This window comes from Lysinibacillus sp. UBA6686, from assembly GCF_002455205.1.
Taxonomy (GTDB): Bacteria; Bacillota; Bacilli; order Bacillales_A; family Planococcaceae; genus Lysinibacillus; species Lysinibacillus pakistanensis.
Window position 1 is genome coordinate 1 of sequence record NZ_DKJS01000070.1, and the last position, 56,698, is coordinate 56,698.

The 56,698-nt window shown below is 36.9% G+C and carries 55 protein-coding genes; 17 read left to right on the forward strand and 38 right to left on the reverse strand.

Annotated features, from left to right (window positions below):
* Positions 1-61 precede the first annotated feature (61 nt).
* Positions 62-1,090: a DUF4179 domain-containing protein gene (locus B2R82_RS18430; RefSeq protein ID WP_286926322.1), complete on the reverse strand. Its 1,029-nt coding sequence runs from the start codon at positions 1,088-1,090 to the stop codon at positions 62-64.
* Positions 1,087-1,650, reverse strand: a complete 564-nt coding sequence (locus B2R82_RS18435; RefSeq protein ID WP_286926323.1) for a sigma-70 family RNA polymerase sigma factor — start codon at positions 1,648-1,650, stop codon at positions 1,087-1,089. Before B2R82_RS18435 ends, B2R82_RS18430 begins: the two co-directional genes overlap by 4 nt.
* A 226-nt stretch (positions 1,651-1,876) precedes the next feature.
* Here B2R82_RS18435 and B2R82_RS18440 point away from each other — a divergent pair, with 226 nt between their 5' ends.
* Together B2R82_RS18440 and B2R82_RS18445 are read left to right on the forward strand one after the other, a co-directional pair.
* On the forward strand, positions 1,877-2,599 hold the full coding sequence (locus tag B2R82_RS18440) for a response regulator transcription factor (protein WP_286926324.1): 723 nt from the start codon (positions 1,877-1,879) through the stop codon (positions 2,597-2,599).
* On the forward strand, positions 2,596-3,984 hold the full coding sequence (locus tag B2R82_RS18445; protein WP_286926325.1) for a sensor histidine kinase: 1,389 nt from the start codon (positions 2,596-2,598) through the stop codon (positions 3,982-3,984). Before B2R82_RS18440 ends, B2R82_RS18445 begins: the two co-directional genes overlap by 4 nt.
* A 16-nt stretch (positions 3,985-4,000) precedes the next feature.
* On the opposite strand, the gene B2R82_RS18450 is transcribed toward B2R82_RS18445, so the two are convergent.
* The 6 genes from B2R82_RS18450 to B2R82_RS18475 all read right to left on the reverse strand — a co-directional run bounded on the left by B2R82_RS18450 (position 4,001) and on the right by B2R82_RS18475 (position 10,176).
* Positions 4,001-4,360, reverse strand: coding sequence for a YxeA family protein (locus B2R82_RS18450; protein ID WP_286926326.1), 360 nt, complete (start codon positions 4,358-4,360; stop codon positions 4,001-4,003).
* A gap of 1 nt (position 4,361) precedes the next feature.
* Complete coding sequence (locus tag B2R82_RS18455; protein WP_286926327.1) at positions 4,362-6,230, reverse strand: ABC transporter permease; 1,869 nt, start codon at positions 6,228-6,230, stop codon at positions 4,362-4,364.
* Complete coding sequence (locus tag B2R82_RS18460; RefSeq protein WP_286926328.1) at positions 6,217-6,984, reverse strand: ABC transporter ATP-binding protein; 768 nt, start codon at positions 6,982-6,984, stop codon at positions 6,217-6,219. The genes B2R82_RS18455 and B2R82_RS18460 overlap by 14 nt, the downstream gene beginning before the upstream one ends.
* Before the next feature lie 206 nt (positions 6,985-7,190).
* Positions 7,191-7,667, reverse strand: a complete 477-nt coding sequence (locus B2R82_RS18465; protein ID WP_286926329.1) for a glutathione peroxidase — start codon at positions 7,665-7,667, stop codon at positions 7,191-7,193.
* 15 nt (positions 7,668-7,682) lie between these two features.
* Positions 7,683-9,017, reverse strand: a complete 1,335-nt coding sequence (locus tag B2R82_RS18470) for an FAD-dependent oxidoreductase (RefSeq protein ID WP_286926330.1) — start codon at positions 9,015-9,017, stop codon at positions 7,683-7,685.
* Between the two features lie 13 nt (positions 9,018-9,030).
* A complete protein-coding gene (locus B2R82_RS18475; RefSeq protein ID WP_286926331.1) occupies positions 9,031-10,176 on the reverse strand; it encodes a VanZ family protein in 1,146 nt (381 codons plus the stop codon).
* A gap of 542 nt (positions 10,177-10,718) precedes the next feature.
* On the opposite strand from B2R82_RS18475, the gene B2R82_RS18480 reads away from it, so the two are divergent.
* A complete protein-coding gene (locus tag B2R82_RS18480; protein WP_286926332.1) occupies positions 10,719-11,132 on the forward strand; it encodes a hypothetical protein in 414 nt (137 codons plus the stop codon).
* Positions 11,133-11,383: 251 nt separating this feature from the next.
* On the opposite strand, the gene B2R82_RS18485 is transcribed toward B2R82_RS18480, so the two are convergent.
* On the reverse strand, positions 11,384-11,671 hold the full coding sequence (locus tag B2R82_RS18485; RefSeq protein ID WP_054772429.1) for a DUF6509 family protein: 288 nt from the start codon (positions 11,669-11,671) through the stop codon (positions 11,384-11,386).
* Positions 11,672-11,829: 158 nt separating this feature from the next.
* Between B2R82_RS18485 and B2R82_RS18490 the strand changes: the two genes are divergently transcribed.
* The gene (locus tag B2R82_RS18490) at positions 11,830-13,014 is read left to right on the forward strand and encodes an alanyl-tRNA editing protein (protein WP_286926333.1); all 1,185 of its coding nucleotides are present in this window, start codon (positions 11,830-11,832) and stop codon (positions 13,012-13,014) included.
* Between the two features lie 51 nt (positions 13,015-13,065).
* Here B2R82_RS18490 and B2R82_RS18495 read toward each other — a convergent pair whose 3' ends face one another.
* The gene (locus B2R82_RS18495; RefSeq protein WP_286926334.1) at positions 13,066-15,087 is read right to left on the reverse strand and encodes a methyl-accepting chemotaxis protein; all 2,022 of its coding nucleotides are present in this window, start codon (positions 15,085-15,087) and stop codon (positions 13,066-13,068) included.
* A gap of 296 nt (positions 15,088-15,383) precedes the next feature.
* On the opposite strand from B2R82_RS18495, the gene B2R82_RS18500 reads away from it, so the two are divergent.
* Genes B2R82_RS18500 through tatC form a run of 4 tightly spaced genes read left to right on the forward strand, consistent with a single transcriptional unit; the run spans position 15,384 to position 18,952 of the window.
* Entirely contained in the window at positions 15,384-16,130 is a 747-nt protein-coding gene (locus tag B2R82_RS18500; RefSeq protein ID WP_286926335.1) for a gluconate 2-dehydrogenase subunit 3 family protein, read from the forward strand.
* A 17-nt stretch (positions 16,131-16,147) separates the two neighbouring features.
* Positions 16,148-17,860 (forward strand): GMC family oxidoreductase, encoded by a 1,713-nt coding sequence (locus B2R82_RS18505; RefSeq protein ID WP_286926336.1) that lies wholly within the window; start codon positions 16,148-16,150, stop codon positions 17,858-17,860.
* Positions 17,861-17,891: 31 nt separating this feature from the next.
* Positions 17,892-18,095: a twin-arginine translocase TatA/TatE family subunit gene (gene tatA, locus B2R82_RS18510; protein ID WP_286926337.1), complete on the forward strand. Its 204-nt coding sequence runs from the start codon at positions 17,892-17,894 to the stop codon at positions 18,093-18,095.
* Between the two features lie 11 nt (positions 18,096-18,106).
* Positions 18,107-18,952 (forward strand): twin-arginine translocase subunit TatC, encoded by an 846-nt coding sequence (gene tatC / locus B2R82_RS18515; RefSeq protein WP_286926338.1) that lies wholly within the window; start codon positions 18,107-18,109, stop codon positions 18,950-18,952.
* 12 nt (positions 18,953-18,964) lie between these two features.
* Here the strand turns inward: tatC and B2R82_RS18520 are convergent, their stop codons facing one another.
* Positions 18,965-19,774: a metallophosphoesterase gene (locus B2R82_RS18520; RefSeq protein ID WP_286926339.1), complete on the reverse strand. Its 810-nt coding sequence runs from the start codon at positions 19,772-19,774 to the stop codon at positions 18,965-18,967.
* Positions 19,775-19,978: 204 nt separating this feature from the next.
* On the opposite strand from B2R82_RS18520, the gene B2R82_RS18525 reads away from it, so the two are divergent.
* Both B2R82_RS18525 and B2R82_RS18530 read left to right on the forward strand, forming a co-directional pair.
* Positions 19,979-23,002, forward strand: a complete 3,024-nt coding sequence (locus B2R82_RS18525; protein ID WP_286926340.1) for an ATP-binding protein — start codon at positions 19,979-19,981, stop codon at positions 23,000-23,002.
* Positions 22,989-23,702 carry a response regulator transcription factor gene (locus tag B2R82_RS18530; protein ID WP_286926341.1) on the forward strand — a complete coding sequence of 238 codons (714 nt, stop codon included), beginning with the start codon at positions 22,989-22,991 and terminating at the stop codon, positions 23,700-23,702. The genes B2R82_RS18525 and B2R82_RS18530 overlap by 14 nt, the downstream gene beginning before the upstream one ends.
* 59 nt (positions 23,703-23,761) lie before the next feature.
* Here the strand turns inward: B2R82_RS18530 and B2R82_RS18535 are convergent, their stop codons facing one another.
* From B2R82_RS18535 to B2R82_RS18570, 8 genes are all read right to left on the reverse strand, one after another.
* Positions 23,762-28,267 carry an InlB B-repeat-containing protein gene (locus B2R82_RS18535; protein ID WP_286926342.1) on the reverse strand — a complete coding sequence of 1,502 codons (4,506 nt, stop codon included), beginning with the start codon at positions 28,265-28,267 and terminating at the stop codon, positions 23,762-23,764.
* A 15-nt stretch (positions 28,268-28,282) separates the two neighbouring features.
* On the reverse strand, positions 28,283-28,810 hold the full coding sequence (locus B2R82_RS18540; RefSeq protein WP_286926343.1) for a phage tail protein: 528 nt from the start codon (positions 28,808-28,810) through the stop codon (positions 28,283-28,285).
* Positions 28,811-28,824: 14 nt separating this feature from the next.
* Positions 28,825-29,325 (reverse strand): phage tail protein, encoded by a 501-nt coding sequence (locus B2R82_RS18545; RefSeq protein ID WP_286926344.1) that lies wholly within the window; start codon positions 29,323-29,325, stop codon positions 28,825-28,827.
* A gap of 15 nt (positions 29,326-29,340) precedes the next feature.
* On the reverse strand, positions 29,341-29,853 hold the full coding sequence (locus tag B2R82_RS18550) for a phage tail protein (RefSeq protein ID WP_286926345.1): 513 nt from the start codon (positions 29,851-29,853) through the stop codon (positions 29,341-29,343).
* A gap of 416 nt (positions 29,854-30,269) precedes the next feature.
* On the reverse strand, positions 30,270-30,731 hold the full coding sequence (locus B2R82_RS18555; RefSeq protein WP_286926346.1) for a GNAT family N-acetyltransferase: 462 nt from the start codon (positions 30,729-30,731) through the stop codon (positions 30,270-30,272).
* A 5-nt stretch (positions 30,732-30,736) separates the two neighbouring features.
* Positions 30,737-31,132 carry a hypothetical protein gene (locus B2R82_RS18560; RefSeq protein WP_286926347.1) on the reverse strand — a complete coding sequence of 132 codons (396 nt, stop codon included), beginning with the start codon at positions 31,130-31,132 and terminating at the stop codon, positions 30,737-30,739.
* Between the two features lies 1 nt (position 31,133).
* On the reverse strand, positions 31,134-32,279 hold the full coding sequence (locus B2R82_RS18565; protein ID WP_286926349.1) for a hypothetical protein: 1,146 nt from the start codon (positions 32,277-32,279) through the stop codon (positions 31,134-31,136).
* Positions 32,280-33,039: 760 nt separating this feature from the next.
* Complete coding sequence (locus B2R82_RS18570; protein WP_286926350.1) at positions 33,040-34,092, reverse strand: helix-turn-helix transcriptional regulator; 1,053 nt, start codon at positions 34,090-34,092, stop codon at positions 33,040-33,042.
* Positions 34,093-34,409: 317 nt separating this feature from the next.
* Between B2R82_RS18570 and B2R82_RS18575 the strand changes: the two genes are divergently transcribed.
* Both B2R82_RS18575 and B2R82_RS18580 read left to right on the forward strand, forming a co-directional pair.
* Positions 34,410-35,114, forward strand: a complete 705-nt coding sequence (locus B2R82_RS18575; protein WP_286926351.1) for a class I SAM-dependent methyltransferase — start codon at positions 34,410-34,412, stop codon at positions 35,112-35,114.
* A complete protein-coding gene (locus B2R82_RS18580) occupies positions 35,111-36,178 on the forward strand; it encodes a saccharopine dehydrogenase family protein (protein WP_286926353.1) in 1,068 nt (355 codons plus the stop codon). The genes B2R82_RS18575 and B2R82_RS18580 overlap by 4 nt, the downstream gene beginning before the upstream one ends.
* 103 nt (positions 36,179-36,281) lie before the next feature.
* Here the strand turns inward: B2R82_RS18580 and B2R82_RS18585 are convergent, their stop codons facing one another.
* The 10 genes from B2R82_RS18585 to B2R82_RS18630 form a co-directional block, all read right to left on the reverse strand.
* Positions 36,282-37,004, reverse strand: a complete 723-nt coding sequence (locus B2R82_RS18585; RefSeq protein ID WP_286926354.1) for an amino acid ABC transporter ATP-binding protein — start codon at positions 37,002-37,004, stop codon at positions 36,282-36,284.
* Positions 36,997-37,656 carry an amino acid ABC transporter permease gene (locus tag B2R82_RS18590; RefSeq protein WP_283870317.1) on the reverse strand — a complete coding sequence of 220 codons (660 nt, stop codon included), beginning with the start codon at positions 37,654-37,656 and terminating at the stop codon, positions 36,997-36,999. The genes B2R82_RS18585 and B2R82_RS18590 overlap by 8 nt, the downstream gene beginning before the upstream one ends.
* Positions 37,657-37,743: 87 nt before the next feature.
* Positions 37,744-38,544: a transporter substrate-binding domain-containing protein gene (locus tag B2R82_RS18595; RefSeq protein ID WP_313373255.1), complete on the reverse strand. Its 801-nt coding sequence runs from the start codon at positions 38,542-38,544 to the stop codon at positions 37,744-37,746.
* Positions 38,545-38,983: 439 nt separating this feature from the next.
* Positions 38,984-39,343 (reverse strand): Na+/H+ antiporter subunit G, encoded by a 360-nt coding sequence (locus B2R82_RS18600; RefSeq protein WP_286926356.1) that lies wholly within the window; start codon positions 39,341-39,343, stop codon positions 38,984-38,986.
* Complete coding sequence (locus tag B2R82_RS18605) at positions 39,321-39,605, reverse strand: Na(+)/H(+) antiporter subunit F1 (RefSeq protein WP_286926357.1); 285 nt, start codon at positions 39,603-39,605, stop codon at positions 39,321-39,323. The genes B2R82_RS18600 and B2R82_RS18605 overlap by 23 nt, the downstream gene beginning before the upstream one ends.
* The gene (locus B2R82_RS18610) at positions 39,605-40,087 is read right to left on the reverse strand and encodes a Na+/H+ antiporter subunit E (protein ID WP_054771957.1); all 483 of its coding nucleotides are present in this window, start codon (positions 40,085-40,087) and stop codon (positions 39,605-39,607) included. Before B2R82_RS18610 ends, B2R82_RS18605 begins: the two co-directional genes overlap by 1 nt.
* Complete coding sequence (locus B2R82_RS18615; protein WP_286926358.1) at positions 40,087-41,592, reverse strand: Na+/H+ antiporter subunit D; 1,506 nt, start codon at positions 41,590-41,592, stop codon at positions 40,087-40,089. The genes B2R82_RS18610 and B2R82_RS18615 overlap by 1 nt, the downstream gene beginning before the upstream one ends.
* Positions 41,585-41,923, reverse strand: a complete 339-nt coding sequence (locus B2R82_RS18620) for a Na(+)/H(+) antiporter subunit C (protein ID WP_286926359.1) — start codon at positions 41,921-41,923, stop codon at positions 41,585-41,587. Before B2R82_RS18620 ends, B2R82_RS18615 begins: the two co-directional genes overlap by 8 nt.
* Positions 41,924-41,926: 3 nt before the next feature.
* Entirely contained in the window at positions 41,927-42,349 is a 423-nt protein-coding gene (locus tag B2R82_RS18625; RefSeq protein WP_286926360.1) for a Na(+)/H(+) antiporter subunit B, read from the reverse strand.
* Complete coding sequence (locus B2R82_RS18630; protein ID WP_286926361.1) at positions 42,339-44,750, reverse strand: Na+/H+ antiporter subunit A; 2,412 nt, start codon at positions 44,748-44,750, stop codon at positions 42,339-42,341. Before B2R82_RS18630 ends, B2R82_RS18625 begins: the two co-directional genes overlap by 11 nt.
* Before the next feature lie 712 nt (positions 44,751-45,462).
* Between B2R82_RS18630 and B2R82_RS18635 the strand changes: the two genes are divergently transcribed.
* Positions 45,463-46,149, forward strand: a complete 687-nt coding sequence (locus B2R82_RS18635) for a histidine kinase (RefSeq protein WP_283870310.1) — start codon at positions 45,463-45,465, stop codon at positions 46,147-46,149.
* Between the two features lie 68 nt (positions 46,150-46,217).
* Here the strand turns inward: B2R82_RS18635 and B2R82_RS18640 are convergent, their stop codons facing one another.
* Positions 46,218-47,423, reverse strand: a complete 1,206-nt coding sequence (locus tag B2R82_RS18640; protein ID WP_286926362.1) for an MFS transporter — start codon at positions 47,421-47,423, stop codon at positions 46,218-46,220.
* 113 nt (positions 47,424-47,536) lie between these two features.
* Between B2R82_RS18640 and B2R82_RS18645 the strand changes: the two genes are divergently transcribed.
* Positions 47,537-48,256, forward strand: coding sequence for a DUF421 domain-containing protein (locus B2R82_RS18645; RefSeq protein WP_286926363.1), 720 nt, complete (start codon positions 47,537-47,539; stop codon positions 48,254-48,256).
* Between the two features lie 18 nt (positions 48,257-48,274).
* On the opposite strand, the gene B2R82_RS18650 is transcribed toward B2R82_RS18645, so the two are convergent.
* The 8 genes from B2R82_RS18650 to B2R82_RS18685 form a co-directional block, all read right to left on the reverse strand.
* Entirely contained in the window at positions 48,275-48,979 is a 705-nt protein-coding gene (locus B2R82_RS18650) for a CBS domain-containing protein (protein ID WP_286926364.1), read from the reverse strand.
* A 212-nt stretch (positions 48,980-49,191) separates the two neighbouring features.
* On the reverse strand, positions 49,192-49,314 hold the full coding sequence (locus B2R82_RS18655; protein WP_283870306.1) for a hypothetical protein: 123 nt from the start codon (positions 49,312-49,314) through the stop codon (positions 49,192-49,194).
* A gap of 234 nt (positions 49,315-49,548) precedes the next feature.
* A complete protein-coding gene (locus B2R82_RS18660; protein WP_286926365.1) occupies positions 49,549-49,842 on the reverse strand; it encodes a hypothetical protein in 294 nt (97 codons plus the stop codon).
* 130 nt (positions 49,843-49,972) lie between these two features.
* Positions 49,973-50,755 (reverse strand): ABC transporter permease, encoded by a 783-nt coding sequence (locus B2R82_RS18665; protein WP_286926366.1) that lies wholly within the window; start codon positions 50,753-50,755, stop codon positions 49,973-49,975.
* Positions 50,752-51,645: an ABC transporter ATP-binding protein gene (locus B2R82_RS18670; RefSeq protein WP_286926367.1), complete on the reverse strand. Its 894-nt coding sequence runs from the start codon at positions 51,643-51,645 to the stop codon at positions 50,752-50,754. The genes B2R82_RS18665 and B2R82_RS18670 overlap by 4 nt, the downstream gene beginning before the upstream one ends.
* A complete protein-coding gene (locus tag B2R82_RS18675) occupies positions 51,642-51,845 on the reverse strand; it encodes a PLD nuclease N-terminal domain-containing protein (protein ID WP_286926368.1) in 204 nt (67 codons plus the stop codon). The genes B2R82_RS18670 and B2R82_RS18675 overlap by 4 nt, the downstream gene beginning before the upstream one ends.
* Before the next feature lie 187 nt (positions 51,846-52,032).
* Positions 52,033-52,512: a protein-tyrosine phosphatase family protein gene (locus B2R82_RS18680; RefSeq protein WP_286926369.1), complete on the reverse strand. Its 480-nt coding sequence runs from the start codon at positions 52,510-52,512 to the stop codon at positions 52,033-52,035.
* Positions 52,484-53,431 (reverse strand): carbohydrate kinase family protein, encoded by a 948-nt coding sequence (locus B2R82_RS18685; RefSeq protein ID WP_286926370.1) that lies wholly within the window; start codon positions 53,429-53,431, stop codon positions 52,484-52,486. Before B2R82_RS18685 ends, B2R82_RS18680 begins: the two co-directional genes overlap by 29 nt.
* Positions 53,432-53,680: 249 nt before the next feature.
* On the opposite strand from B2R82_RS18685, the gene B2R82_RS18690 reads away from it, so the two are divergent.
* The 3 genes from B2R82_RS18690 (at position 53,681) to B2R82_RS18700 (ending at position 56,478) form a co-directional block, all read left to right on the forward strand.
* Positions 53,681-54,244 carry a GNAT family N-acetyltransferase gene (locus B2R82_RS18690; protein ID WP_286926371.1) on the forward strand — a complete coding sequence of 188 codons (564 nt, stop codon included), beginning with the start codon at positions 53,681-53,683 and terminating at the stop codon, positions 54,242-54,244.
* A gap of 18 nt (positions 54,245-54,262) precedes the next feature.
* On the forward strand, positions 54,263-55,189 hold the full coding sequence (locus tag B2R82_RS18695) for an EamA family transporter (RefSeq protein ID WP_286926372.1): 927 nt from the start codon (positions 54,263-54,265) through the stop codon (positions 55,187-55,189).
* Positions 55,190-55,386: 197 nt separating this feature from the next.
* A complete protein-coding gene (locus B2R82_RS18700) occupies positions 55,387-56,478 on the forward strand; it encodes an extracellular solute-binding protein (protein ID WP_286926373.1) in 1,092 nt (363 codons plus the stop codon).
* The last annotated feature ends 220 nt before the right edge of the window (positions 56,479-56,698 follow it).

A 56,698-nucleotide genomic window follows, 5' to 3' on the forward strand; every position in this document is an offset into this window, starting at 1 on the left:
AGTTTTTCAACACTATGAAAGGTCCTTGTGCTTTAAAAGTGCACAAGGACCTTTCATTTAATTATTTTATTGGAAGTGTAACAGGGTCCATCTCCTTTATTTCCATACCTTTTCCGGAGCCTAAGGAGAAATAGACCACTGGAACAAATGTAATGGACTTAGCGGATGAATGAATAGCCTGTATAGTAGCACTAGATTTATAGGAAATACCATTGTCAAGACTTCTTGCGCCATTTCCATGCACTGTATACTTATTCCCTGCATTATCTTGTAGCTCATCAAATTGCACTGTCACCTCTGGCCATTTTTTCAGCAACTCCGGATCCATTTCATATTCATAATGAATAATTGTGGACATCTCATTTTTTTCAAGGGAAGTAAATCTAGCAGTGACATCATAATTAGTAACGGTTTCATTTATTAACTGTAGCTCACCTGCAAGTTTTGAGACTTTAAAATGGAAGGCCCAATCACCCTTTACTATTTTATCTGTATTTACATAGAAAGCCTGTGGCGTCCAACTTACCTCTACTTCCTCTGGTGCTTCTTTATCAAAATAGGGTGTGACATTTGCTAACCCAACATATTTATTATCACTTATTTTTTCTAGTCGACTTCCTCCTCCCATAGCCTCAGAGCCTTTTATATCAATAAAATCACCTTGAATAAATGGATGGGACCCCAAATCTGTATCACTCTCTAGAGCAAAAGAAATCGTGAGGGAAGTACCATCAAAAACTGCATTTTCGATCATCATTGATATACCGTTACTAGTTTGAACCTGACCAATCTCTGTAGCGTAACTATCAAAATTCTCAAACATAGTGTCTTTATTATTAAAATAGCTAGCTATGTTTTTCATAAATGGAATTTGTGAGGCTAGAGTCGGAAAAGCAGTTGTTACAGTTGTTACGGTGCCGATGCCAATGATTGCCGCAGCTGATAAATGACGTACCCATTTTGGTACACGCTTTTTAACTGTTTGCTTAAAAACCCTTTGCTTTAGCTTATCCTTTTGCTGTGATGACATTTCTAGTGGTTCTATATTTTCAATATCTAAACTTAACCAATCTTTATAGCTTTTTGTCATATGAATACCTCCCTTAACTTTATGGATGTAGCTAGCTTTTTCTTCCCTCTGTATAGCCGGTTTTCTACAGCAGCCTTTGATAAATGAAGTGCCTCTGCTATCTCAGTATTCGTTAACTGTAGGAAATACTTCATCATAAAAATATCCCGATCAACACTTTCTAAGCAGCTAATAGCGAATAATAAATCGTTTCGTTGCTCCTTTTTTAGAAACTCCCGCTCTGTTTCTTTTACATCAGGCTTTTGTGAGAGCTCCTCGTCTCCCTTCTCTCTTGCTTGTTGTTTTTCAAGCCTACGAAAAATATCTATCGCTTTATATTTTGTGAGCATACCTATCCATTTTTTAAAATCTTCAGGCTGGCCTTCAAATTGTTTAGCATTTTGCCAAATAGCTAAAAACACATCATTCACACATTCTTCAATAGCATCTTTATTGATGTCTGAAAGAATTTTATAAGCTATTGCATTCACGAAACTAGAATAATGCTCTATTACATAATCAAGTGCATCTTCTTTTTTATTTTGTAAACGGCTAATGAAATTTTTAGCACTGCACCTCATCATTTCGCCTCCCTCTAAATCTCTTGAAAAAGCTTTTTCACTAACTATATCGAATACAAAGTGTTAAAACTCTCAACTTTTTAAACATTTCTTTTATAATGATTTTTATAAATGAGCATACTGTAAATTTAATAATTCATTAATCATTGTTCGGCTTTCAAAAATTAAGACTATACGCTATTCTTAAATCTCTAAGATGATTATAAAAATGAAAGGGTGTGTCCCCATGCAAGAACCAACTATTTTAGTAGTGGATGATGAGGCTGATTTAGCTAATCTGCTAAAAGTCAGTCTGCAAAAAGAGGGCTATAAGCAAATTTATACTGCAGGTACTATTCAAGAAGCATGGACAAGCTTTCAGCAGACACAACCAAATATTGTGCTACTCGATGTCATGCTTCCAGATGGTGAGGGCTATGATTTATGTAGACGAATTCGAGAAGTATCGCATGTTCCAGTCCTTTTTATGTCAGCGAAAAATGAGGAAATAGATAAAATTTTAGGGCTGGCAATTGGGGGCGATGATTATATTACAAAGCCCTTTAGTCCAAAGGAGGTTGCCTATCGCGTAAAGGCACAATTACGTAGAGCTGGCTATCAAACACAGGAGAAAACACCGAGCATTGGCGAAAAGACATTACAGGTTGGACCATTCCAGCTAAATTCTGATGAAACTGAAGTTCAGAAGGATGGCGTTTTATTGGAATTAACGGCTAAGGAAATTGGTTTAATGGCATGCTTTATGCACCATCCTAATCGAATTTTAAGTAAAGAGACTCTTTTTGAGCGTGTATGGGGAGAGGATTTTTTCGGCTCTGATAATACTGTCATGGTGCATATTCGACGTCTGCGCGAGAAAATTGAGCAGGATGCTTCTAAACCTATGTACATCACCACTGTTAAAGGACTTGGCTATAAATTTGTCCTACCGAAAGAGGCACAAGGATGAGGTGGAAACTAACAGCACGGTTTCTCCTTTCCGTACTTTCTATTGTCATCATCGTTATTTTTGTCAATACTGCTATTCTTATTGGGCTCCTCATTTATCGGCTAGCAAATGAAAATGATAGCTTTGTTCCATCTACAGAAGAAAGCTTTGTACGGGATTTCCAAAAATATATTGAGATAAGTAATGAAAAGCCTTCAATCAGTAAAGAAGGACTTGAACACTTGCATCAGCGAAATGCTTGGATTCAGTTACTTGATGTGAATGGTCAAGTTATCGATTCCCAATTCGCACCAGAGAAAGCTCTCTCACACTATGCACCTATAGATTTAATCCAAGTATATAAATACAAGGAATTTGATGCTGATACTACTGTTTATGTTGGCAGTAAGGATGATGTAAATTATCTCATTGGTATCAAGGGTAGTGGTGTGACAAGACTCGTTATGCATCTTTCTGGCACTTCATTTTTACAGTTTATTGGAAAATTCGGGTTGTTTATTGTTATTGCCGATTTATTAGTAGCTACATTGGTGGGCTGGCTTTTTGGTCGTACATTAACTAAGCCACTATATGCACTGATAGAGCGTATCCGACATTTAAAAAATCATGAGCATCAAACTGTAAAAATGCCTAGTGGTGTGTATAAACCCGTTTTTGAAAATTTAAATGAGGTATCTAGAGAATTAGCTGCACACGAGCAGGAACGCAAGCAACTAGAGTTGATGCGTGAAGAATGGATTAGTAATGTCTCACACGACATGAAAACGCCCCTTGCCTCTATTCGTGGTTATGCCGAGCTGTTAGATGATGAAACACTAACTCCTCAAGAGCAAGCTGAATACGCACAAATCATTGAGAAACAGTCATTGCATATGCAAGATTTGCTAGATGATTTAAATTTAACGATGCGCTTAAGACATCAGCAGCTTCCGCTCACACTAAGAGAAATTGACATAGTGTCGTTTATTCGTGAGATTGTGATTGATACATTAAATACGCCACACTATGAGCATGCCAATATTGAGTTTGAGGCAACCTCACATAACAGTTGCCATCAAATAGATGAGCATTTTATGCGCAGAGCTATCATGAACTTTTTACACAACGCTCTGCTTCACAATGGCCCTGATGTAACTGTCCATGTGTCTGTGGATGAGAATATTATTACGATTTCTGATAATGGCAAAGGGATAGCGGCGGCAGATTTAGAGCATATTTTTGAACGCTATTATCGTGGTACAAATACAGAACAAACAACTGGCACTGGTTTAGGCACAGCTATTGCTAGGGATATTATTGAGGCTCATGGAGGAACAGTCAGTATTACCTCCGAAGAACAAAAAGGAACAACCGTTAGCATTTATCTAAAAAGGGAGCAGTCCTAGTGGCTGCTCCTCTTTGTTATTCCATTTGATCCTGCACCTTAGCAGGTAACTCATGGAATTTGACTTCATCATATGAAGTGACTTCTGTTTCTTTTTTTACATATAGCTTTAAATAAGCATCATGGTGTAAATTTTTCTGAGCGGAGAACTTTAATGTTTTTTCTTCGCCATTTTTATTGTAAGTAGGTAGCTCATACCAATACATTTTAAAGATTTCACCGTTATTTGTCTTATATTCCTCTACTTCTCCATCAGTTGTAATATGGACATAGTAGGTGTCTTTATTTAGACGGTTAAAGTCAACAGTCATCAATACAACCAACCCTGCAACGAATAGGATAAACAATGCACCTATTCCTAAAAATACTTTTTTCATATTAATTCCCCTGTCTTACGATTTTATAAAATGCTCGTACGGTAAAGATATAATAAATAAAGTAAATAGCTGAGTATGCAACCATCCACAGTATTACTGGCTTTGTAATATTCATATTAAAAAGCTGTGAAAATGCTAGTAACGCAAACGCACTATGCACAATGCCTACGATAAGTGGTGCACTAAAGATAACAGCCACCTGCCCTGCCACTGTCTTTAGGATTTGCTTACTATTCACACCGATTTTATTTAGAATGGCATATTTCGCCTGGTCTTCCTCAGCTTCCGTTAAAATTTTGAAGTAAATAATACTGCCTGTTGCCGCTAGGAAAACTAGGCCTAGGAAGCTGCCCACAAACAATAGTGCACCAACTGTCGCTAAACTATCCTCATAGCTTTGCGGAACACTAGAGAAGGATTCTTGTTGTTCTGTGGACAATTGCTTGGAAATGTCTTGTGAAACCGCCTGTTGCTTCAAATCATTATCTAAACCAACAACCTGCATCTTTACCTCTTCAGCATTAGTAGCTGCGAACTCTTGATCATTCACCACAAGTACTGTTCCGGCTGCTATAAAGTTTAGTACGCTTTCTGTATACATTTTATCTACATGGAAGGAATCTCCGTTTTGTAACTTAAAGTCTTCTCCTGTAAAATCATGTGAAAATCGTTCATCGTATGCTGCATCAAGTAATACGGTTGATCCATCTGCAATATGCAGTTCTTGATTCTTACCTTGGAATTTCGCTAAACGATTATAATCCGACTCCTTCAATAAGGTATATTCAAAAAACGACAAATCGTTATCGACACGTAAATTTTTCACAGCAAGTGATTCATTATATAAGACATCATTCTGAGAAATTTCTACTGGATCACCCTTCCACATAAATGTATTTGGCAGCATCTGACGTACAGTGGCCTCAGCATTGTAATACATTCCAAAGACGCCACCACCAGCAGTAATAGTCGTTGCGCTTAAGATTGCAATAATCGACAACGATTTCGCATTTGCTCGTATGCGATACAACAGTTGTGAAACGCCTATTAAATTTAAGCCCTTCCAAGACCAAGACGTTGCTCGTTTTAATGCTGTTAACACAAAGACACTAACACTATGGAATAAAAGATAAGTCCCTGCAATGGTTACTCCTATGACCATTAGTGGCGTACCTAAAACGGTGAAGAATCGCCAAATTTTACTCGTAAACATATCAGAGGCGGCTGTATAATAACCAAATGCAATGAATGCTGTCCCAAGTAAAGCAGCTACTAAAGATGCACGTGGAATTTGCTCACCCTGTTTTTCAGCATGAAATAAATCAATTAATTTAAATTGGTATATAACACGATAACCTTGTAAGGATGTGAATAAAAACAATAGTGTAAAAATACCAGTTGTATTCATCAGTGCTTCCACTGAAAAAGTTAGGCTTCCAACAACCTCATAGCCCATTAATTTTACTAGGATCATTAATAGACCCTGTGACATAAAGAACCCTAGAACAATACCGAGTACTAGAGAGACTAGTCCTATGACTAAATTCTCGAAAAAAAGCATGAGACCGATCTTTTGCTTACGTACACCTAATAATGAATAGAGTGCGACTTCCTTTTTCCGTTTCTTCATGAAAAATGAATTAGAATATGCCATAAAGATGACAATAAAGAACAATAGCACAACCGAAGATGCACTCATCAATCCTTTAATTTGCTGAGAGGATTGTTTTAAGGCTGATAGATCATCATTATATTTTAGCGTCACAAACGTAAAGTAAATAACAATACTAAATACCATTGAGGCAATATATAAAAAGTAATTCGACAAATTACGCTGAATATTTTTACGCGCTAAACTAAATAACGTCATTTACTCCACCCCCGATGCTAGACAGCACCTGTAAAATCTCCTGGAAAAATTGCTTCCTTGTGAGAGTCCCACGATGAATTTCCTTAGATAGCTGCCCATCCTGAATAAATAGTATGCGCTGACAGAAGCTAGCTGCAAAGGCATCATGGGTAACCATCATAATGGTAGCTGCTTGGGATTGATTTAAATCACTTAAACTTTCAAGTAAATCTGTTGCTGACTTTGAATCTAATGCACCTGTAGGCTCATCAGCAAAGATTAATTTTGGCTCTGTCACTAACGCACGTGATGAGGCTGTACGTTGCTTTTGTCCACCTGAAATTTGGTATGGATATTTATCCAATAAATCACGAATGCCAAACAATGAGGCAATGCGATCAACTCTTGCGTTAATAGCCTTTGTTGGCATCTTCGCAATTGCAAGCGGCAAAACAATATTTTCTCGAACCGTTAAAGAATCAAGTAAGTTATAATCCTGGAAAATAAACCCTAAATTATCCCGACGAAAATCTGCTAATTCCGCATCCTTCATACGTGCTAAGTTGGTATCACCAATAATAATTTCACCAGTCGTTGGTGTATCAATCGTTGCTAATACATTGAGAAGCGTAGATTTACCTGCCCCTGAAGGACCCATTACACCAACAAACTCTCCTTTTTCTACTTCAAATGATATATTTGATAGCGCTGTAAAAGTATTTGCGCCTTTGCCGTAAGTTTTTCCAACGTTTTGAACCTTTAATAATGGCGTCATATACGCTCACCTCTTCTTTCTGACCTTAGTATACGACTCCAAACTTACAGCAAATTTGTCGTAAGCTTACAGCAACCTTAAATCAATCATTTGTCGAAAAGTTAATATCTTTTATCGAAACATTTCCCTCTTTTATCGCCCAATTTTTAATAAATATCGACATAAAAAAAGAATTCACACACAGATTGTGCATGAATTCCCCTAAACTATTGTGCTAAGACTTTCCTAATATCATCCTCAAAGCTATGTGGCTTATCTGCTGATGCGTAACGTCCAACAACCTCACCATCACGATTGACAAGGAATTTTGTAAAGTTCCACTTAATGCTGTTGCCTAAAAATCCTTTAGAGTGAGAAGTGAGATAATCAAAAATAGGATGCGCTTCTTTGCCGTTCACCTTGACAATCTCATGCATTGGGAACGTCACTCCATATGTCAGTCGACACTGTGATGCCGCCTCTTCTGCAGTCGCGAGCTCTTGCTTAAACTGATTTGACGGGAATCCAAGGACAACAAGACCTTCCTCCTGGTATTTCTCATAGAGACCCTCTAATTCCTCAAACTGCGGTGTAAAGCCACATTTTGACGCTGTATTGACAATTAGCATAGGCTTTCCCTTATATCGTTCCAGGCTATAGATAGTACCATCCTCTAAGGTTACGTTAATATCATAAATGCTCATTTCTCTACCTCCTATTTATAAACGTCCATTCTTTCTTGCAATCTGCTGCAATGGATCCCAAACACCGTTAAATGGCGGCGCATAGGCTAAATCTAAATCTAATAAATCAGGTAGTGTCATTTTACTGTATAAAGCTGTCGCAAAAACATCAATACGCTTATCAACACCAGAAGGTCCCACAATTTGAGCACCTAACAACAGTTGATCTCGCTTTCTCACAATAATTTTAATGTACATTCGTTGAGCACCAGGGTAATAACCTGCAATATGGCGAGCCGATAATTTAAAAGCCTCATAGTCAAATCCCAGCTCTTTTGCCTTCTGCTCATTAATACCCGTTGTAGCAATTGTTAAATTGAAAAATTTTAAAATAGAAGTACCCACTATGCCACGAAACGGTGCAAATTTACCAGACATATTAAGTCCAGCCAGCCGTCCCTGCTTATTAGCAGTCGTACCCAACGGTATATAATCTAAGCGTTCCTTGACAATATTGAAATGCGTAGCACAATCACCAGCAGCGTAAATATTTTCGATAGAGGTCTCTAAATGGCGATTAACAATGATTGCACCATTTTTCAACATTGCTATACCTGTTCCCTCTAAAAATTGTGTATTCGGCTTAATCCCTACAGCCATAATCACTAAATCTGTTTGGAGGGCACCTTTATCTGTCAACACTTGTTCCACACGGTGCTGACCTTCAAACGCTTCTACATCTGTATTTAGCAATAGTTCAATATCATTCTTTTTTGCCTCATCATGAACATGCTGGGCAAATTCTTCATCTAAAATTCTAGCAACATAGCTGCTTCGCTGAATTAACCTTACCTTTTTACCACATGCATGAATCGTTTCAGCCATTTCTAGACCAATATAGCCGCCACCGATAATAGTGACAGTTTTTATATCTGGTGTTAAATCGGCTAGTAAGTCCTCTAACTGAGGAATTGTTTTCACCGTGTGTATACCTGCTAAATGCGCACCTTTTTTCACTGGCATCGTTGGATCTGCACCCGTTGCGATAAGAAGTTTATCATAAGGGAGTTCAAAGGCTTCCCCAGATGCCTGTGTACCAAAAACAAGCTGCTTGTCTACGTCTATTCCATTTACTTCATAACCTACTCGTGCATCAATGCCATACTTATCACGAAATGTTTCTACATCTCTTGCAATAAGCCGCTTTGTCGATGAAATACGTCCATCCACTACATAGGGCAATCCACATTGCCCATATGAATAAATAAACCCACGCTCTAAAGATGTTATTTCTGCGCCTGGTACATTTCGATATATCTCCATTGCTGCTGACATTCCTGCAGCATCTCCCCCGATGATTACGTATTTCATTCAACAATCCCCCTTATTTTTTTCTCGTCGCCACCAATCCAGCATACTCATCAATAAACAGATGACGTTTCCCTCCACTAATTAAGACACGAGCTACATGTATGATAATTATAAGTCTAATAAGCAGTGCAGCCATAAATGCTACTAATGTAATTACTATTTGTAGTACATAGAAGGGAGAATCCATATTCAGCTTAATTTGCCCTAAAATCGCAATCATCTCTAAAAGACTAATCGTTGCTAATATCGCAAAGCAGCGTCGCCATATTTTCTGAATAATACCGTTGCCCTTTACACTAGTCATCGTAAAGCGTAAAACCTTCATACCAATAGTTGCTCCCCCTGTAATAGTCGGAACTAGACCAAATAGCAACATATACATTAGGAACTTTATAAAAAATTCAAAAATGCTATTATTAGGAACTACAGCCCCTACTACAACCAAAATAAGCTGTGCAATAAATAAATCAATAATGATGGCTAGTAATATAGATAGTGGTTTGACGATATCATTTTTTGCAATTTCTGCTGCCTTTGCCTGCACTGCCTCATGAGAAGGAAACAGCGCCCATACAATAGGTGCTAAAAAGAATCCAAGCCATGCACCAGCACTATTAAGCATTAAATCATCTACATCAAAAATACGGTACGCACAATTAAAGATGCCATAAACTCCTGTAACTTGAGTTACCTCATAAAACAATGTTAGCAAAAAGCTGATGATAAATGCACGTTTCCAGTACTCTCTTTTTTTAAGAAAATAACGCAAGTATATCCCAAATGGCATAAGTAATAAGAAATTATAAAAGGCTTGAAAAAAAGCTGGTTGCTTCGTTATATAAAGCCACGTTGAGGGACTCGTAAGAACGATTCCACTATCCTTTAAAATATCCCTAATAAATTGAAATGGGCGTAAATTATAGTGAACAGTATCCGCAGCTTGTAGCGAACAAGTATCACGAGTTGGAGGAAACGGTAATAAGACTAAACATAATGCTGATAAAAAGTAAAAAATAAAGGAGAACATAATAATCGTTTTAGATATTGATAAATAACCGTACTTTCGATACGTATAAATTAGCCAAGGTATAAACAAAGCAAAGGATAAAAAAATGGTTATAAGAAAAGCCACCATAATCGATTGTGTATATAAAGACATAAAAGCACCTCTTCGTTTTAAATTCCCGTTAATCCTAACGCTAAGTTTTAGTCTACCCTTTGAACACAACACTACTATTTCAGTAATCTTAAATAATTCTTAAATCAATTACAAATAACAATTCAAAAACTCTACCATGTGAAACAACAGACAGTAAAACTCAACCTCTTTGAAGTACAGTTACTGAGATGACAATAGAAAAATTCTTCCTATACAGCCATAGTTGGTCAATTTTTACGTACTTTAAAAAAGCTTCGATTACATTGCGGCTAAAATCTAGTGCACAAGCGAATGTTTGTGTTTATTTCTTGTTTATCACCTTTAACTTTGCCATACATATTGCAAAAAAATGAAAAGTAATTTAGCAAATTGAACAGTTTAAAAATGAGCTCATGTAGCGTAGGGATTTTACATGATGAAATAAGTATCTAACAGTAGTCATTTAAAAGTTTAATTTATGATATATGGACTATTCGGGAACTTTTTGAATATTCGGACGTATTAAATGATTATCAATTAAATCTCTAATGGGGGTGTTGTTCTTGAAAAAGTGGTCAACTTATATATGGAAATTAATTTGGGTTATTGGGTTATTTTTATTAACAATCATCAGTTATGATATTAAATATCAAATTAAAGTTATCTCAGCTACAACATATAGTATAGTTCCTGTTTTTTGGGCTAATTTTATTATTCTCTTTATGTGGGGTGTCTATTTATCACTTATTTTTATAAAAAAATGGACCATTAAAATAAATTTGCCCTTACTTATTTGTGTATTCCTTCCTTGTTTTCTCTTTTCGCTATATGTGCCATTAGCTACATTTTTGCCATTATCTTTACCCATAGGTGGTATATGGTTTAATAAAGCCGTAAGTTCTAATTTAATTGAAATGGTTGCAGGTTTAACATTCATGTTAAGCATTTTTAATAATTTAAAAAGCGAGAGTGAATAAAACAGTTTGTAATTACTACACTCAGAATTTGAGAAGTAGCTACCAAGTTGTTTATGACTTTTATTCAGCCACTTTTGGTATGACGGATTTACTACTAGCATACAGCCTTTGGGGTTGAATCAGAAGGACTTATTCTGTCCTTTTTAACAGGATTCCTTCAAAGGCTTTTTTGCATACAAAAATAAAAAGGCTGTATCGCAAAGTCGATCTACATCAACTTTGCGGACAGCCTCCATCCTTTAAATGGGTTATTAAGCTTTTGCTAATTCCTCTTTGCAGAAGGCTAAAATTTCATTTAACTCTTCATCCTCTAATGCAAAATCTAAATACTCGCCCTCTGCCTTTTCCATAATAAAGTAGTTTAAAATAAATAGCTCTTCACCTTTTTCAGCGATTAGTACTCGTATTTCAATACCGGCTTCGTGGTAAAGCTCATCTTCTTCGTCCACTTCCACGTCTAAAATAAACTCGTAACGCTTACCCTCAATTATGTTTGTTGGATCTAAAATTTCTTCCATTGAGAATTGTGTAATTTCCATCATACTAGCTCCTTTATGTTAACCTGTTCTTTTATATATTAAATCAAATTCAGCATGGGTCAACTAGAAAACTCGTATACACCTATCCTTAATTATGACACAATAAATTTAAAGAGATGCTTCTCTTACGGATACACTACATAAAAGGAGGCTTTTTCTTGAAGGAGCTATTATATTACCAAGACGTGATGCTGCGAGAATTTGATGCGACTGTTATCAGTAAAGGAACTGATGAAAATGGTAGAAACTTCATTGTGCTTTCAAATACTGCGTTTTATCCTACGGGTGGTGGACAACCACATGACACAGGGACAATAAATGGTATTGAGGTTATTGATGTTGAAAAGGTGGACGATGAAATACGACATTATATTCAGGGTGACGTTTCCATTTTGACTGGAGACGTGCAAGGGCAAATAAATTGGCAACGTCGCTTTGATCATATGCAGCAACATGCAGGGCAGCATATATTAACAGCAGCTTTTGTCGAGCTATTTAATCTACAAACTGTTAGCTTCCACTTAGGCAGTGAGCAGGTCACAATTGATCTAGCTGTGGATACAATTTCTGAAGAACAGCTTTTAGCAGCTGAAGCTCTTGCCAATGATATTATTTTAGAAAATCGTCCAATTGAAACGACGTGGATTACAGAAAATGAACTGGAGAACTATAATCTACGTAAAGATGTAGCTGTCACTGGAGATATTCGACTAGTGATTATTCCTAATTTTGATTATAACGGTTGTGGTGGGACACATCCAATCTCCACTGGACAAGTTAGCGCAATTAAAATTTTGGGCACTGAAAAAATGAAGGGCAATATTCGTGTCTCCTTTGTGTGCGGTCAGCGGGTTTTAAAAGAGCTAGCCATGCGTAAAAAAGTACTAGCTGACGTGGCAAGACAGTTAAGTGTACCTGAAGCAGAAGCCGCTGCTGCACTTGCTAAAATTTTATCAGCACAAAAAAATACGGAAAAGGCACTTTCTCATGTAAAAGACGAGCTGCTCCAATTTGAAGCAAAGGCACTCATTTCCAATAACAACCACATGATCGCTGCTGCCTTTTCTCACCGTACGATGCAGGAGCTACAAAAGCTAGCTCGTTTAATTGTTACTGAACAAACAGATGCTATCGTACTTCTTGTCACTGAAAACGAAGATAAGCTTCAGTTTGTTGCAGCAAGAGGTGCAGCAACTGAAAGAAGTATGAAAGATATAGCTGCAAAGATTTTACCGCTCATAAATGGAAAAGGTGGCGGTAATGATCAAATGGTTCAGGGCGGTGGAGAGCAGTTAATCTCTACAGGGGAACTCCTTAAAGCCATGCAAGATGTGCTTATTTAACTTTTTAAAACATAAGAAGAGCTGTCTAATCAACGACAGCTCCTTTATCTTTTAAAGTTTAAATTTCTGGGTAGCCCCATACAATCGTTTTGCCATTTCAGAAAGTTTAACAGTTTGATCGTTCATCATTTGCACTGTTTTCATTTGCTTTGTCGTAGCATCTGTCACATCATGCACGTAGTCACTTGCTGCATGAGCCGTTGCCGCCATCTCCTCCATAGAGGCTGACACTTCCTCTGTGTTCGCAGACATTTGTTCAGCTGAAGCATTCATTTCCTCAATCTGACTAGAGATTTCACCTACTGCATGTACCATTTCATCAAAACGCTCACCCAATGTTTCAATAGATACTAATCCACGTTCAACATTTTCCTCTCCCATTTCAGCTGCTTTTACTACTTCTAATGTGTAGGATTGTACTCTTTCTATAAGTACATTAATCTTTGTTGCTGATTCAGCTGTTTGCTCCGATAGCTTGCGAACCTCTTCAGCGACAACTGCAAATCCTTTGCCCGCATCTCCTGCGCGTGCTGCTTCAATCGATGCATTTAGTGCCAATAAATTTGTTTGGTCAGAAATATCCGTAATCATTTTTGAAATTAAACTAATTTCTTCGGACTCTTGTTCCAGTTTACGAATGTTTTCTATTTCCAACGAAGTCCCCTGTTGAATTTCATTCATTCGTGTAATGGAATGTTGAACAGCTTTATTACTTTCTCTAATTTTCTGGGAAATAAATTGTGTATTTGTAGCAATTGTGGAAGCCACCTCTGCAACGTTCTGAACCCCTAAAGCCATTTGTTCCATAGCTGACGCGCTTTCCTCTGCCATCGCTGTTTGACTTTGCGCACCACGATCGACCTCATTTATTGCCCCTGCTATTTGCTTAGATTGTTTTGTTACAGCATGCACATCTTCCATTAAATCGCATGAGGCTTCATTGACGGCAGTAGCTTCTTGTCCCACCTGTGAAATCATTTCCCGCATATTGTCCGTCATTTGGTCTAAAGCTTTTGACATTGTCCCCATTTCATCATGTCGTTTTAAATATTTTTCGGGGATTTCCTGAGTAAAGTCACCTTCAGATAGCCCCTCAGTAATGCGTAAAACATGACGTAGCGGTCTGCTGACAGATCGTGAAATTGCAAATGAGATAAGCAAGCCTAATATAGTGACAACAACTGTTGTAATGATGAAGTTGACTTTTAAACGTGAAAGACCTGACATCATTTCACCCTCTAGCGCAATAACACCCATTTTCCAGCCATTCTCTAAAGTGTGATAACCTAAAAGATTTGTACCTGTTTCATCATTTTGAAAGGAAAAATATCCTTGCGTATGATCAATCATTTCTTGAGCAGCTAATGCCCTCCCCGTCACTTTTCCTGTTTCTTTTGCCGCTTCTATTGGATTATATTGTTCTTTTACATAATCATGGTTGTTATGACCAATAATCGTACCTTTTCCATCTAGCATGAAGGCATAGCCACTTTCTCCAACTTTAATATCCTCTACAATTTTTGATAAATAATAGCCATCGATACGAGCTAACAATAAAGCCTTTTCGCCTGTCACTGTATCTATAGGAGAAACAATTAGAATAACTGGCTCACCTGTCACCCGACTAATTGTTATGTCGGACATAACGGATTTACCTGTAAAACCTTCCTGCACATAGGCACGGTCCCCTAAATCAGCTATAGTATCATCTAAATAATGGGCAACACCATCAGCAGTAATAATCCCAAACCCTAAATAATTCTCATTATCTGCAAGGCGCTTCGTTAAATATTTCTTTTGATCTTCAAAATTCATACTACGAATTGCTTCCTGCTCGGCAATTGCCTCTACCTCCACTAAAGTTAATTGGAAGTGCTCCTCTATGTATTTTGACACATCTGCTGCCCTAGATACTAAATTGGATTCAACCTGCTCATCCACCGCTTTCGTACTACTAATCATGGTAGATGCACCAAGCGTTCCACACGTTACAAATACTAGAGCTATAATTGCGACAACTAGTTTACCACCTATACCCTTAATCCACATATTCTTTTTTCTCACATCTCCCATATTTAACATCTTTTTTAGTATTTTTTTGTCCTTCTTCTTCAGAGTAAGGTCACAAAAAGAAGAAGTCAACAAAACTTTTCCAATAAGAATAATATTTGTTTAATAATGGCATTTACACTACTTTAATAGTGTTTACATTTCTGAACATATTACTCACTTATTTTCTCAATTACATTCGATTGGTTTTTACAATTGGATAGAAATAAAATTTCTTCCAGTAAGTTTGATTATAATTGATTTTTTTTGCTGATTATAAAAGATAGGAAAGTTTCTATACATTTGAGGGGAGGATTTCCATGAGTTCAGAAAATAATGTTTCACGACGAGATTTTTTAAAAACAACAGGGATTGCAGCAGGTACATTAGTCGGTGGTGGAATAATCGGAGGACTTGTAGGCTATAACCTACCAGGCAAGGGAACTTCCACACAAGAGCATGGTCAGCATGGTACTACGAATGAAGCGCTTGGCTCACCAAAAGCAAAAATGTTCTTTATGAATCAGAGAGATTTCAATATTTTATCTAATGCTACTGAACGTATTTTTCCAGAAGATGATTTAGGTCCAGGAGCAAAAGGTTTAGATGTCCCTTATTTCATTGATCATCAGCTCGCAGGACAATACGGAAGTAATTCCAAAGAATACATGCACGGTCCGTTTGCTGAGGGGGCCCCAACTCAGGGCTACCAAAGTCGCCTAACACGCGGAGAGATTTTTAAGCAAGGAATCCAAAAATTTGAATCTGAGGCTCAGAAGCGCTACAAAAAAAGCTTCAATGATTTAGATGGCAAACAAATGGATGAAATTTTGACAGCCTTCCAGAAAGGTGAAGTACAAATGAGTGGTGTCACCTCTGCATTCTTCTTTACTTTATTGCGTGCAGCAACATTAGAGGGGGCATATTCTGACCCTATGTATGGTGGAAACAAAAATATGGATGGCTGGCGTATGAAGAATTTCCCTGGTCATCAAATGGCATATATATCACTAATTGAAGATCCGAAATTCCAAAAAATTGAGCCTAGTTCATTAGGCGGTCATTAACAAAAGGAGGTTAGCACATGGCAACAACATTACCGAGCGTAGACGTTGTAACAGTCGGTGTAGGTTGGACAGGAGGCATTGTCGCTGCAGAATGTTCGAAGGCTGGATTGAAGGTCGTTGGCTTAGAGCGTGGGCAAAAACGTGGGACAGAAGATTTTATGAGTATTCATGACGAGTATCGTTATGCAATTCGATATGATATAATGCAAAACCTTTCAAAAGAGACAATCAGTTTCCGAAACAATCGCAACATGAAGGCATTACCTATGCGACAGCTTGGCTCCTTCTTACTTGGCGAGGGGCTTGGAGGTTCTGGCACACACTGGAACGGTATGACATATCGCTTCTTGCCCTACGATTTTCAAATTAAAACATTAACGGACAAGCGCTATGGCCCAAATAAACTCGGACCTGACTATCTAATTCAAGATTGGGCATTAACATACGATGAGCTGGAGCCCTATTTCGACAAATTCGAAAAAACAGCAGGTATTTCTGGCGATGGCAAAAACCCATTTAGTGGAAAACGCTCAAATCCTTATCCTACGGGACCTATGAAAATGACGCCAATGCTTCAGCAATTTGAAAAGGCGACAAAAAAACTTAAGTTATCACCCTATATGGTTCCTTCTGCAAATGTATCAGAGGTTTATAAGAATCCTGATGGTGAAACGATTAATGCTTGTCAATATTGCGGCTTTTGCGAGCGCTTCGGCTGTGAATATGGGGCAAAGTCATCTGCAGAAATAACGGTTGTACCAACTGCCTTAAAAACAGGTAATTTTGATTTACGTTATAACTCCAACGTTGTAGAAATCCTCAAGCAAGGCAATAAAGTAACTGGTGTTAGATATATCGATACGATATCTGGAGAAGAATTTATACAACCTGCAAATGTCGTTGTTCTTACAAGTTATGTCTTTAATAACGCCAAGCTATTGATGGTCTCTAATATTGGAGAGCGTTATGATCCAGCAACGGGAAAAGGAACACTTGGAAGAAATTATTGCTATCAAATACTTCCTGGTGCTGCAGGATTCTTTGACGAGCAGTTTAACACATTTATGGGGGCAGGCTCACTTGGGGTGAGTGTTGATGATTATAATGGAGATAATTTCGACCATAGCGACCTAGATTTTATTCATGGCGGAAATATAGCACTGACGCAAACAGGCACACGCCCTATTGTTTCAAATCCAACTCCCCCTGATACACCCACATGGGGACCCGAGTTTAAAAAGCAGTCTATTCACTACTATACACGCTCATTCGGTATCGGTGCTCAAGGTGCTTCCATGCCACATAAAGAAAATTATTTATCTCTTGATTCGACCTATAAGGATGCTTACGGTTTACCTTTAATACAGTTAACGTACAATTTTACAGATCAGGATCGAGCACTTCATAAATTTATCTCGGCTCGTGCGGCTGACATTATGAAGGAAATGGGCGCAAAAACAGTTGTCCCAAATGCTGAAATCACTGATTACAATATTGTGCCGTATCAAACAACACATAACACCGGCGGAACTGTTATGAGCTCAAAGCCAGAGGATGGGGTTGTCAATAATTATCTTCAACATTGGGATGTAGAGAATCTATTTGCTGTGAGCGCAGGAAACTTTGCTCATAATAGCGGCTATAACCCTACTGGTACATTAGGTGCACTAGCATACCGATGTGCAGAGGGTGTTGTGAAATATAGCAAATCAGGCGGTTCATTGGTGTAAAAAATATACTAATTTAAAAGGAGACGAGACTATGGGAGGACTTGGAGCGATTGGAGTACCTGGACTAATTATTATTTTAGTCATTGTTTTAATTGTATTTGGCCCGAAAAAACTACCAGAAATCGGCGGAGCTGTTGGTAAAACGTTTGCAGAGTTTAAAAAGTCCACAAAGGGGCTTATAGATGATGATGATGAGCAACCGAAAAAAACAGAAAAAAAATCTGATGCTTCGTAGGAGGTGTTCCTATGGATCCATATGAAGACAGAAAAAGAAAATATTTAAGTCCTCTTGATAAGAAAGAAGCTAAGCCTCTCACATCTGTGGAGGCTTTTGTTGAAACTCCATCTGAAATTGAACAGGGTTCCGTGACGGATCAACCACTCTTTCCAATGGCTTCATTGTTTGAGCATATTATAGAATTAAGAAAGCAGATAATTAAAGGACTTGTCGTTTTTATTTTATTTTTTATTGTTGTATTCTCTACCATTAATATTTGGTTTCCTTATGTAACTCGGGGGCATTCACTTATTATTTTAGGACCATTAGAGGTAGTCAAATTTTACATGACAATCTCTACCACACTTGCCTTTGGTCTTTCGATGCCATTTCTAATTCACTTTTTATGGGGCTTCGTAAAGCCAGGTTTAAAGGAAGAAGAAAGTCGCTTTCTTGGACTCTATGCACCTGTCATGCTAGTGCTCTTTTTATTGGGTGTAGCCTTTGGTTATTTTGTTGTAAATCCACTTAGCTACACATTCCTAGTAAGCATTGGAGCCAAAAACTTTGATGTAATGGTGTCAGCAAGTGAATACATGCACTTCTTAGTTATGACCACAGTTCCCCTTGGACTACTATTTGAGTTACCTATCGTTGCCCTATTTTTATCATCCATTGGTGTTCTCACAGCTGAATCTATGAAAAAAATCCGCGGCTGGTCTTATATTGCGATGGGTGTTGGTTCGGCTGTCATTACCCCCCCTGATTTTATCAGTCAGCTGCTTGTACTAATTCCAATGGTTATTTTATATGAAATAAGTATATATCTTGTGAAACGTATTGAACGAAAACAAATAGAAAGCACTGCGCAGTAAAGACGCAGTGCTTTATTTTTTCTTTAACTCCATGACGACAATTTCCGGCAAATTAAAAATTCGAAAAGGTACAGAACTATTCCCTAATCCTCGGCTAACGACCATCGTTGTAGAATTTTCTTCATATACACCTGCCGTATATTTTGGGAATAATCCCTGGCCTCTAGCAAAGATACCACCGATACCGGGAATACGGACCTGTCCACCGTGAGCATGTCCTGCAAACACTAAGTCAATTTCATAATTTACATACGTATTAAACACTTCTGGTCGATGTGCTAATAAAATGGTTAAAACATCTGGTTGTACATTTACCATCTCTAGCATGTCTTCTGTTGTTCTACCCATTAACGGATCCTCTATACCAACAATCGCTAAGCGCTCCCCGTCGCGCTCTATAACTGTCGATTCATTGGCTAATATATGTACACCTAACGATGAAAGCACCTCATAAATTTCACTTACCTTATTAGTAGCTACCTCATGGTTTCCAAGTACATAGTAGACATCCGCTAGTTTCACTAATCCTCTAACAGCCTGCAAGCTACGCTCCAAATCATAGCGATTACTGTCAATTAAATCACCTGTAATAAAAATCAGGTCAGGATTAGTTGTCTTCACCTTTGCTATGAGTTTCTCTTGCTGTTCACCAAAGAGAGCATCCTGTAGGTCTGTTATTTGGGTAATGCGTAGCCCGTCGAAGCTAGCAGGCACTTTTTCCGATTCGAATACATGCTTGCTGACAACCAGCCAGTGATTGTTTACGTACAAAAAAATGACTATAAAAACAAAAAAGATAACTACATATAATAATTTTTTCAATCGCAATCGCTCACCCTGTGGCTACTTGTTCAGAATAATTCTGACTCTCCTATTATAAGCAAAAAACAAAGTACATGCACTTAGAATACTCAAATAGTCTATATCAAATTCATGCCTATATTTATTTCCTAACTTTTCACATGATATAATATGAATAGAAGCCATTCCTCTTAAAAAAGGAAATTGTAAAAGGACAGGGAAAAAATGAGGAAGTTATTACTAATATTGATCGTAATTATTAGTATTGTGATTATCGGAGGAGCCTCTCAGTTACTCAAACAGGAAAGTACGGATGCTCCAAAGGCCATTGGAGGAGTATTAGATCTTCGACAGTACAATTTTCAACACCAACCCGTTAAGTTGGATGGGGAATGGGATTTTGTCCCCAATAAATTAATAAATTATCCTGAATTCAATCACTATGATTCTTATTTAGTGAAAGTTCCATCATTGTGGACAAAATATAAGATGGATGGTGAAAGCCTCCCCAAATTCGGAAATGGTACATACCGACTTAAAATTTTGATTAATAACACTGATGATATTTTAGGCATCAAGACAGGTAATATTCGTCTGTCAAATACTATATATATCGATGGAAAAAAGATTGGACAAAGTGGGGTGCCAGCAGAAGATTCGTCATATGTGGCTAATAATGTTCCATATGTTGCATATTTCTCGCCTAATAAACGAGAGATTGAGCTTATCTTGCATGTGGCTAATTATGATTATGCTTCAGGTGGAGGAATTATTGGTTCAATTTTCATTGGAGATCAAGACGGAATTAGCAAACTACGTGAAAGCTCTATTTTTTATGATTTAATTACCATCGCTGCTTTTTTTACAATGTTTATCTATTTTGCGGGCTCTTATCTTTATGCAAAGCTTGAAATTGAGCAGCTTTACTTTTCCTTTTTCTGCCTCTCTATAGTTTTATATAGTGTTACTCATGGTGAAAAGCTTTTACTGTCTTTTCTCCCAATCAGCTATGAGCTTCTGATAAGGATACAAATAGTTTCAAGTATCGGTACTGGCATTTTTATGTTGCTGTATTTTTACCATGCCTTACAACAATTTGCCCAAAAAACAATAGTGGAAACTCTTTGTATAATTGGATATATTTTAATATTCTCAGTTGTTCTTCCAATATCCATAAACTCGCAAATACAGAGCATTTACTCTCTTTTTATTTTTTTGAATATTCTTTATATCTTTTATATTCAGTTCATTGCTATCTATAAAAGGGCTGTAGGAGCAATTTATTTATGGCTCAGTTCCATGGCAATTCTCATCTATGTAATTGTTGCCACTTTAAATCTTAATATTAATCTTGAAATCTATTCCTTACCTCCCTTATTGCCATTCATTTGTTTAACGATGCTATCACTATATATATCTCATCGTTTTACAGATTCTTACTTAGAAAAAGGAAGACTGACAAGTGCGTTGATGCGAGTGGATAAATTAAAAGATGAATTTCTTGCAAAAACTTCACATGAATTTCGAACACCGTTACATGGTGTTATTGCCATTTCCCAGTCTATGTTAGAGCCGAATGAAAACGAAACATTAACAAATGAACAAAAAGAAAAAATCTCTCTCATAAATAACATCACTAAGAGATTATCACATCTTGTCAATGATATATTAGATTTTTCTAAACTAAAAGAAGGAGAATTAAAGCTGCATACAACTACTGTCGACCTATTTTCTGTAACCCATGTCATCGTTGAAATATTATCGTACATTGGAAAGAAAGATGTGAAAATCTGTAATCACATTGAACGGGGGCAGTTTGTTTTAGCTGATGAGGATAGACTACGGCAAATTCTTTATAATCTTATTGAAAATGCTGTTAAATTCACTAGCCAAGGAAGAGTAGAGATTTCCTGCCGTAAGGAACATAAATATCTCACTATTGAAATAAAGGATACTGGACATGGTATAGCACCAGAACATTTAGAGACAATTTTTGAGCCATTTCAACAATTAGAGCATACTGTGGGAGGAACAGGTTTAGGTCTAAGTATTACGAAAGAACTGGTGAAACTTCAAGGTGGAAAAATTACCGTTCATTCAGTCCTCGGATATGGAACGACTTTTTGTGTCAAATTACCTTTAGGACAGCCTAAAAAACAAGGGCTGAATAAGCCTCAAGAAGATAAAAATACATTATCGAATGATTTGCTACTAACATTCCCTTACATAGTTGAGAACAAAGCGAAGAAAAAAATTATAATAGCTGATGATGATCATATCAATCTCAAAGTATTAATCGATATCCTTAAAAAGGAGAATTACTATATCATCGCAGTAGACGATGGCCATCATGTTCTCGAACAATTAACAAGGCATCCTAATGTAGATTTATTGATTTTAGATATCATGATGCCTACTCTTTCAGGATACGAGGTATGCCAACAAATTAGAAAAAACTATACTTCTACAGATCTACCAATATTAATGCTCACAGCGGCTATCCGTCCAGAGGATATGATTGCAGCCTTTCAATCTGGTGCAAATGATTTTCTACATAAGCCTCTAGACATTGCTGAGCTAAAAACTAGAGTGCGGAATCTTATTTTGTTAAAGGAATCTGCGGAGACTGCTATTAAGATGGAGACTGCGTTTTTACAAGCCCAAATTAAACCACATTTTATTTATAATGTGTTAAATTCTATTCTCTCACTTAGCTATTTAGATTTAGAGAAAGCACGAGCCATGATTACAAATTTTGCAACCTTTTTAAGAAGTAGCTTCTCTTTTGAAAATACAAATAGCCTCTTTCCTCTTGAAAAGGAATTAACACTTATACAAGCGTATGTGAACATTCATCGTATGAGATATCCTGAACAGCTTGAATGGCAGATTGAAATGGAGAACGAACTACATTGTCTTATTCCCCCTCTATTGCTTCAGCCATTAGTTGAAAATGCACTTTTCCATGGACTGAAAACCAAACGGGTGAATGGCCATGTGAAGGTAATTATTACGCAAGAACAACAGATAGTTACTTTCAAAATTATTGACAATGGCATAGGCATGGAACAAGAACTGTTAGGAAAGATATTATCTGAAGAAGCACCCTCTAACAATGGTGTTGGTATTCGCAATATTTCTAAACGTTTGAAAAAATATGACCACGCATCGCTTCGGATTGAAAGTATTGTAGATAAAGGAACAATGGTAGAAATAAAATTCCCACTGATTTTGGATGAAAAAGGGTGAAATTATGTTAAAAGCTGTCATTGTAGACGATGAAATTTTGGCAATTCATTTGTTAGAGGCAATGCTAATGGAAGGCAATTCCATTGATGTTATCGGAAAGTTTCTAAATCCCCAAGATGCCATTACAAGCATTTTGACGCTGAAGCCAGATATTCTATTTTTAGATATTGAAATGGCAGAAATGAATGGAATTGAATTGGCCAGTAAAATAGAAGAGACAGCGCATTTAATGGATATTGTTTTTGTAACTGCTTATGAGCATTATGCTTTAGAGGCATTCAATGTTCAAGCAGTCGATTATATATTAAAGCCTATCGAAAAAGAGCGATTAATCAAAACCATTGATAGAATCTGTCAGCGAAGGGGAAAGCTTGACTTTTCAGTGAGTACTCTACATGAAGATATAAAAATCATTGGTGCCTTTCATTTTCATGTTCATTCAGGCAGAGTATATATTGCTAATACTTCATTAACGTTATCTACGAAGGAGTTTCAAATCCTATTCTTTTTAGCACAGCGGCCAGGGCAAATATTCCATCCATCTGAACTATATAAACTTATTTGGGCGGAAGAAAGTTTCGGACAAACAAAGGCATTAAAGGTTCATATTAGTAATTTACGAAAAAAGCTTGAAGCTGCATCAGGACACCAAGCAAAAATTGTAACGGTAAGAGGTTCTGGATATCAGTTAACTCTTTGAATAATAATGCGAAAAAAGCACGCCATCTGTCAAACATTGGCGTGCTCCTTTTTTATATGCTATTTTTTCGCAGCTTCTTGAATTTCATAAAATGCCCAATGCTTAGTAGGAACATCTGTAAATAATGGTGTTTGTATTTCTGTTTTCACCTGACGGGCAAACAATCGGTTTAATACCTTCACTGCTTGGGCACGGGTTAAGAAGTCTTCCGGATTGAACGTGTCCTCTGTAACACCTGTCATAATCCCCGATGCATTAACAGTATCAATTGCTTTAGCTGCCCAATGATTAGTACTCACATCTTTGAATACTATGCTTTGTGAAGCCGTTGTACAGATAGCGGCATTTGAATTTTCAGCACAATGCTGCTCTATCCATCGGGCAGCTACCGTTGCCATTTGTCCACGAGTAATTGAGCCGTTTGGATTAAAGCTAGTAGCTGTTACACCTTTAAATAATCCCGCTCCTTTGACAAACTCTATAGCATTTTTTGCATCATGTTGCAACGTATCTGTATATGTTGCCTCTGCCTGTGGAACCGCATTTCCCGTTAAATGACGAGCAAACATACTCGCCATTTGAGCTCGTGTAACTGGAGCATTCGGGCGGAATGTGCCATCAGAATAGCCTTGGATATAAGGTGTATATATGGCATGAACAGGAGTTGATTCTTCCGCTTTTTCCTTCTCTGGTAAATAAAGAATAGAGAAGGTCGAGAATTTATGAACCTCAAACTGCAAGCCAAGCACACCTTTTTGATAATCTACAATTTTCCCACGCAAGACTTCTTTTGTACCATCACTATGCTCAATATAGATAGCCAGATGATTAAGCTGTTCCTGTGTTAAATCTACAGGTAGAGGTAAGGTTAAAGTGACAGTACGGCTTTGCATATTTGTTTCAATGGTCATCGGACGACCAAGCAACTCAACAAATGTACTTTCTACCAATTGCTGCACCACTGTTTCCCTTTTCGCTTGTTCTTTGATCTGCAGTTGTTTATCCTGCCCTTTTATAGGAACAAGTCGGAAATAGAGATCATCTTTAAACATTTCCAATGAAGTTTTAGGCACTTCAATTCTAATGTTATCTGTTACAATTTCAAGATGGACTGCACCAGTTTGTAGTAGTGTCACCACATTTTTTGGTATGGACACATTGATCTGATTTACTTGATCCTGCTGATCTGGAATGATGATCCGCGCTTTATCATTTCCCTGTTCCTTTAATTTCCTAATCGTTTCTGTTGCACTCTCTGTTGTTAATGTCACTTCATCCTTCATTGTGTTATCTACATTTTTTGTTCGTTTTATTGTTGTTTTAGAAACTAGGTCACCGTCACCAGACTCAACATCAACCACAATTTCCACTACATTGGTTGAAGGTGTTGATGGACCTGATTCAGGATTTGGTGACGGATCAGTATTGCCACCACCTGTATTGCTACTAATCCATTTTGCATAAATCCTTGTGTTCGCTGTAATCGTATTATCAAAATTATATGGCGTTGTGTAGGCATCACTTGTATACCAGCCACCAAATGTATAGCCAGCTTTCTTTGGTGCTGGCGTTGGCTGACTTACTTTTCCTCCATGTGCTACTGACTGATTAGATACAGCGCTTCCTCCTGCTACATCAAAGCTCACTGTATGCGTCACAGTCACAGGGTTCCATTTTGCATACACCGTCGTGTTCGCTGTTATTACACTATCAAAATCATATAACGTTGTGTAGCCATCACTTGTATACCAGCCACCAAATGTATAGCCAGCTTTTGTTGGCACTGGTGTCGGCTGACTTGCTTTTTCCCCATGATTTATTGTTTGATTCGATACGGTACTTCCCCCAGCTACATCAAAGCTCACTGTATATTGATTAACTGCCCATCGTGCAAAAAGTGTGATATTCTCGGTTGCTATTTTAAAGGTATCATTTGGTAGATAAAAAGTACCTGTACCATCCGCCTTTGAATTCCAGCCTATAAAAGAGTGTCCTGTTTTAACTAGATACCCATTATTAGCAGCTACAGTAACATTGTCGTTTTGGCTATATGTTGCATTATCTTGTGGTACAGTTCCGCCTGTATTACCGTTACCATCGTATAAAACAGTATAAGTTAAAGGTGAAATGATTTTAGCTGTTGATGATACTCCTTGATCCCCATCTAAAATTAATAGTCCATCACCTTTTGGCTGTACAGTAAAGGTATAGCTTCCTATACCATTTGTTTGGAACGCGGAAGTAAAATCAACACCTTCATGGACATTTCCAGCTAATACATTTGTTGCAGTTCCAACTGCTGTACCCCCCTTATACAGAAGCACATCATAGCTCTCCGCATTAGGAATGCTTTGCCATTTCGCTATATTTCCATCCCAGGCTAAACCATTTGTAATGCTTGCCAGTTTAACAATCGTCTGTGTATTAGAGGAGTTTGAAGAAATCCCGTCTGAATATGCAATTCCGTCTCCCTTTGCTGTTACCGTAACTGAATATTCACCCGCTCCAGCCGTACGCATTGCTGCTAAGAAATTATGAGATGTTGTATTAGCTATTACATTGATGACACCACCGATTGGTGACCCATCTTTAAAGAGCTGTACATTATAAGAGGATTCATCACCTATATCTGACCATGTCGCCATACCGACAGTGCTTAAATTAACATTGTTCACTTGTTCAAGTGATGGCAATGCTCTTATCACAGTAAGAGTATATTCTTTTGATACTACTCCATTTTCAGCAGTCACTTTAATAGTAATAGTGTTACTACCTACATTTAGAGAAACTGTTTTCAATTGCCCATTTGTGGTGGAGGCACCATTTAAAGTAAGAGTTGCGTTATTATCTGCTGTTGGTGTTAAATCAATAGTTGCAACATCATGAGCTACATTGACTTGATACTCTAGTATACTATTTGTAAATTCCGGGTCTAAACTACCAGATGAAATAAGTAAATTGTTTAAACTGGCATTATCACTTGGAAGTAAAGTTGTAAAACGCCATATATTATTAGCTGTTATACCTGCAATACCTTGATTCGCTGTATCAACGAAGGCCCCATCATCCATCAATACATAATAAGTTGTTGCTTTTGTTAAATTATTGATTAATTGAATTGACACGATACTTCCATTCACTGTCACATTTGCTGCAGTGGCTTCTATCGTTTCTATTAGATTATTATCTTGATCATAGATACGAAGATGTTTTCCCGCAATACCACTCACACTCTTGCTAAATGTTAGCGTTAGCATAGGATTAATAGAAATAGTTGTCGCATTGTTAATTGGCACTGTTGATACCAGTGTGGGAATCGGAACTTCAATGATATCTGTCACCGAAATAGTAAATATTTTTTCAAAAAATAGGCCGCCTTGATCTGTCACCCTAATCCTTACACTGTAGCTATTTTTTGTTTCATAATCAAATGGACTATTCGTTTGTAGTTTATCCCCAGCTATGCTAAAGCTACTATTATCTGTTGAGCCCGCTCCACTTACTAAATTATACGTAAAAGAGGAACCTGCATCAGGGTCAGCGGCACTTAATGTTCCGACCTTGGTTCCTGATGGTTGATTTTCTTCTACTGATGTCGAGCTTAACGAAATATCTGTTGGGGCTTCATTGACATCTGTAATGGAAATAGTAAATGCTTTTTCAAAAGTCAATCCTCCATTATCCGTTACCCGAATTCGAACACTGTAACTGTTTTTTATTTCATAATCAAAGGAACTATTTGTTTGTAGCTCATCCCCTACTATGCTAAAGCTACTATTATCTGTTGAACCCACTCCACCTACTAAACTATACGTAAAAGAGGAACCTGCATCAGGATCAGCGGCACTTAATGTTCCGACTTTGGTTCCTGATGGTTGATTTTCTTCTACTGAAGTCGAGCTTAATGTTATGTCGGTAGGTGCACTATTTTGCGCATCACCATAAGTAATTTTTAAAGAAGGTGCCAATGGTGTCACTTCAGGATCCATCGAGCTACTAAATTTAACTACAGTCATCTCATTTGAATCACTCGTTAATATAAATGTTACATTATTCCCAATAATTGCCGATGAATTTGTTACTAGATCTGTCACATCAATCAATTTTTCATAAACTTGTTCACCGTCACCTTGAGCTACAGCTTCATTTTTTGTAGGAATTCCCTGTATAAAATCGGGAAATTTGTTTTCTAGAGAAGTACTATCCCAATCATCATTACCTATTCTAACTTCTAGATTAGAAAAAGGTTTATTATCTTGATTTATTCCAGCTAAAGCAAGCTGAGCTGAAAGGATAGGTTGAGATGTATCAATACTAAATTTAAGGGCAACAAAATCTTTATTATTATTGATAGTTGCAACATTCATCATATCAGGGTCATTATATTTCGTAAGAATTTGACCGTTAGAATCCTTTTGTACATTCATCTGATCCACGGGAGATAACTGTACTGGAGAACCAGCACTTGCAGGTTGTATTCCTAAGGTTGAGAAAACCATTGCAGAAATGGTTATAATTATTAATATTTTATATATTGCTGTTTTTATAAAAGAAGCTAAATCCATTCCCACTCCCCCTTCTTATGGCTTCTGAGGAAATATTCCCTCTAAACAAATAATAAAGTTCATTGCGACAAAAGGCTGCATATTATTATGTGGCTGATTACCACCTTGTGGCTTTACTATATCTACTTTCATTGCGACTGGATTTTTTACATTAACATATGGTTTTGCCGAAATCGCTAATTCACTTCCCCAAATGGCATTAGTGGGATTGTTGATACCACCTGCTACTACAGATGAACCCTGTACTCTATGTTTATGAATAGGCATTTGCGTTTCATTAAGTGTTACTGTACTTGTTCCTATTGGTTGCGCAAATGTCCTTGTTGTTAAACCAGGACCATCGCCATAGTGCATGGGAGCACGCCCCCTTAAATCAGGTAACTGAAATGTTGTCTTACCATCTCCACCATAAGTTATTCCGATAATGGAAAATAAAGCATTATATTGAGCAATAGATAATAGTCTGCCATCACATAATGCCCAGTCCCTTGGAGCATAGTTTCCTGCGAAAATTCTAATTTCACCTAAATACGGATCTGCCATTCCCTGATTCCTCCTTATCCTCTACTTGGAAAAATACCCATTTTTGCGATACAAAAAGATACGCTTAAATAGGGCTGCATATTATTATGTGCTTTATTCTGTCCAGTAATTGACAAGGCAGCTTCATTCATGGCTGTATTATCCTTTTTAGCATAAATATTCTTTCCGTTAACTGCACCCCATGTATTGTCTTTTGGTGAAGGCTTATCTGTTGTTGATGAGTCTGCTGTTATTTGATGGGTATGAGAGGGTATCTCGTTAATCGTCAATGTATGTGTTTCCTCTCCTCCTACCGTTCCGTAAGCAATCTGATTACCTTGATGTAATGGTACTCTTCCTTGTAAATTTGGAAGCGCAAAGGTTGTCTTACCATCCCCGCCATACGTACATCCTAATAATGAATAAAGCGCAACATTTCCAGTTATCGGCAACAATTGACCATTACAAGGGAGCCACCCATTTGGTATTTTATCGAAACTAAAAAGACGTATTTCTCCTAAAAATGGTTCTGCCATTATACTCACTCCTTTTTATTGGAAATCCGGATAAAGACCCTGCTTTGCAATAATAAAATTAATAACTAATGATGGCATGATGTTACTATGAGAGTAAATACCACCTACATTAGAAACTAACTCGTTGTTCATTTGTACAATATTACTTGAAACATTCGTCTGATAATTTGTGAGGGTTGATATACCCCATGTATTATTAGCTGGCGAATTCTCTGTTGCTTCAGTTGTGATATTATTGGCATAAACACCATGAGTATGTGCAGGTAAATTTTCCTCCGTTAACGTAACTGTCTCCACTCCACCTTTACTAGCCCATGGATACTGAGAACTATTATGAATTGGTAATCTTCCACGTAAATCAGGTAAAGCAAAATTCGTTGTACCATCTCCCCCGTATTTGACACCTATTAATGAAAAAAGTGCCTCATTACCTCTAATAGTCATTAACTGACCATTGCATAATTCCCACCCTACTGGAGCATATTTACCGCTAAACATTCGGATTTCGCCTACATATTGATCTGACATTATGTACCCCCTCCCTTATTGTAATTTCAATGAATGCTATGAAAACGCATTAAGCAACATTTGCTTGGATTTCCATATCTAAAACTTTCGCTATCTCAGATGGTGTATGTTAGCCTTAATCTGATTACTTGTTCAATAAAATTTATGAGATATCAAAATATTCTGTTAATTAAAAATTCATTCTCTATGGAATCATATTCCAGCAAAATAGTAGTGACCTTTTGAAGGGCTAGCCTGATGTTGTAAACGAAGGCATCTCTTATAGACTAGCCGCAATTTCTGCTACCTTTTTTGTTTATAAGGAGCTGTTTGATAGGTACTGAACCTATTAGAGATTTTTGAAAAAATGATTGTAGTACTCTTAGTTCTTCGAGATATTTTTCTTTTTACAGAAAAAAATTCAATATCGTTCTTTTTTATTGCCATCTCATTTTTAAATACATTTCATTAGCTGACACTACTTGAAATCCTAGTCTTTCGTATAGATTTCTTGCTGGATTTGTCTGAAAAACTTGCAATATCACTGGTTTATTTTCTTCTTTTGCCTTCTGCTGAAGTTGAGTAATTAGATATGTTCCTAATCCACTACCCTGGAAACTTGGCAAAATAGAGATATCAATAAGATGAAGATGTTGTGGTAAGTTTTCTGTTAACAACCTACCCACATATTCATCATCTAAAAGAATAATATAGTGGCTTGACTCAGGAAATTGCTGTTTATATGAGATTTGCTGTGCGTACCACTGCATTTCTAAAAAGTGCTGTATTTGTTCAGCAGTCCATCCCCATAAATCTATCTCTTTTCTTCTAGTAGAAACATAGACATCGAAGAGGAATGGCTCATCATCTTTCGTAATAGGTTTAAGCTCTACTCTCATCTTGCCTAAAAATCCTTAGTGGTTACAATGATGGATCGCACAAAGTTATGACCCTTTTCTGGTAGGTCTTCCCAGCTATCTATATGAAATTGATGATCAGCTAAGCATTCAGCTCTATTTTTACTTTTTTGCGGTACATCTAACGATAATGAGATAGTGCCATAGGATTTTTCGCCTGTCGGTACTTTATCACGCCAAGAGCAAGAACCTTCATAGCCATTAGGTCCAGTTGAAGCCTTAATGCCTAATGCCTGAATAGTTGTATTAGGCGGAACATTAAGAGGCTCCTTGTCCTCAATATCCTCTGTATTCCAAATACCCCAAGTTCGCTGCTTATGAAAAACTTCTAATTCACGATCTGTTGCATTTGTAATCATTAACGAAAAAGTCCAAGTTGCCATTTTAACACTCTCCTCCTGTTGTTACTTTCTTTGCATTATCCATAACATCGTATTCATGTGTACGATTCAAAATTGCGTAATCCCATTCGGATGCTCCGATTAATGTAGTCACATTATTTTTATCAGTTCGATATAAAAGAATCATTTTACTAAAAATCCAAGGTACAACATCCATATCTTTATCACTTGGTGCTTCAAATTCTCTATCAATTGATTTTCTCTCTGTTTGCTGTTGCTCTTTTGTCACAGAGTTTAATATATTAAACTTCGCCCTTATTTCCGTCTGTAATTCCTGCGATACACTTGCCTTCACTATTTTTTCTTCAGAAACTGAAGCATTTTCAGTAAATTTTAGTGCAGTCTCAATTGTGCTAACCTTTTCTACTACTCTCTTACTTGTAGTCGATATAAAACGTTCATCTTTTACTTTAATTTTTCCTCTTCTAGTGACCGTCTCAATTTTTGTAGCATCTGCTCTTAAGCAAGTTACCTCAACAGAAAAATAATCATTCACTTCACGCTTTTTCAAATAAAGGCTATCAAAATCTAAATCAATGACCCCATCCCAAAGTTTTTTTGAAATTTTAAATGTAGACGTTTTAAATATTGCACTCTTTTCAAAATGAACCCCGCTTGGAATATACTGATTTAGGTCAATAGCTTCTACATTCTCAACGACTTTCAATGTGTCTATTTTGGACCAATCTGTATATAAACTATTAGGTACTTCCTTTTTTCTTATCCTATCCATCTTATTCGAAATACGTATATCTCGAACAAAGTTATGTCCGTCATGAGTAATACTCTTCCATTCATTTACCTCAAAATATCCATTTGCTTTGCAAGCTGCTTCATTGGGATTATTATATGGAACATTAACATAGAGACTTACTACCCCGTATGGTTCCAGCATTTTCCCCTCCTGATTCCTGTTATTATCCTTCCATGAGCACGAAAATTCATAGCCATTTGGACCAAAAGCAGATTTAACCCCTACTGCCTGTATTGTTTCTCCTGCTTTAATAGATTGAGGTCCTTTATCCTCCTCACTATTTGTATTCCAGTACCCCCAGTGCAATTGTGATTCTACCAACTCTAAATCTCGATCCGTGTCATTTGTAACATTTAAACAAAATGTCCAAGCCATAATTTAATACCTCCGATTGATTCATTTGTTTTAATATTCAGAAATTAATTACCCTAGAGGTCGAGTCCTCTGTATCTGCCGTTGCAGCTATGCTTTCGATACAAAAAACATTTGCTGAATGAAGATAAAATATTTAATTCTTACTACCTAATAAAAAATCTAAAGGTTGCATTTTTTGGTGACTTTTAACTAATTATATTATAGGTCAATAGATTCTACCATGAATTTATTCCATTTTTTAGGTTAATTTTTCTTAACCTTTTGCAATGAAATTATTGATCGTGTTAGGAGCTAGATATGAAGAAAATTATCGGTATAACTACTGGATTCTTTCTATTTATTTTTCTTTTTACCCCTATTGAAGAAAAAACAACTCTTTCTGTACAGCAAGGTATTAATTCCCTATAAGAAATGGAGCTATAAGATAAAGAATTTTATTTAGGATGTCACTGGGAGTTTTATTGGCAGGAGCTGTTAGACGCTGAGGATCTTCAAATTTAAAGTTTAAAGGGCAAAGACTGCCTATACCAGAAAATCCTTATCAAATTAGGAGGCGCAACATCCTGGGGGAATTTTTCCTCCATATGATCTTAAAAGATGATTTTGGGAGAGGATAGATAAAGGTTTATATCAGTTCAAAAAAATTAGAATCCATTTCTGAGCATCCTGTCAAAATTTTAAATGCGCTGTTTTTTTCATCATAAAGATCGTTTATAAATGAAAAAAATCTGCTACCGTTTTAACAGATTCTTTAGTTTTATTAATCTAATTGGAATCGAGAAAAGATTTTCCACACTAGCTCATTTCGATTTGAGACATTTACTTTTTGAAAAATAACCTTTAAATGATCCTGTACAGTATAATGTGAAATACCAAGATTATAAGCAATCTCTTTTGTTGGAATTCCTTTAATAATTTCAAATACCACCTCCTTTTCCCTCGGCGTAAGGTTGTAAGCCTTTATTAAAACATTTAGCATTTCTCTCGATGATGCCTCATTTATTAATAAAGCAATTTGCTGTTCTTGAAGGCTTGTCAGCATAAGTGATGCACGAATAGCAATATAACCTATATCCTTAATAGGGACTATTAAAGAAGTATTGGTATTGTAATTGTCAGCAAGTAGGTTTGCACATATTGCTTGAATAGGCTTAGGTACTTGCCATTCCATTAGGCTTTCATATTTTCTTAAAATTGATAACAATTCGTAAGCCTTTGTATTACTAGATAGTACTCTTAGCTCTTTATCAAAAATAACAATACCTTGCTCTCCCTCTATAGTTGGAAGCCGCTCCTCAATAATATAATGATGGAACTCCTTTAACCTTTTTCCCATAATTGGCATCACTATTTCTATCAGTGCTAGATCTTCATCTTGAAAAAAAGGTGGCTCACTTTCCGCTCTTTTGAACAGTGTTAAAAAACCATAACATTGTTCTTGATAAATTAATGCAGCTCGTATTTCATCACTAAATCCATTAGGCTTTAACACTTCTCTATAGCGGAAGCTTTGACTTGTCGAATCGCTTAGCCTACCTATGTGTTGACCACTGCGTACTAAGAATTCATATTTATTTATATCCTCAATAGTATATTCCAACTCCATAATCTCCTGATGAATAGCCTCAATTGAATGCTCAGTAACTGCACCTACCGAAAAAAGTGTATGTGCATCCGTTAATGTACAGCAATAAGCATCAAAATGTATTTGTGTTCGTAGAGCTTCTATCATTAATTGGCGGTATTCAAATGAATTTTTGCTGTGCTTTAAGCATTGTTCAGATTTTCTTCTCCAATATTGTGTATCCTTCATAAAAACTTACCTCCCCCCAGAAATATGGGATAGTTCTTTTTTTCTGAGTCTTTATAATTGAGAATAATTCTTAATTGAATTCAAGGCAACAATTAGTGCACCAAAATTACCAGCCATTTTTCCGAACATCTTACTGTCACATCAACTAAAGGCTTATACATGGGGAACGGAAGTATGAATACTTATTTTAAGGAACAGACCAAGACATCTTAGGTAACTTCACAAGACATTCAGCAATCTTTCATAAGAATGATTGCTTAAAGATGAAGCAGTTACTCTCTTCATCTACTCCCCACAAAAATTTAGGAGGTATTTAAATGACCAAACCATTATACAATTGGGATGACTCTTCTGTTTTTGCATACCAACAATCCATTCGTCAGAAGATTATTGGCTACGATCTTATTTATGACATGATGGCAAACATACTTCATAGCTTTCCTACAACACATAAAATTTTAGTAGTAGGCGCAGGTGGCGGACAAGAGCTACTAGCATTAGGTGAATCATTACCTTCTGCTCATTTCACCGCAGTTGATACATCCCATGTAATGCTAGAGCTAGCAGCTAAACAAATTAATATTCTACCGTATACACTTAATATTGAATGGGTTGAAAAAGATTTACTAACATTAAATGTAAAAGACTTATTTGATGTAGCTACCTGTCATTTAGTTTTACATTTTATGGATGATTTTGATCAAAAGAAAGCCATGCTTCAAAAAATAGCAGAGAGCTTGAAGGTAAATGGTGTGTTATTTATATCATCTATAAATGCTGATTTAAATTCTTCAGCGCTCAAGCATCAGCTCCTCTATTGGCGAAGCTCTATGCTCCATAACGGAATTTCTGAAAATCATTGGCAACGTTTTGAACATTCTTTTAACATTACAACCCATCCGATTAGATTGGAATCACTTATTGTTTTGTTGAAGGAGGTCGGCTTTACAACAATCATTCCCTATTTTAAAACACATATGATTGATGCTTTAGTAGCTATTAAGGGAGAAGATTTTATATGAATAAAAAGAATATCTTAATTGTTGGAGGCTATGGTGAAGTCGGTGGAAAAATAGCAAAACTCCTGCTACGAAGCTACCCGAATAGAATATTGATCGCTGGTAGAAATATAGAAAAGGCTAAGCAATTTTGCGCTCGCTGCAATCAGCTTGCAACCCCAATACAGATGGATGTATCCAAGACTGTAAACCCACAGCAATTAGAAGGTGTAGCGCTTGTGATTATGTGTTTAGAGCAACAAGATACTGCATTTACTCAACTCTGCTTGAGGAAGGGCATTATGTATATTGATATTACTGCCAGCTATGCCTTTCTAAAAAAATTAGAGGATCTTCATCCAATTGCTGAACAACATCATTCTACAATCGTTTACAGTGTTGGTATGGCACCAGGATTAACTAATTTAATGGCGATGCATGCTGCACAGCAATTAACTACTATCGATCAGCTTCATATCTCAATTTTACTTGGAGCTGGTGATACTCATGGCACCGCGGCAGTTTTATGGATTTTGGACCAGCTAAATCAGCCCTACCACCTTAATTACCAGCATAAAAGGCAGACCACCACTAACTTTACAAATAGGAGAGTTGTTCAATTTAAGGGTGTTGGAAAGCGTAGTCTCTATCAATTTAATTTTTCTGATCAACATACATTATCCAAGCATTTCTCAACTAGTCAAATCGTTACGAGAATGGGCTTTGATGTAGAGGCGCTCAATCGATTCGTCTCGTTTTTACAAAAAAGTCGTCTATCCTATATGTTAAAATTGGACAAGGTACAACAACTACTTGCATCAGCTATTCAAAAAATAAAAATTGGTTCTGATGTTTGTGGCATTAAGGTAGAAGCGATTGGTAGGGATCAGTTTGAGGAGAGAACTGTAGCAATAACATTTTTGGAGCATAACGAATCAATGGTAACAGCTAAAATTGCAGCAACTGTTGCTACTGAATTACTTGAACACCATCACCCAGCAGGAGCTTATCATATTGAGGAATTGTTTACCATCGAAACAATAAAGAAATTTTTTACGTTTTCTTCAATAATAGAAGAATTTTCTTAATTAAAAAATGCACGATGATTATTAGAAATTTATCTAACAATCACCGTGCTTTATGGCCTTATCCGCTTGGCATAGCTATTGGTTTTTTATGATGCAGTATTAACTATAGCACTTTCTCTAAAAAATCCTTTGCACGTTGAGTAGATGGCGCTGTAAAAAATTGTTCTGGTGGAGCATCCTCAATTAGCTTCCCGCCATCGAGGAATAGGATGCGATCTGCCACCTCACGAGCGAAGCCCATCTCATGTGTAACGATTAACATCGTCATCCCTGTATCTGCAAGATTTTTCATAACCGCCAAAACCTCTTTAACCATTTCTGGATCAAGTGCAGAGGTAGGCTCATCAAATAAAATTACCCTTGGATCCATTGCAAGGGCACGAGCAATGGCAACACGTTGCTTTTGCCCACCAGACAAACGGTTAGGATACTCATGGCGCTTCTCAAATAGCCCCACTTTTGTCAGTAAATCCTCTGCATTTTTTATAGCAGCCGACTTGTCCATTCCCTTCACATTAATGGGGGCATATGTTAAATTTTCTAGTACTGTTTTATGAGGAAAAAGATGAAAATGCTGAAAAACCATGCCGACTTCTTCACGTATTTTCATAATATTTGTCCCTTTATCTGTTAGAACATCACCAGCAATAGTAATTTTTCCACTCGTTGGCTCTTCTAATAGATTTAAGCAGCGAAGAAATGTTGATTTACCCGAGCCGGATGGACCAATAATGGCAATAACCTCTTTTTCTTTAATTTCAGTTGAGATTCCTTTAAGTACCTCATTTTGTCCATATGACTTATGAAGATCTTCTATTCTAATCACTTTTTCTCATTCCTTTCTCGATTCGTTTACCAAGGAACGTTAAAACAAGCGTCATGATGTAATAAATTACACCGGCGAAGAGTAATGGCTCAAGGTAGCGATATGTTGAACCCCCAACAATATAAGCACGACGCATAATATCTAAGGCACTAATAACTGTTACTACTGCTGTTTCTTTATTTAATGTAATAAATTCATTGACTAAAGATGGTAAAATATTTTTTACGGCTTGTGGGATAATAATATCCTTCATCATTTTTGTATAGGGAATTCCAAGTGCTTGTGCTGCTTCCATCTGGCCTTTATCAACTGCATTAATACCAGCACGAATTATTTCTGAAATATAAGCACCTGAGTTTAAGCCGAAAGCCATAATCGCTGTTGGAATTGGTTCGATTTGAATATCAAATAGCTGTGGTACTGCATAGTAAATAATTAATAATTGTAGGACAAGTGGTGTACCTCGGAAAATAGATGTATAAAAATCTGCAAACCAACGTAAAATACGCACTTTACCAATTTTACATAATGCGAGTAACACCCCTACGATAAAACCGATAATCGAGGCACCAATTGCAATTTGAAGTGTAACACCTATTCCTTTTAGTATATAAGGAATAGAGGGAACGATAGCTGAAAAATCTAAATTCACAGCATCTCCCTCCTTTCTTGATTTCTGTTAAGAATATGAAAAGCACAAGCGATAGCCCAAAATAGAGCTACCGCAGTGTCTAAGTATTTATTCAGCTTTTTCTAGCCATTTTTCTTCTAGCTCTTGAATTTTACCTTCATCAGCTAATTCTTTTAATGCTTTGTTAATTTTATCTTTTAGGTCGCTTCCTTTTGGAACAGCGATTGCTTTGAAATCTTCTGGTTGCTCTTCAACAGGGAAAGCAGCTAATTTATCATTAGTTTTGAGATAACCTTTGGCAACGCCGCCTTCTAAAACTCCGGCATCCAAACGTTTAGACATCATATCCTGGATGATTTCAGGAATTCGAGTACGTCCTTCAACAGTTGCATCTACTTTTTTTGCAATATTATTCCCTAAATTTTCTTGTATGGAAGCTGTTTGCACACCAATTTTCTTACCAGCTAAATCAGCCTCTTTTTTAATACCGCTTTCCTTTTTCACGATAATTACTTGTTCTGTCTCATTGTATTTATCCGTGAAATCAACGACTTGTTCACGTTCTGGATTTGGCGTCATACCTGAAATAACTACATCAATTTTACCTGCTTGTAATGCTGGTACTAGGCTGTTAAAATCCATATCCTGCACTTGCATGTCTACACCAATTTTTTCGCCAACTAATTTGATTAAATCTATATCAAACCCGATAATATCTTCACCTTTTGCAGCATCCACATACTCAAATGGTGCATAGTCAGCAGAAGTACCTACTTTTAATACTTGCTTTTGCTCTGTAGCCCCATCAGCATTTGAATTTGCACTATTGTCTTTATTTTCTTTTGCGCCACATGCAGCTAGTACACCAATTACTAGAACAAGCATAAGCAAGAAAAATTTATTCTTCATCATCCAAGATCTCCTTTTACGTATATTTTATTGTGTATGAGAAAGTATTTCTCGAAAATAGTCGAATGGATAATTATTCATTCAAAAGAATAAAAAATCTATCTGCTAATTAAGATATACTCTTTTGAAATAATAATCAAGCTAAAGTGAATAATTTTTAGCCAAATATTATAAACATAATTTTCTGATAAGTCAATTTATTTTTAGTGTTTATTCCAAGGTACCTTTACTATTTTCCGTTTCACCAGCTTTTATCCTACAATTGTTTAATTCCCATAAAATCTCATTCATAATTGTGAGAACACTATCCATTCATTTTGCGTTTCTATCCACCATTTCGGAAGTTTAATCCGCCAATTCAGTATGACTATCCAGCACTTTAAAACCTCTATCCACCAATACAAAAAAGACTGCTTGCTTTTGGCAAACAGTCTTCCCTCTATTTTTCTTCTGGAAATAGCTTAGGCTTCAGCTCATCCTCACCAGAGTCTTCTGCTAATGGAACCCGGGAGCGATAGGCAGCACGGCAGATTAAGTGCCCTGCTACAGGTGCGGTTACAAAGACGAAGAGGATACCTAATATTAGCCGTACACTTACAAAGCCATCATGCACCCAAAAATAAATGAATGCACCTAATAAACATGTTAATACCGATAACGTAGAACTTTTCGTTGCAGCATGGGAGCGTGTGTATACATCAGGTAAACGAATCATCCCATATGCGCTAATAACACTAACAATGGAGCCAATCAAAATGAGGATGACAGCCGCCCATTCAATCATTTGATTTACGTTCAACAATCACACCTCTTTCGATATATTTTGTAAAAGCGATTGTACCGATAAATGCTAAGATCCCTAATATCAAAATTGCTTCTAAATATGCCTTTGTCTTTAATACGATCGATACGATGGCGATTGCTGACAATAAATTTACACCAATAGTATCAAGAGCAATAGCACGGTCTGGCATAGACGGTCCCCGAATAACACGATACAGTGACAGCGCAATGGAAGCACTAAATAAAGCTAAGGCTAAGAGTAAAATATTTTCAATCATTAACGTGTCACCTCCATTATTGCTTGTTCGAATTTTCCTATAGAACGTATAACAGCATCCTTCGATTGCTCAATGTCCATTGCATGAATATAGAACACATCGCCCTCCTCAGAAACCTCCATCACTACTGATCCTGGAGTAAGTGTGAGCAGTAATGCAAGTGCTGTTACTTCCCAATCTCCCTTTAGTACTGTTTTATACGTAAATATGCCAGGAGTAATTTGAAGTCTTGGCGTAGTTATTTGTCTTAATACGCTGTAGCTCGATAATAGTAGCTCCCAATTGAAGAGCCATAGTAATTTAATAATGGAAAACACACGTCGCAAATAAAATTGTGTGCCATAAAAACGATGCAACGCATACAAAATCCCAATACCCACAATAAAGCCAATTAAGAATGTGGAAAATTGCGGAACCACCTCATCCTGTAACAGTAACCAAAGGGTTGCGATAAATAAATTTAGAATAAATTGCATTGCCATTATTTACTCACCTCACCCTGCCATACTTCTCCATCTAACACAGCATCAATATAAATCGATGGCGTATAAAGTGTTTCTGCTGCATCTGTTACAAATGGTGCCATCCACTCAGCGCCAACCCCTAAACCAATTGTGCAAACGGCCAATAATGCTAATGGCAAGACTATGCGTTTCGGTAATGGTTTCTCATCTTCTAGACTAATAATTGTTTCTCCAAAGAATGAGGAAAGAAAGATTCGTAGAAGGGAATACAAGACAATTAAACTTGATAAAAACCCTAGACCTAATAGGATAAAATTCCCACCTTCAATTGCACCTTGTCCAATTAACACCTTGCCTAAAAAACCACTTAAAGGAGGAATACCAGCAAGTGAACACATAACAATAAAGAATAACCAGCCGAAAAGTGGATAATTCCGAATTAGCCCACTCATATTATCAATCAACGTTTCACCCGTAACATAAATCATCATACCTACTGCCAAAAATAACATAGCTTTCGCTACCATATCATGCATTAAATAATAAGTTACTCCCTGTAGTGCTGACTCTGTACCAATCGCAAGACCAGCAACTATAAATCCAACACCAATAAGGACATTATAAGAGGCAATAGTTCGTACATCTCGCCCTGCCAATGCACCCATACAACCAGCAATTATCGTAAGCCCTGCCATAATCCCGAGTGCAACATGTGTAACCTCTGGGTTGTTTGGAAATAGCAAGGTAAAGGTACGAACAAGCGCATAAATGCCAACTTTTGTTAGTAATGCAGCAAAAAGTGCGGCAATCGCTGTAGGTGGAACACTATATGAGCCTGGTAACCAGAAGAACAATAATAAACCAGCCTTCAAACTAAAGACTATTAAAAAAATAAGAGCAACCGTTGTAATAACTGGATCTGCCCCAGCCTCCATTACACGGACAGAAATATGTGCCATATTTAATGTTCCAACAGTTCCATATAAAAAGGCTAATGCTACTAAGAAAATCCAAGAGGCAACAATATTGATAAGGACATATTTTAATGCCTCCCGAAGCTGAATCTTATTGCCACCTAAACTTATGAGCGCATAGGAGGCCAGTAACATTACCTCAAAGCACACAAACAGATTAAATATATCCCCTGTTAAGAATGAACCATTGACTCCTGCTACCATGAGTAATACGAATGGATAGAAATACATTTTTTCATAGCTACTGCCAATCGTAAACAAGGCATATAGGACACATATTACAGCGACAATATTCGCTATTAAAACAAGTAAAACGGAAAATGAATCCGCAACAAATAGAATACCAAAGGGTGGTCCCCAGCCACTAAAATCGATTCGCAACACACCCTGCTCCTGAATGGCTAATAATAATACGATACTAATTAAAACCACAAAGCTTAATGTTAATACACTAATAATGCGCTGCAGGGTAACATGTTCACGTAAAAAAACTAGTAAAATTGCCGTAATAACAGGTACGATTAATGGTAAAACAATCATATTACTCATCTGGCGTACCTCTCAATTCGTCAAAATTCCCTGAACCATTTGTTTTATAGGCACGATAGCCAAGAACAAGCACAAATGCTGTCACTGCGAAGCTAATAACAATTGCAGTTAAAATTAATGCTTGAGGCAATGCATCGGTATAGGGACCTTCTGATTCTCCTAAAAGTGGGACATCCCCTTTTTTCAGCCCGCCCATTGTTAAAATTAGGAGATGGGCTGCATGTGATAAAACCGCAGTTCCTAAAATTACGCGTAATAACTGTTTCGAGAGGATTAAGTACGTCGCAACAGCTACTAATACACCAACTAATACAAGTATTAAAGATTCCATTGGCTACTCATCCTCACTTATACTTAAAATAATTGTCACTACAACACCTACGACGGTTAACGCTACACCAGCCTCAAAAACGGTGACAGTCGAAAAGCCCATTTTCCCAAATATCGGAACATCAATATAGGTATGTGCCTGTGTTAAAAATGGGACATCAAAAAATAGTGATCCGATAGCTGTTCCCGTAGCAAGCAATACTCCTAACGCTGCCATTTTTTTAAAATCAAATGGCATTCCTTTATGCACGGTTTCTATATCATAGGCTAAATACAACAGAACAATACCCGAGGCAAGTACAAGACCACCTATAAAGCCTCCACCTGGAGCGTGATGCCCTGCAAAGAATAAATAAACGCCTAAGGTTAAAATAATGAATACGACTGCTTTCGTTACAGTACGTAAAATTACGTCATTAATTTTCATGGTCAGTCTTCTCCTTTCGTGGCTTGAGCTTCGTAAGTGTATACACGCCTAAGCCAGCAATTAGAAGAACGACAACCTCTAGCATCGTATCAAATGCACGGAAATCACCCAGTATCGTATTTACAATATTAGAGCCTCCTGCAAGCTCATAGGCATCATTGAAGTAAGTAGAAACAGGCTCAAAGCGATCAAAATGAACTACAGCTAAGCCTATCAATGTAACGGTAGCACCAACTAAAAGAGATATAGTGGCATTTGACCATTGGATCTTTTTATGGGCTGATTCTGGCATTAAATCAGGTAAATATTTAAAACATAGAAGAAATAAAGCAGTCGTTACAGATTCAACAACTAATTGCGTCAAGGCTAAATCAGGAGCACGGAAAATAACAAAGAAAAAGGCAATTGAATAACCAAGTACACCATTTAACAACATGGCTGTGACACGACCCTTTGCAAAAATCATCCATATTGCTGCGAACACCATTACAAACACTAGAATTAGCTCATAGGACTCAAAAGTGGAATCCTTAGCAAAATCAAATACAATAGCATCTGACCAAATAAAGTAGCCAGCAATAAGCGCAACAAAAAATACATATATATAGATAAAATAATGAGTTAAATTACCTGTCATATAGCGATTAGTTAGCTTTGCTGAACCATTTTCACTCATTTCAATAAGACGATTGTAATACGTATTAAACGTATACTTTTGCGAGAATATTCGATATATAGGCTTCCAGCTTTTTAACGTTTTAAATAAAATAACACCAATAATGATAACTCCTAGTGTCATTAACAACTCTGCATTTATGCCATGCCATGCATGAATATGCGGTGTAAGCTCACTTGTCGATGGGAAAGTTGGATATATACTTGCCATTGCAGGTTCTAAAATATAATGTCCTAGCGCATTCGGAAAGAAAAAGATTCCCACTACAAGGATGCTTAGGATAATTGGCGAAATTAGCATACCAATTGGCGCTTCATGTGGTTTTTTATCTATTTTATCCGGCTGTAATTTTCCAAAGAATGTACGGCTTATTAAAATAAAGCTGTAGACAAATGTAAATATGCTCGCCACCCATGCGATAATCGGAAATAATAGCCCTACATCAGTGATTGAAAAGGCTTCTACATTACGAATAGCTAGCATTGCAGCAAAAAACATTTCTTTACTTAAAAAACCATTAAACGGTGGTAATCCAGCCATCGAAAAACCACCAATTACGGCAATTGTAAACGTTACAGGCATCAATGCCATTAAGCCACCTAGACGGCGTATATCACGTGTACCTACTTCATGATCGACAATGCCGACCATCATAAATAACGCGCCTTTAAAAGTGGAGTGATTCACAAGATGAAATAATGCCGCAAAACTTGCCTGCGTATAAAGAATAGTATTTTCAGCATAGCCGTAATAATGACCAACCGATCCTAGTCCAAATAAACTCATAATCAAGCCAAGCTGACTTATTGTTGAAAATGCTAATAATGCTTTTAAATCTGTTTGGCGTACCGCATTAAATGAACCCCAGAATAAAGTTGCAAGACCAATCACACTAACAAGCCAGAACCAAATGGCCTCGCCGCCAAAAACAGGGGAAAAACGTGCAACTAAATAGATTCCAGCCTTTACCATAGTCGCGGAGTGTAAGTAAGCACTGACTGGAGTGGGTGCCTCCATTGCATCAGGTAGCCAAATATGGAATGGGAATTGTGCTGACTTTGTAAAAGCACCAATTAATATAAGGATTAATGCCGGCGTAAATAGTGTATGATCACGTATTACTTCTACATTAGCTATAATTTCACGAATACTAAATGATTCTGATGCCACAAAAAGCATTAAAAAACCAGCAAGCATAGATAGTCCACCAAAAACTGTAATCGTCATGGCTTTTCTCGCACCAGCTCGAGATGCCTTTCGATGATGCCAAAATGCTATTAATAAAAATGAGGACACGCTCGTTAATTCCCAAAACGTGTATAATACCATTAAATTATCTGAAAAAACGACGCCAAGCATAGCGCCCATGAATAGTAAAAGATAGCAGTAAAAATGATGAAGAGATTCTTTCGTTGATAAATAAAAAATAGAATATAAAATAACCAAACTACCTACACCAGTAATCAGTAAGCCAAATATCATACTGAGACCATCTAGGTATGTTGTGAAATTTATATTAAAAGAGGGAATCCACTCATATGTATGAATAAACGTTTTACCCTCGGCAATTTGAGGAATATAGCGAGCGAGTAAAAGAAACAAGATGAATGGAACGGCTAACACAAACCAGCCAAGATGTGTAACACGCCTTAGTCGCCTATAAAGAAGTGGAATAAGCGCAGCGCAGACAAATGGAAAAAGTATCGCAATAAGAACTGTAACCAAATGAAAACCTCCTACTTTCGATTTCGCCCTACAGACAGTTGATTGATTTTAATGATCCCAATAAAGTATTCCCAAATCTAATGAAGATAGTATGCTTTATTTCATAGCAATCAAAATTAACTACGTTGTTGAGGACACTTTATTTATTTCAGCTAGTACTCATTACCTACCGAAAAAAACCAATATGAATATAGTAAAGCTAAACAAATATATCAGAAATTCCTTCGAATAATCCTTAAGGGGTTTTAGAAGATATCATGTATGATGAATTAAAAGTGAGATAAATTGCAACTTAATTTATGAGTCAGTAAGCTTTTTATGATAGTGCTGTAAGAAAAAATAGAGGGACTTAGAATTGGTAACTAAAGTACTTTTAAAATTGAAAGCTTATTAAAATTAAACGCAATCTTACTAAGGAATGCCAAGAGACTTGACTATCTATTTAACTCACTGCATAATAGTGTGGCATATAGAGACAATTCGTTTAAATGCGCAAAATGCATAAATAAAATATGTGTGAGTTATAGAAATAAACCTAATTTCTCAAGGATTTCTCGATATATTGTCATTAACTTTTATACATTTTTAAGTATACAATATAAATGAGCATAATGCACTGTAACAGCATCAATTTTAGCTGTTTTAGGATAATTTTTTCGAAATAGACAGTGGAAATAACAAAATAACAACAAGATAAGAGGTGTCATTTTTTATGAAGCATGTGAAAGGGCGTTTAGACGAAAGTATTTTAGTTTGTGTTTATTACGGTCTTAATGGGGAACGCTTAATACGCCGTGGACATAAAATGGCTACAATGTTAGATTGCCCGCTCTATATTCTTTCGGTAGACTCACAGCCCCTTGATGCATTTGATGCAGAAAAATCTAGCTACATAGAGCAATGGAAAAAGCTATCGGATGAGCTAGATGTTGAAAAATTCATTTTATTAGATGATGAAAAACGCCCTATACAAAAAGTTATCGCAGAGGTAGCAAAGAATTTTGGAATATCACAAATAATTGTAGGTCAAAGTGCGCAAAGTCGTTGGGAAGAGATTACAAAAGGCTCATTCTTAAACGTATTGTTAAAAGAGGTTCCCTTTGTCGATTTCCATATTGTTGCTGTTCAGCGTCCAACAGATGATGATGCAAATGACATATATGAGAAAGGTGTACGCGCTTATTTGATTAAAGAGCATGAAAGCTTTAAAGTAGGGTTTACATGTCCGAAATATGTATCGATTGAGGGCATTTTCTTTAAAGAAATTGGCACCGACTTTGACAATGGCATTTTTAAATTTACCTATAACGATAAAATGCATGAAGTTCATATATCAGAGGGCTACGTTATAGATAAAGAAAATCTACCAGCAGAGTTTTTATCACCATTACGTCAATAAAAAACGCGTTCTCAAATTTTAAATGTCCTTCGCAGGTTCTTTTAAAATTTTGAGACGCGTTTAATTTTTTATACTGCTGATGAAGGTTTATCCTTTGGTAAGAAAAAGGCTACTAATAACAATAATGGTAAAAGGGAAACGACCGTCATCGTAAAATCTATTCCCTTATGATCCATTAAAACACCAATGACCATCGCTCCGATTGCTCCCATACCGAAAGCAAAGCCCGTTGTTAAGCCAGCCATTGTACCAATTTTTGATGGGACTAGCTCTTGTGCGTATACAACTGTCACCGAAAAGCTAATCATAATGAGTGTACCAATAATCACTAGGAATATCATAGCTGCCCATAATGGAACATATGGAAGTGCCAGACAAAACGGCATCGGTACAACAACAGATAACAGTATCACATTCTTTCTACCAATTCGATCGGATAATGAACCACCGAAAAATGTTCCTACAACACCAAATGCCATAAAGCTGAAAATAAGAATTTGCCCGAGTCGAAGGCTAACATCATAATGATCCATCAAATAAAATACATAAAAACTTGTAATATTGGTTGTATAAAATGATCGTGCAAAAATAATAGTAAATAATAAAGTCAGTGCAATAACTACTTGATTTTTTGTTAATGGTGGTAAGGAGGATACTAATACACGCTTTTTCTTTGCTAAACGTTCCTGCTCTAACCTCTTTTTATACCATGTAGCAATTTTACTTAATACAACGATACCAATAGCTGCTACAACTAATACCATTGCGGCACCACGTTGACCAAAAACACTAAAAATATAGGCACTAATTAATGGTGCCAGCGCTTGACCTGAGTTCCCACCCACTTGATAAATCGATTGTGCTAGCCCTCTTTTAGAGCCTGCTGCCATAAATGAAACACGAGAGCCTTCTGGGTGAAATATAGCAGAGCCGAAGCCTAAAAATAATACAGCTATAAGAATTACCCAATATTGGGTTGTAAACGCAATGATAGCAATACCTATGAATGAACTTATCATACCAATTGGCAAAGCATAGGGCATTGGCTTTTTATCACTAACAAAACCTACCACGGGCTGTAAGGCGGAGGCAAATATATTTAAAACAAATGAAATAAGTCCAATTTGTGTAAAGGTTAAACCTAAATCACTCTTGAATATTGGGAACATTGCTGGTATAACCGCCTGCATCGTGTCATTAATAAGATGGGCAACAGCTATTGCAATCATAATTGGATAGATTGGATTATTTATTTTTTCTACTGAATTGTTCATGCTGCACACCCACTTTCTAAATTTTCTCAAATTACGATAATAAATGATTATCGCATACTCTTGGCCTTTTTGCACAAGCTAATTACCGATAGCAGTGTAAGGAGTTGATGAATATGGACGATTTTTTTGAAGTTAATTTTTGGGAAATGATTCTAAGAGCTACACTTTCCTTTTTTGCATTACTCATTTTAGCTCGTATTCTTGGGAAGAAGCAGCTTGGACAGCTCACATTCTTCCATTATACAACAGGTATTACATTTGGTTCGATTGCCTCTGAAATAGCAGCACAGGCAGAGACGCCCTTTACAGATGGTCTTATCGCATTAATTTGGTGGAGTGTGTTAACCTATTTAATGACGATTATTACTATTAAATCTAAAAAGGCTCGAGTATTGATAGATGACAAACCAACCATTATTATTCAAAACGGTCTTATTTTAGAATCTGCCTTAAAGAAAAATCGATTGCATATGGATGAGCTAACAATGATGCTTCGAGAACAGGCTGTTTTCTCCGTTCAAGATGTTCAATATGCGTTGCTTGAAACTACTGGTAAATTGAGTGTGCTTCCAAAGCCAGCCGAACAACCAGCAACTAAGCAGGATGTGAAGGCCGATGTTACCCCGCCAAGTTATATTCCAACAGAAGTGGTTTCAGATGGACAGCTTATTTATGAAAACCTAGTTGAACTTGAATTAACAGAGGATTGGCTAATGAAAAAGCTGAAAAAGCAGAATGTCCAATCCGTTGAAGATGTCTATTTTGCTCAAGTTCAAGCAAATGGTTCGTTATATATCAGTCTGAAGGATAAAGCAAGACGATCAAGCCCTTAACAGCTTGAATCGTCTTGCTTAATCAATTTTTACAATATCTAAAGGTGTAATAATGCCAATTAGCTTTTGCTGCGGCTTCCCATGCTCAGTTATTAACAATGCCTCAAATCGTCGACCACGTTCCACACCTTGCTTAAAAATATCTTCAGCCTCATAAATCGTTATGTATCTACTCACAAATTTGTAATTCACTCGGTTTTTTTCATGCATTAAAATATCATGTAGGGTTGGAATCTGCTTTGGAATTTGATTGCCTCCCATCATCGTAGCTAGCCAATTAGTAATGCCAACTGTCGTCACTAATCCTTTAAATTGATCTTTATGGTATACAGGAAACTGTGTGAATTTACGTTGACGAATAACCTTCAACACATGCCTTAAGGAATCTCTTTCCTGAAAAGCGAGCACTTTTTTTCGAAACATTTGTCCGACCAATGTAGGCTTGGCGATGGTTGAATCAATATGCTCAATTCTTTCAACTACATCAAGATGAGGCTCAGCTATTACAAATTCCATCGACGTTCGATGATGTACAATGGCATTTCTCAGGTCTGCATAGGACCTCAAATCATCTTCGTATTTCCGCACTAGTACATCCTTCTTCTTTGCCTGATCAATCAATCGGTAAAAGGGCATGAAATCTTTGGCACCTACAATATCTCTTAACCTATGATCTATTCGATTAAATGCTGTAAGAAAACGATCGGAATTTTGTATTGTCAATTTACTAACCTTCTTTCACATGTTAGTTTTCATATTTTCCGAGTTATTTGACAAATTTCGAGTTATAGCTACATTATATGCCTAAATGACTAAGATTCCAAGAAAAGGTACAGGTGAAGTGATGAAAGAAGATAGAAATGAATAGTTCCTGTTGTTGTTTGTATAAAAGAACAAAACCCTTAGCTACGTTTTGAGATAGCTAAGGGTTAAGATTATTTTGTATAAGACAATACTGCGTTTTTCTTAAAATGCTGAAGTGCTTGTGTAGCTTCCTTCTTGTTTGTATATTCAAAAATACGAACATCTTTTTGCTCAAATACTGTAATAACCCACATAGTAAAATCCCCCATCAATTTGTTTTTGTATTATAACAATTAAGCTATTGGTAATATTTTTATCTAACTGTTTTATAACAACTTCTAACTTGATTCCTATTCTACTCCGATTTTTTTAAAAGAAAAGTGTTATGTGAGGGGTTTCACAAACTGTTCACATTCAAAACGCTTTCATTGAACAGTTTGTGAATTTACTTTATTTGAAGGGATAAAATAAGCTGGATTCTTTGAGATTTATTCATCTATGCCTAGCTGAAGGTTGCTGCAAAAGGATTCAATGATGTCTCGTTCATCTTTTGGCAGTGCATCATATTCTGTCCAATGATCTGCTGAGAGTTCCTCTAGTTCTTCATAACTGACTTCTCTTGTCAGAACAGTTCCATTAACCTTGGTGGCAAATTGCTCCGCGGCCTCACTATACGTAAAAGCAAATGCCTGCTCTTCATCTGTAGTAAGCATAGAATCTTCATCTGACCCGTGATAATAGCTGTTCCCCAGCTGTACTATATAATAGATAATGGATGCCATCTCACACCTCCCTTTCATTCAAGCTGTGCATCAATATGTATTTTTAAATCCATTAAAAAACTATATACTATACAACAAAAAAGGACTAGCACTTTATTTTGCTAGCCATGTCACCCTTTTTTAAATTGCTCTAAATCTTTGTCATTGCAGCATTTTTCTTCATGGTCCATATTCCTAAAACGATACAAGCTATAAGTAGTATAACCGTAATTAATATACTCCACCAATAATCCGACATTTCCATCGTACCACGGATAAGCTGTACACCATATCCCGGAATTTTCCACGGTGATATGGTCCAAAATGAGCCCACCAATGCATCTATAATCTGTCCAACAAAAATCACAATGAACGTAAATGCTGTGGCAATAGTTGTTTTAAAGGCTGCACTCATTAGAAGTGTGACCGCTAGTACAAATACCAGCCAAACATAATAAGTACAAAAGCTTGCTAGAAGTGTTGCTATATCAAATGATCCATATAAAATTACTGTGTAATAAACACTACCTGTAAAGCCTGCTATAATACTAACCAAACCTATAACACTTAAAACCGTAAGCTTGCTTAGAAAATATGCAGCAAATGAAATTGGACGTACATATAAGAGCGTCGCCATTCCATTTGCGCGCTCCTTACTAATTGCTCCAACAAAAGTAGCCATTATCACTAGTAACCCTATTGTTTGAAACTGTCCAATAGAAGCTTGTAGTAAATCGGCAGGCATTAACTCTGGCAGTAACATTTCAAATCCTTCTGGTACATTTCCAACAGCATTTAAAATATCCATCATATAATAGTTTGTCAGTGGATCACTCATACCTAGTAATGCGAATACAAGGGGTATCCATAAAAACTTCCTGCTTCGCCAGGCTTCTCTAAATTCCTTTTGCAGAAGTACGTTAAATCCTCTCATATTCTTTTCGCCACCTTCATAAAAATTTCTTCAAGTGATGCCGTTTGTCTTTCCACTTTTCTGATTTTATAAGGGGCATTACTTAAATATTGCAGTAACTGTTGCATACTTGGCTTCTCATCAATAATTTCTATATATACAAAACATCCCTTGATTTCGCCTTTCAGCTCATATTGCTCAGTAAAATGTTTTGCCTCTTCTTCGGAGCTAAATTCTATGACATAATGGAGCTCATCAAAGCGCTGGCGTACCTCTCGCAATGTTCCTTGCTCTACTAATTTGCCATCACGTAAAAATAATAGCTGATCTGTCATTTCCTCTGCATCATTTAAAATATGTGTGGAATATAAAATAGTCGTTTCTTGCTGTAAGCCCTTTAATAAATCAAGAACTTCCCTTCGTCCTACTGGATCTAAAGCAGAAACAGGCTCATCTAATAACAGTAATTTAGGCTTATGCACAATTGCCTGAGAAATGCCAAGACGTTGCTTCATACCACCTGAAAATGTAGCAATTTTCTTATTTAAGTCATTACCCAACCCTACAAATTCAAGCGTTTTTTGTGCATCTTTTTTAGCGCTTTTAGCGGGGACTCCATTTAATTTTGCAGCCATTTCTGTAAACTCTATCGCACTTAGCCAAGGATGAAATTGTGGATATTGTGGTAAAAAACCAATGTTGTCTCTTACCTCACCATCCTGCAACTTTACACTTCCAAAAGTTGGCTTTAATAGGCCGGTTAACATTGATAAAGTTGTTGTTTTCCCTGCACCATTCGGTCCAATCAAAGCTGTTGATGTATTTTCTTCTAGTGTGAAATCAATATCATCCACTACAACTTTTTCTGCAAATTGCTTAGTCAGACCTGTTACTTTAAGCAATATTGTCATGTTTGTTTTCTCCCAACAATAAAGTATGCAATGGGTCCAAGTAGATTAACAAAAACAATTATAAAAACCCATAAAATCTTAGGACCATTCGTTGCGTGAATTTTTCGTAAGTCAAATAGAGCTACAATCATTAAAATTAATTGTACGATGATTAGTGGTGCTATGATTGCCCATGGAATATTCCCTAACTGCTCTATCATACTGATCACCTCAATTTGTTGTTATACCACTACTATAACAAATTTTGTTCTAATATGTATAGAACAAAATTAAGGAAACACCATTATAAGAAAATGCAAATCTATTTAGTTATGTTTTTGCTAAAAAGGACCGTTTTATAGAAATAAAAAAGAAGTACCAAAATACTTTATGGTACTCCCCTGATCATTATTTATATAGTTTCTGCAAAGCATCCGCCATTTTTGGACGGATTGTTACTTGTGGACGTGCTTCCTTTACAGCCGCTTCAGCCTCCTCTAGAGAGCTTGCAAATCCAAGCTCCATCAATACCGCTGTGGCTGCAACACCTGCTCGTCCACCGCCACTTCCACAATGAAAGTATACCTTCTGTCCACTCTCAAAGGCAGAAATGATTTCATTGGCTGCTTTTTTTATAGATGGTGCTACCTCTAAATCTTCATCAGCTATCGGTAAATGCTTGTACAGATAAGAAGACTCCTTCTGTTCTTCTGCGGTAATACCATTTACTCGAACATCTATGACGACATCAACGGACTCATGCTCAAAAGCCGCTTCAGCATCCTTTGCCCCACCGAAAAATAATCGATCCTTCACTAATACATCATAGTTCTTCTCCATTTTTACACGCTCCACATGATTATTTAAGCAAATGCTTAATATCATCATAATAAGGAAGAGCTGTTAAAGCCCCCGCTTTTGTTGCCGCTAAAGCACCTAGCTTATTGCCAAAGCTTACACAACGAATAAGCTCCTCTTCTGTTGTAGGTAACCCATTGTAATGAACATCACGTAATACACCAGCCATAAAAGCATCCCCGGCACCTGTAGTATCCACCGGCACTACCTTCTCTGTTGGTACATGAATCGTCTCACCGTTTAATACGGCATATGTGCCGTTTTCACCAACAGTAACTAAAATAATTGGCACTAGATAGCTGTTTAAATGCTCAATTCCCTCTGCCAAATTTGTTGTCTCTGTAAGGAAGAAAAGTTCATCATCTGTGACCTTTAAAATATCTACCTGTTCAAAAAAAGATGTGACTGTTTCACGGCAGATTTCCTCACTGCTCCAGCGTAGAGGTCTTAAATTCGCATCCATCGCAATAATGGCCCCTTTTTCCTTAGCCATTTCTACTGCAGCACGTGTTGTTTCAAGTGCTGTAGGATGGAACATTGTACCTGAACAAACAGTTAACGCAGAGGCATGTTTAAAAGCTTCTTCATTCAATTGGGACGCTTCTACTTGTAGATCTGGCGTTTCATCGACATAATCTTTAAAAATTCGCTCACATGCTTCAGTTAAATGCACATAGACACCGCTAACACGTTTTGCAGGGTTAAAAACTGCATAATCCAGAGTCACCCCTTCTTGTGCAAGTCCATCTCTCACAAATTGTGAGCCCTCGTCATTCCCAGTAATGGTAATTAATGCAGATGGCGCACCAATACGGCTAATACCCGCTGCCACATTTACAGTCGCCCCACCCATATATTTAGTAAAAGATGTATTTGTTACATCATCAGCAATATAGTCAATAAAAGCATCTCCATAGACTAATATAAAATCCTTCTCATCCTTTGTCATTGTTGTCCTCCCAAAAGTCTATTCATTATAGATTAACATGAAAATAGTTGTCGCATAAAGTGAAACTTCATGAGGATGCCTTTCTTTAATCCTCCATAGTGATGGGCTTATGTATCAATTATGCCTCGACATAACGCTGAAGGAAGTTAAAGTTTTCTGAAAAATAGGAATGCGAGCATCCTTGACTTAAAACTTGAGTCATCTTCTATCTTTGTTATACTTGCCTATAGAAAGGTAGGGATTTTGACAATGAGTATAACAATTCGACAAGCGCAACCACAGGATGCCCATGCCGTTGTTCCATTAATAATGGATGCTATTGGTGATATTGCCAATCGTTTAACTGGTGAACAGACAGAGGAAGCTGTTAAACGAGAATTAACAAACCTTTTCAAGCGTGAAGATAATCGACATTCTTATTTAAATACTTATGTAGCCATTGAGGATGAACACGTATTAGGAATTCTTGTTTATTACAATGGTGAGCAGGCTATTGAGATGGATGCTAACCTTGTAAAATGGCTGAAAGCTAAAAATGCGCCTTCTATTATCATTGATCAAGAGGCTCACGAGGACGAGTACTATATTGATACAGTATGTGTTACATCTGAGGCTCGTGGTAAAGGAATTGGTACATTGCTGCTTCAATATGCAGAGGAACTAACAAAGCAGCGAGGCTTTAAAAAACTATCGTTAAATGTTGAAACTCAAAAAGAAAATGCACGTCGTTTGTATGAACGTTTAGGCTTCGTCATTACAGAACCATGGTCAATTATTGATGAACCTTTTCATCATATGGTGAAGCAAATTTAGGAAGTGAATCGCAAAAATATGAAAACTAATTTACTATATCCTCTACTGATTGTTATTGCCTCTAGTAGCTATGGAGTACTGTCGACAATTGTCAAAGTAGCGATGCAACATGGCTTTACATCAGCGGAGGCTGTATCAAGTCAATATATTATTGGCTTCATACTGGTCCTCACTATTTTTTTAATAACACAAAGACAATTACCCAAGCCATCGAAAAGCGGGCTAGCTATTTTGGTTTGTGCAGGACTGCTTACTGGAACAACAGGTATTGTTTATGGGGAATCATTAAGATATCTACCTGCTTCTTTAGCAGTTGTGATGCTCTTTCAATTTACCTGGATAGGTCTACTGTTGGATTGTGCATTACATAAACGGTTACCAAGTCGTCCAGAAGTGATTTCTCTTATTATTTTATTTGCAGGAACCATTTTAGCCGCTGGTGTGTTAAATGTGGATCTAAGTGGCATCCCAATAAAAGGATGGCTGTTTGGCTTTGCTGCTGCATTTAGCTTTGCTTGTTTTATTCAATTTAACTCACGACCTGTGGAAGGTATTACAACTACTGCCCGTGTGTTAATTGTATCCTTCGTTGCACTTATTTTAATTAGTATCGTCCTGAACCCTGAAATTATATGGAATGGAAAATTATTTGTTCAAGGCTTATGGAAGTATGGATTAGCTTTAGGGCTTTTGGGCATTATTTTGCCAATTTACTTATTTTCAATAGCCATTCCGAAAATTGGTGGTGCCCTTGCCTCCATATTAAGTGCCATTGAACTTCCTGTAGCAGTTACAGTTTCCGTTATTGTTCTACATGAACCATTAACTACTATACAAATAATCGGTATAATTCTTGTCATTGTCGGGATGATGCTTCCTACAATTCTTACCCAACGTCGACAAAAAGACACTTTTTTAGAACCAATTAACAATAAAAACGCATAATTTAAATGAATCTCCTTAAAAATGGTTAGCCCTTTTTAAGGAGTTTTTTCGAATTTTGTAATGATGGCGTTGATAACCAATATTTACTTAGTTTATGATGAGGGCAATTAGAATTTTTTAATAATTCTAACATTATTGTGTTACCTCCGTATTATACTGCTATATGCAAGTTACTCAATTGGAGAAAGGAGAAGATGATGAAAAAATCGCGTATTTTCGGTTTTTTCCTTGTGCTAATGCTCATTGTCTTAGCTGCATGTAGTAGTGATAACAACAAGAATTCTACAAATGATGACAAAACGCCAAATCCTGAAAAGACTGATGTTGAAACATCACCATCAGGCAAGTTAGTTATTTATACTGGCCGCGATGAGGAGATGGTACAGAAGGTAATAGATCAATTTAATGAAAAGTATCCAGACATTGAGGTAGAGTTTTTGACAATGGGGGCTCAGCAAATTTTAGAGCGTCTACGTGGTGAGAAGGCAAACCCACAGGCTGATTTCTGGTGGGGTGGTACACAATCAGCGCTTATTGTTGGGGCCAATGAGGATTTACTTCATGCATGGCAGCCAAGTTTTATCGATTCCATCAATACTGCGCATAAAGATGCAGAAGGACGTTGGTTTGGTGAAATGCTTCTACCCGAAGTAATTATGATTAACAATGATGTATTAACGAAAGAATCTGGTCCACAGGATTGGGATGACTTATTAGATCCTAAATGGAAGGATAAAATTTTAATTCGTGGTGTTTTAGCATCTGGGACTATGCGGACTATTTATTCCTCGATGATTGTACGTCAAGGTGATAAATCCCCTGAAAAGGGCTATGATTGGCTATTACAATTAGATGCCAATACAAAAGAATATACACAAGATCCAAATGCACTTTATTTAAAGCTTACTCGTCAGGAGGGCAGTGTTTCGTTATGGAATCTGCAAGATATTTTATTAAAAAAATATACGACAGATTATCCTTTTGACTACATTTATCCAAAAAGCGGTGCACCAATTTTAGTAGATGGTGTAGCTGTTGTCAACAATGCGAAAAACTTAGAAAATGCAAAGCTGTTCGTTGAATTCCTATTTGAAAAGGGTATGGTCACGCAACTAGCTAATGATTATTATCAGATTCCTACACGTTCTGATATCGATAAAGCAACAATGCCTGAATGGTTCCAAGAGCTAGATTTAAAAACTTTTGATATTGATTGGCAGCTTATGTCGGAAAAAGAAGCCGAGTGGATGGAATACTGGGATAATAATATTAAAGGACGTGGTAAATAACATTTCTCATTAATGATAGAAAATAGCTTACTAGTGTTATCACTAGTCATGTTGTTGAAATACTATTATGTCAATGAAATCAAGGTGACAAATTAAAAAATATGCCCTTTTTCAAAACGATGGGTTGATCTCCGTTCCGACTGAGTGATTTGTAGCTGTCGCTTTGCTTTCGCTACAGAAAACATTTGCTGCTGACGCTTCGCTTTCGCGCAGAGCAGAG

Bases quoted from the DNA above. Each gene is read 5' to 3' on its own strand.
- B2R82_RS18605 (WP_286926357.1), bottom strand. From the start codon at position 39,605: ATGATTGAAAATATTTTACTCTTAGCCTTAGCTTTATTTAGTGCTTCC.
- B2R82_RS18555 (WP_286926346.1), bottom strand. From the start codon at position 30,731: ATGAGAGTAGAGCTTAAACCTATTACGAAAGATGATGAGCCATTCCTC.
- B2R82_RS18435 (WP_286926323.1), bottom strand. From the start codon at position 1,650: ATGAGGTGCAGTGCTAAAAATTTCATTAGCCGTTTACAAAATAAAAAA.
- B2R82_RS18505 (WP_286926336.1), top strand. From the start codon at position 16,148: ATGGCAACAACATTACCGAGCGTAGACGTTGTAACAGTCGGTGTAGGT.
- B2R82_RS18495 (WP_286926334.1), bottom strand. From the start codon at position 15,087: ATGGGAGATGTGAGAAAAAAGAATATGTGGATTAAGGGTATAGGTGGT.
- B2R82_RS18670 (WP_286926367.1), bottom strand. From the start codon at position 51,645: ATGACAATATTGCTTAAAGTAACAGGTCTGACTAAGCAATTTGCAGAA.
- B2R82_RS18620 (WP_286926359.1), bottom strand. From the start codon at position 41,923: ATGGAATCTTTAATACTTGTATTAGTTGGTGTATTAGTAGCTGTTGCG.
- B2R82_RS18430 (WP_286926322.1), bottom strand. From the start codon at position 1,090: ATGACAAAAAGCTATAAAGATTGGTTAAGTTTAGATATTGAAAATATA.
- B2R82_RS18675 (WP_286926368.1), bottom strand. From the start codon at position 51,845: ATGATAGAGCAGTTAGGGAATATTCCATGGGCAATCATAGCACCACTA.
- tatC (WP_286926338.1), top strand. From the start codon at position 18,107: ATGGATCCATATGAAGACAGAAAAAGAAAATATTTAAGTCCTCTTGAT.
- B2R82_RS18525 (WP_286926340.1), top strand. From the start codon at position 19,979: ATGAGGAAGTTATTACTAATATTGATCGTAATTATTAGTATTGTGATT.
- B2R82_RS18560 (WP_286926347.1), bottom strand. From the start codon at position 31,132: ATGGCAACTTGGACTTTTTCGTTAATGATTACAAATGCAACAGATCGT.
- B2R82_RS18645 (WP_286926363.1), top strand. From the start codon at position 47,537: ATGGACGATTTTTTTGAAGTTAATTTTTGGGAAATGATTCTAAGAGCT.
- B2R82_RS18635 (WP_283870310.1), top strand. From the start codon at position 45,463: ATGAAGCATGTGAAAGGGCGTTTAGACGAAAGTATTTTAGTTTGTGTT.
- B2R82_RS18465 (WP_286926329.1), bottom strand. From the start codon at position 7,667: ATGAGCATTTATGATATTAACGTAACCTTAGAGGATGGTACTATCTAT.
- B2R82_RS18540 (WP_286926343.1), bottom strand. From the start codon at position 28,810: ATGGCAGATCCGTATTTAGGTGAAATTAGAATTTTCGCAGGAAACTAT.
- B2R82_RS18570 (WP_286926350.1), bottom strand. From the start codon at position 34,092: ATGAAGGATACACAATATTGGAGAAGAAAATCTGAACAATGCTTAAAG.
- B2R82_RS18535 (WP_286926342.1), bottom strand. From the start codon at position 28,267: ATGGATTTAGCTTCTTTTATAAAAACAGCAATATATAAAATATTAATA.
- B2R82_RS18695 (WP_286926372.1), top strand. From the start codon at position 54,263: ATGAAAACTAATTTACTATATCCTCTACTGATTGTTATTGCCTCTAGT.
- B2R82_RS18475 (WP_286926331.1), bottom strand. From the start codon at position 10,176: ATGTCTTTATATACACAATCGATTATGGTGGCTTTTCTTATAACCATT.
- B2R82_RS18615 (WP_286926358.1), bottom strand. From the start codon at position 41,592: ATGAGTAATATGATTGTTTTACCATTAATCGTACCTGTTATTACGGCA.
- B2R82_RS18665 (WP_286926366.1), bottom strand. From the start codon at position 50,755: ATGAGAGGATTTAACGTACTTCTGCAAAAGGAATTTAGAGAAGCCTGG.
- B2R82_RS18445 (WP_286926325.1), top strand. From the start codon at position 2,596: ATGAGGTGGAAACTAACAGCACGGTTTCTCCTTTCCGTACTTTCTATT.
- B2R82_RS18680 (WP_286926369.1), bottom strand. From the start codon at position 52,512: ATGATGATATTAAGCATTTGCTTAAATAATCATGTGGAGCGTGTAAAA.
- B2R82_RS18500 (WP_286926335.1), top strand. From the start codon at position 15,384: ATGAGTTCAGAAAATAATGTTTCACGACGAGATTTTTTAAAAACAACA.
- B2R82_RS18485 (WP_054772429.1), bottom strand. From the start codon at position 11,671: ATGGAAATTACACAATTCTCAATGGAAGAAATTTTAGATCCAACAAAC.
- B2R82_RS18575 (WP_286926351.1), top strand. From the start codon at position 34,410: ATGACCAAACCATTATACAATTGGGATGACTCTTCTGTTTTTGCATAC.
- B2R82_RS18530 (WP_286926341.1), top strand. From the start codon at position 22,989: ATGAAAAAGGGTGAAATTATGTTAAAAGCTGTCATTGTAGACGATGAA.
- B2R82_RS18595 (WP_313373255.1), bottom strand. From the start codon at position 38,544: ATGAAGAATAAATTTTTCTTGCTTATGCTTGTTCTAGTAATTGGTGTA.
- B2R82_RS18580 (WP_286926353.1), top strand. From the start codon at position 35,111: ATGAATAAAAAGAATATCTTAATTGTTGGAGGCTATGGTGAAGTCGGT.
- B2R82_RS18640 (WP_286926362.1), bottom strand. From the start codon at position 47,423: ATGAACAATTCAGTAGAAAAAATAAATAATCCAATCTATCCAATTATG.
- B2R82_RS18625 (WP_286926360.1), bottom strand. From the start codon at position 42,349: ATGAAAATTAATGACGTAATTTTACGTACTGTAACGAAAGCAGTCGTA.
- B2R82_RS18550 (WP_286926345.1), bottom strand. From the start codon at position 29,853: ATGTCAGATCAATATGTAGGCGAAATCCGAATGTTTAGCGGTAAATAT.
- B2R82_RS18655 (WP_283870306.1), bottom strand. From the start codon at position 49,314: ATGTGGGTTATTACAGTATTTGAGCAAAAAGATGTTCGTATTTTTGAA.
- tatA (WP_286926337.1), top strand. From the start codon at position 17,892: ATGGGAGGACTTGGAGCGATTGGAGTACCTGGACTAATTATTATTTTA.
- B2R82_RS18545 (WP_286926344.1), bottom strand. From the start codon at position 29,325: ATGGCAGAACCATTTTTAGGAGAAATACGTCTTTTTAGTTTCGATAAA.
- B2R82_RS18470 (WP_286926330.1), bottom strand. From the start codon at position 9,017: ATGAAATACGTAATCATCGGGGGAGATGCTGCAGGAATGTCAGCAGCA.
- B2R82_RS18460 (WP_286926328.1), bottom strand. From the start codon at position 6,984: ATGACGCCATTATTAAAGGTTCAAAACGTTGGAAAAACTTACGGCAAA.
- B2R82_RS18690 (WP_286926371.1), top strand. From the start codon at position 53,681: ATGAGTATAACAATTCGACAAGCGCAACCACAGGATGCCCATGCCGTT.
- B2R82_RS18660 (WP_286926365.1), bottom strand. From the start codon at position 49,842: ATGGCATCCATTATCTATTATATAGTACAGCTGGGGAACAGCTATTAT.
- B2R82_RS18700 (WP_286926373.1), top strand. From the start codon at position 55,387: ATGAAAAAATCGCGTATTTTCGGTTTTTTCCTTGTGCTAATGCTCATT.
- B2R82_RS18685 (WP_286926370.1), bottom strand. From the start codon at position 53,431: ATGACAAAGGATGAGAAGGATTTTATATTAGTCTATGGAGATGCTTTT.
- B2R82_RS18455 (WP_286926327.1), bottom strand. From the start codon at position 6,230: ATGACGTTATTTAGTTTAGCGCGTAAAAATATTCAGCGTAATTTGTCG.
- B2R82_RS18610 (WP_054771957.1), bottom strand. From the start codon at position 40,087: ATGGCAATGCAATTTATTCTAAATTTATTTATCGCAACCCTTTGGTTA.
- B2R82_RS18440 (WP_286926324.1), top strand. From the start codon at position 1,877: ATGCAAGAACCAACTATTTTAGTAGTGGATGATGAGGCTGATTTAGCT.
- B2R82_RS18450 (WP_286926326.1), bottom strand. From the start codon at position 4,360: ATGAAAAAAGTATTTTTAGGAATAGGTGCATTGTTTATCCTATTCGTT.
- B2R82_RS18565 (WP_286926349.1), bottom strand. From the start codon at position 32,279: ATGGCTTGGACATTTTGTTTAAATGTTACAAATGACACGGATCGAGAT.